General features: G+C 68.2%; 43 protein-coding genes and 1 tRNA gene (1 of these 44 running past the window's edge). 31 read left to right on the top strand and 13 right to left on the bottom strand.

Annotation, left to right across the window (positions count from 1 at the left end; all coding sequences use genetic code 11):
* Positions 1–719 precede the first annotated feature (719 nt).
* The 6 genes from ACT86A_RS16370 to recN all read left to right on the top strand — a co-directional run bounded on the left by ACT86A_RS16370 (position 720) and on the right by recN (position 6,882).
* Complete coding sequence (locus ACT86A_RS16370; protein ID WP_445092999.1) at positions 720–1,685, top strand: tetratricopeptide repeat protein; 966 nt, start codon at positions 720–722, stop codon at positions 1,683–1,685.
* A 446-nt stretch (positions 1,686–2,131) separates the two neighbouring features.
* Complete coding sequence (locus ACT86A_RS16365; protein ID WP_445092990.1) at positions 2,132–3,022, top strand: HAD-IIA family hydrolase; 891 nt, start codon at positions 2,132–2,134, stop codon at positions 3,020–3,022.
* A gap of 13 nt (positions 3,023–3,035) precedes the next feature.
* Entirely contained in the window at positions 3,036–3,341 is a 306-nt protein-coding gene (locus ACT86A_RS16360; RefSeq protein ID WP_445092989.1) for a hypothetical protein, read from the top strand.
* 1 nt (position 3,342) lies between these two features.
* Entirely contained in the window at positions 3,343–4,164 is an 822-nt protein-coding gene (locus ACT86A_RS16355; protein ID WP_445092988.1) for a TlyA family RNA methyltransferase, read from the top strand.
* Entirely contained in the window at positions 4,161–5,120 is a 960-nt protein-coding gene (locus tag ACT86A_RS16350) for an NAD kinase (RefSeq protein ID WP_445092987.1), read from the top strand. Before ACT86A_RS16355 ends, ACT86A_RS16350 begins: the two co-directional genes overlap by 4 nt.
* Positions 5,098–6,882 (top strand): DNA repair protein RecN, encoded by a 1,785-nt coding sequence (gene recN, locus ACT86A_RS16345; RefSeq protein WP_445092986.1) that lies wholly within the window; start codon positions 5,098–5,100, stop codon positions 6,880–6,882. The genes ACT86A_RS16350 and recN overlap by 23 nt, the downstream gene beginning before the upstream one ends.
* Positions 6,883–6,885: 3 nt before the next feature.
* Here the strand turns inward: recN and ACT86A_RS16340 are convergent, their stop codons facing one another.
* Positions 6,886–7,032, bottom strand: a complete 147-nt coding sequence (locus ACT86A_RS16340; RefSeq protein ID WP_445092985.1) for a hypothetical protein — start codon at positions 7,030–7,032, stop codon at positions 6,886–6,888.
* Positions 7,033–7,404: 372 nt separating this feature from the next.
* Between ACT86A_RS16340 and steA the strand changes: the two genes are divergently transcribed.
* From steA to ACT86A_RS16280, 12 genes are all read left to right on the top strand, one after another.
* A complete protein-coding gene (gene steA, locus ACT86A_RS16335; protein ID WP_445092984.1) occupies positions 7,405–8,616 on the top strand; it encodes a putative cytokinetic ring protein SteA in 1,212 nt (403 codons plus the stop codon).
* A 29-nt stretch (positions 8,617–8,645) separates the two neighbouring features.
* Positions 8,646–9,590 (top strand): copper transporter, encoded by a 945-nt coding sequence (locus ACT86A_RS16330; RefSeq protein ID WP_445092983.1) that lies wholly within the window; start codon positions 8,646–8,648, stop codon positions 9,588–9,590.
* Positions 9,591–9,828: 238 nt separating this feature from the next.
* Complete coding sequence (gene pyrG, locus ACT86A_RS16325) at positions 9,829–11,550, top strand: CTP synthase (protein ID WP_445092982.1); 1,722 nt, start codon at positions 9,829–9,831, stop codon at positions 11,548–11,550.
* Between the two features lie 75 nt (positions 11,551–11,625).
* Positions 11,626–12,285 (top strand): NUDIX domain-containing protein, encoded by a 660-nt coding sequence (locus ACT86A_RS16320; RefSeq protein WP_445092981.1) that lies wholly within the window; start codon positions 11,626–11,628, stop codon positions 12,283–12,285.
* 6 nt (positions 12,286–12,291) lie between these two features.
* Positions 12,292–13,245 (top strand): site-specific tyrosine recombinase XerD, encoded by a 954-nt coding sequence (gene xerD / locus ACT86A_RS16315; protein WP_445092980.1) that lies wholly within the window; start codon positions 12,292–12,294, stop codon positions 13,243–13,245.
* A 425-nt stretch (positions 13,246–13,670) separates the two neighbouring features.
* Positions 13,671–14,615, top strand: a complete 945-nt coding sequence (locus ACT86A_RS16310; RefSeq protein ID WP_445092998.1) for a ParA family protein — start codon at positions 13,671–13,673, stop codon at positions 14,613–14,615.
* Between the two features lie 518 nt (positions 14,616–15,133).
* On the top strand, positions 15,134–16,030 hold the full coding sequence (locus ACT86A_RS16305; RefSeq protein ID WP_445092997.1) for a segregation and condensation protein A: 897 nt from the start codon (positions 15,134–15,136) through the stop codon (positions 16,028–16,030).
* 115 nt (positions 16,031–16,145) lie between these two features.
* On the top strand, positions 16,146–16,802 hold the full coding sequence (gene scpB, locus ACT86A_RS16300; protein ID WP_445092979.1) for an SMC-Scp complex subunit ScpB: 657 nt from the start codon (positions 16,146–16,148) through the stop codon (positions 16,800–16,802).
* Positions 16,803–16,811: 9 nt separating this feature from the next.
* Positions 16,812–17,879 carry a pseudouridine synthase gene (locus ACT86A_RS16295; protein ID WP_445092978.1) on the top strand — a complete coding sequence of 356 codons (1,068 nt, stop codon included), beginning with the start codon at positions 16,812–16,814 and terminating at the stop codon, positions 17,877–17,879.
* A 35-nt stretch (positions 17,880–17,914) separates the two neighbouring features.
* Positions 17,915–18,622 (top strand): (d)CMP kinase, encoded by a 708-nt coding sequence (gene cmk / locus ACT86A_RS16290; RefSeq protein ID WP_445092996.1) that lies wholly within the window; start codon positions 17,915–17,917, stop codon positions 18,620–18,622.
* Entirely contained in the window at positions 18,619–20,037 is a 1,419-nt protein-coding gene (gene der / locus ACT86A_RS16285) for a ribosome biogenesis GTPase Der (RefSeq protein WP_445092977.1), read from the top strand. The genes cmk and der overlap by 4 nt, the downstream gene beginning before the upstream one ends.
* Positions 20,038–20,231: 194 nt before the next feature.
* Complete coding sequence (locus tag ACT86A_RS16280) at positions 20,232–20,990, top strand: acyl-[acyl-carrier-protein] thioesterase (protein ID WP_445092976.1); 759 nt, start codon at positions 20,232–20,234, stop codon at positions 20,988–20,990.
* 299 nt (positions 20,991–21,289) lie between these two features.
* Here the strand turns inward: ACT86A_RS16280 and ACT86A_RS16275 are convergent, their stop codons facing one another.
* Positions 21,290–22,774 (bottom strand): mannitol dehydrogenase family protein, encoded by a 1,485-nt coding sequence (locus ACT86A_RS16275; protein WP_445092975.1) that lies wholly within the window; start codon positions 22,772–22,774, stop codon positions 21,290–21,292.
* A gap of 608 nt (positions 22,775–23,382) precedes the next feature.
* Between ACT86A_RS16275 and ACT86A_RS16270 the strand changes: the two genes are divergently transcribed.
* Positions 23,383–23,820 (top strand): anti-sigma factor, encoded by a 438-nt coding sequence (locus ACT86A_RS16270; protein ID WP_445092974.1) that lies wholly within the window; start codon positions 23,383–23,385, stop codon positions 23,818–23,820.
* 189 nt (positions 23,821–24,009) lie between these two features.
* Here the strand turns inward: ACT86A_RS16270 and ACT86A_RS16265 are convergent, their stop codons facing one another.
* Positions 24,010–25,374, bottom strand: coding sequence for a WS/DGAT/MGAT family O-acyltransferase (locus tag ACT86A_RS16265; RefSeq protein ID WP_445092973.1), 1,365 nt, complete (start codon positions 25,372–25,374; stop codon positions 24,010–24,012).
* A 644-nt stretch (positions 25,375–26,018) separates the two neighbouring features.
* On the opposite strand from ACT86A_RS16265, the gene ACT86A_RS16260 reads away from it, so the two are divergent.
* Positions 26,019–26,513 carry a hypothetical protein gene (locus ACT86A_RS16260; protein ID WP_445092972.1) on the top strand — a complete coding sequence of 165 codons (495 nt, stop codon included), beginning with the start codon at positions 26,019–26,021 and terminating at the stop codon, positions 26,511–26,513.
* Between the two features lie 116 nt (positions 26,514–26,629).
* Here the strand turns inward: ACT86A_RS16260 and ACT86A_RS16255 are convergent, their stop codons facing one another.
* Together ACT86A_RS16255 and aztA are read right to left on the bottom strand one after the other, a co-directional pair.
* Entirely contained in the window at positions 26,630–27,391 is a 762-nt protein-coding gene (locus ACT86A_RS16255; protein ID WP_445092971.1) for a DUF8020 domain-containing protein, read from the bottom strand.
* A 301-nt stretch (positions 27,392–27,692) separates the two neighbouring features.
* Positions 27,693–28,376 carry a zinc ABC transporter ATP-binding protein AztA gene (gene aztA, locus ACT86A_RS16250; protein WP_445092970.1) on the bottom strand — a complete coding sequence of 228 codons (684 nt, stop codon included), beginning with the start codon at positions 28,374–28,376 and terminating at the stop codon, positions 27,693–27,695.
* A 61-nt stretch (positions 28,377–28,437) separates the two neighbouring features.
* On the opposite strand from aztA, the gene aztB reads away from it, so the two are divergent.
* The 4 genes from aztB (at position 28,438) to ACT86A_RS16230 (ending at position 34,426) form a co-directional block, all read left to right on the top strand.
* Positions 28,438–30,447 carry a zinc ABC transporter permease AztB gene (aztB, locus tag ACT86A_RS16245; RefSeq protein WP_445092969.1) on the top strand — a complete coding sequence of 670 codons (2,010 nt, stop codon included), beginning with the start codon at positions 28,438–28,440 and terminating at the stop codon, positions 30,445–30,447.
* Positions 30,444–31,361: a zinc ABC transporter substrate-binding protein AztC gene (aztC, locus tag ACT86A_RS16240; protein ID WP_445092968.1), complete on the top strand. Its 918-nt coding sequence runs from the start codon at positions 30,444–30,446 to the stop codon at positions 31,359–31,361. Before aztB ends, aztC begins: the two co-directional genes overlap by 4 nt.
* A 22-nt stretch (positions 31,362–31,383) precedes the next feature.
* A complete protein-coding gene (gene aztD, locus ACT86A_RS16235; RefSeq protein ID WP_445092967.1) occupies positions 31,384–32,559 on the top strand; it encodes a zinc metallochaperone AztD in 1,176 nt (391 codons plus the stop codon).
* A 118-nt stretch (positions 32,560–32,677) separates the two neighbouring features.
* On the top strand, positions 32,678–34,426 hold the full coding sequence (locus ACT86A_RS16230; RefSeq protein WP_445092966.1) for a hypothetical protein: 1,749 nt from the start codon (positions 32,678–32,680) through the stop codon (positions 34,424–34,426).
* Between the two features lie 30 nt (positions 34,427–34,456).
* Here ACT86A_RS16230 and ACT86A_RS16225 read toward each other — a convergent pair whose 3' ends face one another.
* The 4 genes from ACT86A_RS16225 to fabG all read right to left on the bottom strand — a co-directional run bounded on the left by ACT86A_RS16225 (position 34,457) and on the right by fabG (position 38,233).
* Positions 34,457–35,731 (bottom strand): ABC transporter substrate-binding protein, encoded by a 1,275-nt coding sequence (locus tag ACT86A_RS16225; protein ID WP_445092965.1) that lies wholly within the window; start codon positions 35,729–35,731, stop codon positions 34,457–34,459.
* A complete protein-coding gene (locus ACT86A_RS16220; RefSeq protein ID WP_445092964.1) occupies positions 35,728–36,549 on the bottom strand; it encodes a carbohydrate ABC transporter permease in 822 nt (273 codons plus the stop codon). The genes ACT86A_RS16225 and ACT86A_RS16220 overlap by 4 nt, the downstream gene beginning before the upstream one ends.
* Positions 36,539–37,402: a carbohydrate ABC transporter permease gene (locus tag ACT86A_RS16215; protein WP_445092963.1), complete on the bottom strand. Its 864-nt coding sequence runs from the start codon at positions 37,400–37,402 to the stop codon at positions 36,539–36,541. The genes ACT86A_RS16220 and ACT86A_RS16215 overlap by 11 nt, the downstream gene beginning before the upstream one ends.
* 78 nt (positions 37,403–37,480) lie before the next feature.
* Positions 37,481–38,233, bottom strand: coding sequence for a 3-oxoacyl-ACP reductase FabG (gene fabG / locus ACT86A_RS16210; RefSeq protein ID WP_445092962.1), 753 nt, complete (start codon positions 38,231–38,233; stop codon positions 37,481–37,483).
* A gap of 439 nt (positions 38,234–38,672) precedes the next feature.
* Between fabG and ACT86A_RS16205 the strand changes: the two genes are divergently transcribed.
* Positions 38,673–38,900, top strand: a complete 228-nt coding sequence (locus ACT86A_RS16205; RefSeq protein WP_445092961.1) for a hypothetical protein — start codon at positions 38,673–38,675, stop codon at positions 38,898–38,900.
* Between the two features lie 189 nt (positions 38,901–39,089).
* Here the strand turns inward: ACT86A_RS16205 and ACT86A_RS16200 are convergent, their stop codons facing one another.
* A complete protein-coding gene (locus ACT86A_RS16200; protein ID WP_445092995.1) occupies positions 39,090–39,977 on the bottom strand; it encodes a DUF5996 family protein in 888 nt (295 codons plus the stop codon).
* A gap of 610 nt (positions 39,978–40,587) precedes the next feature.
* Positions 40,588–41,256: a cyclase family protein gene (locus ACT86A_RS16195; protein WP_445092960.1), complete on the bottom strand. Its 669-nt coding sequence runs from the start codon at positions 41,254–41,256 to the stop codon at positions 40,588–40,590.
* Positions 41,257–41,720: 464 nt separating this feature from the next.
* Between ACT86A_RS16195 and ACT86A_RS16190 the strand changes: the two genes are divergently transcribed.
* The 6 genes from ACT86A_RS16190 to ACT86A_RS16165 all read left to right on the top strand — a co-directional run bounded on the left by ACT86A_RS16190 (position 41,721) and on the right by ACT86A_RS16165 (position 46,021).
* Positions 41,721–41,794 (top strand) — tRNA-Pro (locus ACT86A_RS16190).
* Between the two features lie 309 nt (positions 41,795–42,103).
* Positions 42,104–42,313: a hypothetical protein gene (locus ACT86A_RS16185; protein WP_445092959.1), complete on the top strand. Its 210-nt coding sequence runs from the start codon at positions 42,104–42,106 to the stop codon at positions 42,311–42,313.
* The gene (locus tag ACT86A_RS16180) at positions 42,310–42,717 is read left to right on the top strand and encodes a type II toxin-antitoxin system VapC family toxin (protein WP_445092958.1); all 408 of its coding nucleotides are present in this window, start codon (positions 42,310–42,312) and stop codon (positions 42,715–42,717) included. Before ACT86A_RS16185 ends, ACT86A_RS16180 begins: the two co-directional genes overlap by 4 nt.
* A gap of 757 nt (positions 42,718–43,474) precedes the next feature.
* Positions 43,475–44,557 carry an acyl-CoA dehydrogenase family protein gene (locus tag ACT86A_RS16175; RefSeq protein WP_445092957.1) on the top strand — a complete coding sequence of 361 codons (1,083 nt, stop codon included), beginning with the start codon at positions 43,475–43,477 and terminating at the stop codon, positions 44,555–44,557.
* 26 nt (positions 44,558–44,583) lie between these two features.
* Positions 44,584–45,645 (top strand): LLM class flavin-dependent oxidoreductase, encoded by a 1,062-nt coding sequence (locus ACT86A_RS16170; RefSeq protein ID WP_445092956.1) that lies wholly within the window; start codon positions 44,584–44,586, stop codon positions 45,643–45,645.
* Between the two features lie 97 nt (positions 45,646–45,742).
* Positions 45,743–46,021 (top strand): hypothetical protein, encoded by a 279-nt coding sequence (locus ACT86A_RS16165; protein WP_445092955.1) that lies wholly within the window; start codon positions 45,743–45,745, stop codon positions 46,019–46,021.
* A 78-nt stretch (positions 46,022–46,099) separates the two neighbouring features.
* On the opposite strand, the gene ACT86A_RS16160 is transcribed toward ACT86A_RS16165, so the two are convergent.
* Together ACT86A_RS16160 and ACT86A_RS16155 are read right to left on the bottom strand one after the other, a co-directional pair.
* Complete coding sequence (locus ACT86A_RS16160; RefSeq protein ID WP_445092954.1) at positions 46,100–47,437, bottom strand: NtaA/DmoA family FMN-dependent monooxygenase; 1,338 nt, start codon at positions 47,435–47,437, stop codon at positions 46,100–46,102.
* A 1-nt stretch (position 47,438) separates the two neighbouring features.
* Positions 47,439–47,868 carry the 3' end of an aldo/keto reductase gene (locus ACT86A_RS16155; RefSeq protein WP_445092953.1) on the bottom strand. It continues 602 nt past the right edge of the window, so the window shows 430 of its 1,032 coding nt (coding positions 603–1,032); the start codon falls outside the window, past its right edge — the gene reads right to left on this strand; the stop codon is at positions 47,439–47,441.

Below are 47,868 nucleotides of genomic sequence, written 5' to 3'. Positions count from 1 at the left end.
TAGGGGACCCAGAATCTGGGTCCCCTATCGGCGTTTGAGCACCCGATAGTGCTCGGAAGAATCCGCCGTGCCCGGCCCGCACCGCAGGTGCATGATTGAATTTGTGGGCCCAACAGACTTCCCCCGAAATCCAGAAAGGGAGCACCGTGCCGGAACAGAACGACGATCGGAAGCCCTTCCGGCGTGGCGCTCCCGACTCGGGGACCGGCCGTCGAGGCGACAGCGACGATACGAATCGACGTGGCGGTGGATTCAAACGCCGGGCCGATTCCGGTGACCGCGGCGGCTACGGTCGGCGCGACGAGTCCGCCGAGCGTGGTGCTCAGCGCCGCGACACCTCGGGGGGCTTCGACCGCCGTGGTGACGCCGGTGAACGTGGTCGCCATGACCAGCGAGGCAACTCGTCGGGGCGCGGTGGATTCGGACGCCAGGATTCCGGTGACCGCCGCGGCGGCGACGGGCCGAGGAAAAGCGGATTCGAACGCCGCGACGATTCCGGTGCGCAGCGTGGCTTCACCGGCCGCGGGGGCGCCGGCGAACGTGGTGGTTTCAAGCGCTCCGAGGACGCTGGAGAACGCGGCGGCTTCAAACGTCGAGGAGATTCCGGCGAGCGACGCGATGATTCGCGTGGCGGCTACCGCAGGGGGGAAGACTCCGGTACACGTGGCGGTTTCGATCGAGACCGATCTCGTGGTGGATTCGGTCGCCGTCGTGATGAGATCGGTGACCGGAGCGATGTCCAGCGTGGCGAGCGCGGTGGACGCGGAGGATTCGAGCGCCGTGGCGAATCCGGCGATGGCGGGCGCCGTGGCGAATCCGGTTTTCGGCGTCGCGATGACGCGGATGATCGACGCCGTTCGAACACCGAGCGGGATGCCGACGCGCGCCGCGGCGGGGCCGATCGTGACGACCGGGCATCGCGCGGTGACGTGTCGCAGGATCGCCGTCGCGGCGGCGAAGGCTCCCGGGTGGGCGGCGGTCGTTCGCTCGACCGGCGTCCCGCGCGTCCGGAGGAGCCCGATCTGCCGGACGACGTACAGGCCACCGATCTGGACCCGGTCGTGCGTCGTGACCTACTCAGCTTGGACAAGGGCAATGCGGAAACGGTCGCAAGGCACTTGGTGATGGCAGTGCAACTCGTCGACGACGATCCGGCGTTGGCGCTCGCGCACGCGCGGGCCGCCCGGCAGCGTGCCGGCCGGATTGCCGTGGTTCGCGAGACCGCGGGTGTCGTGGCCTACCACGCCGGCGAATGGGCGGAAGCTTTGTCGGAGTTGCGGACGGCCCGCCGGATGTCCGGTGGTTCGGGTCTGCTGGCTGTGATGGCCGACTGCGAGCGTGGCCTCGGTCGACCCGAACGCGCGATCGAACTCGGTCGCAGCGACGAGGGCCGTGCTCTGCGCGGGGACGAGGCGACCGAGCTGCGCATCGTCGTCGCGGGCGCCCGGATGGACCTGGGCCAGTACGACCAAGCCGTCGTAACCCTCCAGACGTCGGATCTCGATCCGTCGCGCACGGGTTCGGGCGCAGCCCGCCTCTTCTACGCCTACGCCGACGCCCTGGTCGCCGCAGGCCGCACGGACGAGGGGCTCACCTGGTTCCTGAACGCCGCGTCGGCGGATCTGGACGGCGAAACCGATGCGGAAGAACGCGCCGCTGAACTCACCGGCGATATCGATCTCTGACCGACCGTACGTCGGCCCTCGATCGCGCCCGAGTATGAGTTACGGCGTGGTCGATTTCGTCTTCGCTGAGTCGCCGTTTCTGGCCGCCGCCGTCGCGGATGTCGTTCCGGCGACGCGCCCTCATCGAGCGTCTCGAATCGACGGCGAGGTGTTCGCTTTGTCGTGCCCACAGATGACGTGAGCGTGCGGTCGGGAGATACGTCGGCGTGGTGGTAGGCGCTCCGGTTCTGCCTGGCCGATGCGGCCTCGGCGTGGTGCACGGCGAACAGCTCGAGGGCTGTGTGACAGGGGATTCCGGCCTGGCGAAGTGGCTGACCACCCGTCTTTCCGGTTGGTTGTCTGGCGTAATGTTCGTGTCTCGGACTGGCCGAGCGGCTGTGCTGTCGGCGAGCCCGACGGTATGCGAGTCGGCGCGGCGCCGATCGGTGACATGGAGTGAGAGTGGTGTGAAGCGACTACGGGATCGCTATCGAGCCCTGCTGCTGGATTTGGACGGCACGCTGTATCGCGGGCACGAGGTGATCGCAGGCGCACCCGAGGCGTTGACCGCGACGGGTGAGGCGGCCCAGCGGCTGGTGTATGTCACGAATAATGCGAGCCGGGGACCGGCGGTTGTGGCTGCGCATCTGGCCGAGCTCGGTTTTCCCGCGTCCATCGACGACGTGGTGACCAGCGCCCAGGCGGCCGCCCGGCTGCTGGCCGAGCGACTCGAACTGGGTGCGCAGGTCCTGGTCGTCGGCAGCGATGATCTGGCCGCCGAGGTCGACGCGGTCGGGCTGTGCTCGATCCGGCGCTTCGACGGCGCCGCGCCCGCCGCGGTGGTGCAAGGCCATTCCCCCCATACCGCGTGGCCGGACCTGGCCGAGGCCGCCTACGCATTGCGCGCGGACGCGTTGTGGGTTGCTGCGAACACCGACAAGACCTTGCCGAACGAACGTGGCCTCGCCCCGGGCAACGGCGCGATGGTCGCCGCGCTGCGCGCTGCCTCCGACCGGGAGCCGGTCGTGGCGGGCAAGCCGTATCCGCCGCTGCTGGAGGACGCGCTCGTCCGGGCGAACTCGCGCAGCGCGCTGGTGGTCGGCGACCGCCTCGACACCGATATCGAAGGCGCCAACCGCGTGGGTCTCGACGCGCTGCTGGTGCTGACCGGCGTCAGCACCCTGGACGAGCTGCGCGAGGCACCGGACGAGCGGATCCCCACATATATCTGCGACTCGCTCGATGCGCTCAATCACACACCCGTCGAACTGGACCTGGATGCAGACCTGGGCGAGGTCCTGCGGCGTAACCCGGGACGAGCTGTGACGGTCCGCGCGTCCGGATCGGAAATCCGATAGCGTTGACGCCACGATGACTACTCCTACGCCCCGTCCGAACGGTCCCGGAAGGCCCGCTGGTGTGCCGGGGCCCCGTCCCGGGGCGCCGTTGCCCGGTCAGCACCTGGCTGGGCAACCGCGCCCGGAGCCGGCCGATCCGGATCGGATCCGCGGCGAGGTGGACAGTCTGCTCGCCGAACTCGAACGACCCGGCTGGAGCGCAGCGGCGCCCGCTGCCGACAGCGCCGATGCCGGGGTCGATATCACCCGGCGCGCTCGCATCCTGGAGCAAGCACATGACGTGCTCGTACAGGCACTGGCCACGGTGGACAAGATCTGAGGTGGCCAGACGCACTCGGGTGGACGCGGAACTGGTTCGCCGCGGATTGGCGCGATCGCGAGAGCACGCGGTCGAGTTGATCGGTGCGGGCCGCGTCCTGATATCCGGAACGGTCGCGGTGAAAGCGGCCACCGCCGTCGAGGCGGGTACGCCGCTGGTGGTGCGCGACGAGCCCGACGAGGTGTCCTGGGCCTCGCGCGGGGCACACAAACTGCTCGGTGCGCTGGAGCGGTTCGAGCCGGAGGGGTTGTCGGTCACGGGCAAGCGATGCCTGGACGCGGGCGCGTCCACCGGTGGTTTCACCGACGTGCTGCTGACGCGGGAAGCGCGGGAGGTCGTGGCGGTCGATGTCGGTTATGGGCAGCTGGTGTGGCGCCTGCGCAGCGACGAGCGCGTGCGGGTCTTCGACCGCACCAATGTGCGCAACCTGACGCCTGAAACGATCGGCGGCACGGTCGAACTGGTGGTGGGCGACCTGTCGTTCATCTCGCTCGGCTTGGTGCTGCCCGCGCTGGCAGCCTGCGTGACGCCGGGCGCCGACCTGTTGCCGATGGTGAAACCGCAGTTCGAGGTCGGCAAGGAGCGCGTCGGCGCCGGTGGCGTTGTCCGCGATCCCGCGCTGCGTGCCGCCGCGGTGTGCACGGTCGCGGCCGCCGCGGCCGGCCTCGGCATGCGTACCGTCGGCGTCGTGGCGAGTCCACTGCCGGGTCCGTCCGGCAATGTCGAATACTTCTTGTGGCTGCGCAACGACGGGCAGTTCGAAGACGACCGCGAGCGGGTGGCGGCGCTGGTCGAGCGCGCGGTCGAGGAGGGCCCACAGTGAACGCGTCGGCCCAGCCCCGCGGCCGGGAGATCTTGCTGGTGTCCCATCCAGGGCGGGCGGAGATCATCGAGACCGCCCACCGAGTGGCGAAGATCTTCGCGGACGCGGGCATCTGCCTGCGAGTGCTCGCCGACGAGGCGGACAGCACCCGATTCGAGGCCGAACCGTGCGGCTATCCGGTGCGCGTGGTCGAGCACGGCCCAGCCGCAGCGGTCGGCTGCGAGATGGTGCTCGTGCTCGGTGGCGACGGAACCTTCCTGCGCGCTGCCGAGCTGGCGCGGTCCGCGGCGGTGCCGGTGCTCGGGATCAACCTGGGCCGCATCGGGTTTTTGACCGAGGCCGAGGCCGAGCACCTGGACGAGGCGCTCGCCCAGGTGGTCCGGCACGATTACACGATCGAACATCGGATGACCATCGACCTCACCGTCCGGGTCGACGACGAGGTGATCGAACGCGGCTGGGCGCTGAACGAGGCGAGCATCGAGAATGCCTCGCGCATGGGTGTCTTGGAAGTCGTGCTCGAGGTCGACGGACGGCCGGTGTCGGCGTTCGGGTGCGACGGCATTCTGATCGCCACCCCGACCGGATCGACCGCCTATGCCTTCTCGGCCGGCGGCCCGGTGGTGTGGCCGGAACTCGAAGCGCTGCTGGTGATTCCGAGCAATGCCCACGCCCTGTTCGCGCGTCCGCTGGTGACGAGCCCCGATTCGCGCATCGCGGTCGAATCGGTGGCGACCGGGCACGATGCGATAGTTTTTCTGGACGGCAGGCGCACGCTGGCACTACCCAGAGGCGGCCGGGTGGAGGCGGTTCGGGGCGCCGATCCGGTCCGCTGGGTGCGGCTGGATTCTGCACCGTTCGCCGACCGGATGGTGCGCAAGTTCCAATTGCCTGTAACCGGCTGGCGTGGCCGACGGCGAACGGAGAGCACAAGTGCTGACAGAGATCAGGATTGACGGCCTTGGCGTCATTTCCACGGCGAACGCGCAGTTTCATGCCGGACTGACCTGCCTGACCGGCGAGACCGGTGCGGGCAAGACCATGGTGGTGACCAGTCTGCATCTGCTCAGCGGTGCGCGCGCGGACGCGGGCCGGGTTCGGCTCGGCGCGTCCCGTGCCGTCGTGGAGGGGCGGTTCACCATCGAGGACGTCAACGACGCCGCCCGCGCCGAGGTCGCGCAGGTGCTGGAATCGGCTGCGGCCGAGCAAGACGACGACGGCAGCATCATCGCGATTCGGACGGTGGGCAGTGATGGACGTTCGCGGGCGCATCTGGGCGGACGCGGGGTGCCCGCCGCGGTGCTGGCCGAATTCACGGCGCCGCTGCTGACCGTGCACGGCCAGAACGACCAGCTGCGTTTGCAGCGTCCCGATCAGCAGTTGTCCGCGTTGGACCAGTTCGCCGCCGGCGCGGTGGCCGGACTGCTGCGCAAGTACCGGACGCAGCGCCGTTCGTGGCTCGACGCCCGCGCCGAATTGCTCGAACGGACCGCCCGCGGTCGGGAAATGGCGCTCGAGGCCGAACGGCTCGAGCACGCGCTGAACGAAATCGATGGCATCGCACCCGAGCCCGGTGAGGACGTGCGCATCGTCGACGAGGTACGCAGGCTCAGCGATCTGGACTCGTTGCGCGAGGCGGCGGCGGCGGCGCACGACGCGCTCGCCGGACCGGCCGACGCGCCCGAAGACGGTTCCGGCGCGATGGAATTGATCGGTGCCGCACGCGCCCGCGTCGAAGCGGCCGACGACCCCGCGCTGGCCGCTCTCGCGCCGCGCCTGGCCGATGCCATCGCCGTCGTGGTGGATGTGACCGCCGAGCTGAGCGGTTATCTCTCGGATCTGCCTTCGGATCCGCGGGCGCTGGATTCGCTGCTCAACCGGCAGGCCGAACTGAAGACGCTGACCCGCAAGTACGCCCCCGACATCGACGGCGTGCTGGCCTGGGCGGATGACGCACGCGCCCGGCTCGGCTCACTCGATGTTTCCGAGGAGGCGCTGGCCAAGCTGGCCGCTGAGGTGGATACCGCCGCCGAGCGGGTACGGGTGACGGCCCAGAAGCTGAGCACGGCGCGGGGCGAAGCGGCGGCAAAGCTGGCGGCCGCGGTGAGTGCCGAACTGGGGGGGCTCGCGATGGGTAAAGCGCGTCTCGAGGTCGACGTGCGGTGGCCGGCCGCAGGCCCCCAGGACTCGGCGCCGATCATCGTCGACGGGCAGCAGGTGCACGCCGGTCCCGCCGGCATCGATGAGGTCGAATTCCGCCTGGCCCCGCATTCGGGCGCGAAGTCGCTGCCGTTGAGCAAGAGCGCGTCCGGCGGTGAGCTGTCGCGGGTGATGCTGGCGCTCGAAGTGGTGCTCGCCGGGGCCGATCACGGAGCGACGATGGTGTTCGACGAGGTCGACGCCGGCGTCGGTGGCCGGGCCGCGGTGGAGATCGGTCGCAGGCTGGCGCTGCTGGCCCGTACCCACCAGGTCATCGTGGTGACGCACCTGCCGCAGGTCGCGGCGTTCGCGGATACCCATCTGGTGGTCGACAAATCCGACGACGGGAAGGGCGCGGTCAACAGCGGCGTTCGCGCGCTCACCAACGAGGAGCGGGTTATCGAGCTGGCCCGCATGCTGGCCGGTCTCGGCGACACCGAGACCGGCCGCGCGCATGCGGAGGAGCTGCTCGCGACGGCACGCGCGGAGAAAGCGGGTGCCCAGGCGGCGACGCGCTGACGATCAGCGCACCGTTTTCTGCCCGGCCTCCACGAATCCGTCATCAGCTTTCTTCGGGCTGAGCTGCACCAGCTTGTCGGGCACGGGGAGTGTGGGATCGGATTTCATCGTGTTGGAGACCAGGGTTCCGTTGCCGGCGCCGGTGGGCACCGCGCGGTCTCGGGGTTGCGACGGCAGGCTGTCGAACCGCTCCAGAACCAGTAGCGGCCTATTCGCTGTGGATGAATCGGGCGGGGATGCCTGTGGTCGAGGTGTCCTCTGTTGTTCGTCGTGGTCGGCGCCGGCATCGGCGCGAGGCATGGTCTGCAATTCCGGCGGTGCAACCTATCTCTAGCCGGGAGGATACGTCCTGAGCAGGCGGATTATGGGTTCTGAGGGTCTGGGGAACCAGGTTCGGCTCCGGTGGCACGGCATGAATCGCCGAGCGGGTGAGGCGCAGTGCCGGGATGTATCACGGTGCCTGCGATCCGGGAAACGGCGCGCCTCCACCAATGGTTGAGGGTTTGCCGCCATCATCGGCGCATGAAGATGCTGGCGCTGTTGTCGAGGAACACCGAAACGCTGCCGGGTCGGACCGGGACAGCCCGAGTGGATCGCAACACCCGGCGACTGCTCGGGCGCGTCGGCCCGGGTGATGTCGTCGTGCTCGACGAGATGGACCTCGACCGGATGACCGCCGACCGGTTGGTCGAGGCCCGGGTGGGCGCGGTGATCAATACCTCGCCGTCCATTTCGGGTCGCTATCCGAATCTGGGCCCGGAAGCGCTGGTGGCCAACGGAATCCTGCTGCTGGACACAGTGAGCTCGGATGCGTTCAGCCGGATCAAGGACGGCGCGCGGGTCCGGATCGATGAGGGCGTGGTCTACTCCGACAAGCTGATCAAGAAGGAACCCGAGGTCCTCGTCGAAGGAATCGAGCTCACCGAGTCCGCCATCGCGGAGCGGATGATCGAGGCGCGCAACGGTCTGGCTGATCACCTGGAGGCGTTCGCGGGCAACACCATCGAGTTCATCCGCACGGAGAACGCGCTGCTCATCGACGGCTTCGGAGTGCCGGAGCTGGATCTGGTGCTGAAGCAGCGGCACGTGGTGGTGGTCGCCGACGGACCAGACCACGCCGAGGATCTGCAGCGGATCAAGCCGTTCATCAAGGAGTACGTCCCGATCCTGATCGGCGTCGGCCGTGGCGCGGACACGCTCAGGAGGCGGGGGTACCGCCCCGACATCATCGTCGGAGACCCGGACGAGATCACGTCCGCGACCATGAAATGCGGTGCCGAGGTGATCTTGCCCGCGGACACCGACGGACATGTGAAGGGGCTCGAACGCATCCAGGATCTCGGCATCGGCGCGACGACTTTTCCGTCCTCGGGGTCGGCTGCCGATCTGGCGCTGTTACTCGCCGATCATCACGGAGCGGCGCTGATCGTCGTCGCGGGTGCTCCGGCCTCGCTCGACGACTTCTTCGATCGGGGGCGCCGACACAGCAACCCGGCCACCTTCCTCACCCGGCTCAAGGTCGGAACCAAACTGGTGGATGCGAAGGCCGTCGCCACGCTGTACCGCAACCGGGTGTCCGGGATCGCTGTCGCGCTGGTGGTGCTCGCCGCGCTGGTCGCGGTGATCGTCGTGTTGCTGGCGTCCAACCGTGGCGCGGACGTCATGGACTGGGCCGTCGACAACTGGAACCGGGCCGCGCTCTGGGCGCAGTCCCGCGTCGGTTCGTGGGAATAGGCATTCGTGGGAATAGGCAAGGGAGAACGATGATTTCGATGCGCCATTACGCCATCTCGATCGCGGCGGTCTTCCTCGCCCTCGCCATCGGCGTGGTGCTCGGCTCGCAGACGCTCGCCGCCGACCTGCTGTCGGGACTGCGGGCGGACAAGACCGATCTGCGTGAGCAGGTAGACACGCTCACCGATCAGAACCGGCGGCTCACGGATCAGGCCATGGCCGCCGACCGGTTCATCGCCGGGGCGTCGGCCCGCATCCTCGGCGGCGCTCTCGCCGATCGCGGCGTAGTCGTGTTCACGACCCCGGACGCCGACCCCGGTGACGTCGACGCGGTAACGAAAGCGCTGGAGACCTCCGGGGCGGCCATTACCGGCCGGATCGGATTCACCGACCCCTTTCTCGACGCGAGCGAGGGCGATCGGATACGCACCGCGCTCACGAACGTGATCCCGGCGGGGGCGCAGCTGCGGACCGGCGCGGTCGACCAGGGCAGTATGGCGGGCGATCTGCTCGGCTTGGTGCTGTTGCTCGACCCGGTCAGCGGGGAACCCCGGAGTACTCCGCAAGAGCTCGGACTGGTGCTGGAGACCCTGCGCGGCGGCGGTTTCCTCGCCTACGGCGATACGCCGGTCCGCCCGGCGCAACTGGCCGTGCTGATCACCGGAAACGGCGCCGAGGCCGCCCGGGACAGCAGGGGCGCGAATACCGCTCGCTTCGCGGGCGCCCTGCGCGGCCGTGGCGGCGGCGTGGTCCTGGCCGGCCGGGCGGGCGCTGCCGAAGGGGCGGGGCCGATCGCCGTGGTCCGTGCCGACGCCGCGCTCGCCGCTCAGGTCAGCACCGTCGACAATCTCGAACGAGAGCTCGGCCGCGTCACCACGGTCCTCGCGCTCGGCGAACAACTCAACGGCGGCGTCGGCCGCTACGGCACCGGGGCCAAAGCCACCTCGCTCACGCCGGCCGCGCTGCCGGGCTGAGCGGCCGATCGAATCGTCGTGGCGGCCGGACCGCTGGTGCTCGGCGGTTCGGCAACCGGCCGTCGGCCTGGTGGGCCGTTTCATCGCCAGGGCAGACACCTGACGATGCGCCGTACGTCCATAGCGCGACCCGCGGCACAGTTAGGGTCCCGGTGCTCTGGATCGCGATCCGGCGATCGGTGGGCAAACGGGTGTGGCATTCGAACGAAGGGGCGGACTCGTGTTACCGTGAAGACCCGTGGGTCAAACACGGATTCAGGCGCGAACGGCCACGAAGCACATCTTCGTCAGCGGTGGAGTCGCCTCCTCATTGGGTAAGGGTCTTACCGCCTCCAGCCTCGGGCAGCTGCTGACGGCACGTGGACTGCGCGTCACGATGCAGAAACTCGACCCGTACTTGAACGTCGATCCCGGCACCATGAACCCCTTCCAGCACGGCGAGGTGTTCGTGACGGAGGACGGCGCCGAGACCGATCTGGACGTCGGCCACTACGAACGTTTCCTCGATCGCGACCTGTCCAAGGACGCGAATGTGACCACCGGGCAAATCTATTCCTCGGTCATCGCCAAGGAGCGGCGCGGTGAATACCTCGGGGACACGGTGCAGGTGATTCCGCACATCACCGACGAGATCAAGAGCCGAATCCTCGCGATGCGCGGTCCGGATCTGCAAGGGCAGACGCCGGATGTGGTGATCACCGAGATCGGCGGCACGGTCGGCGACATCGAGTCGCAGCCGTTCCTGGAGGCCGCCCGCCAGATCCGCCACGACGTCGGCCGGGACAACGTCTTCTTCCTGCATGTGTCGCTGGTGCCCTACCTCGCCCCCTCCGGCGAGCTGAAGACCAAGCCGACCCAGCACTCGGTGGCCGCGCTGCGCAACATCGGTATCCAGCCCGACGCGCTGATCCTGCGTTGCGACCGGGAGGTCCCGCAGGCGCTGAAGAGCAAGATCGCGCTGATGTGCGACGTCGAGGTCGACGCCTGCATCTCCACCCCGGACGCCCGGTCGATCTACGACATCCCGCGCGTACTGCACCGTGAGGGCCTGGACGCCTACGTGGTGCGCAGACTGGGCCTGCCGTTCCGCGACGTGGACTGGACCGTGTGGGGCGACCTGCTCGACCGGGTGCATTCGCCGCGCGAGACGGTCGAGGTCGCGCTGGTCGGCAAGTACGTCGACCTGCCCGATGCCTATCTCTCGGTCACCGAAGCGCTGCGCGCGGGCGGGTTCGCCTCGCGCGCCAAGGTGAACATCCACTGGGTGCCCTCCGACGAGTGCGAGACCCCCTCGGGCGCGCAGCACGCGCTGCGCGACGTCGACGCCGTGCTGATTCCCGGCGGATTCGGCATCCGCGGCATCGAGGGCAAGGTCGGCGCGATCCAGTACGCGCGCACCCGCGGCATCCCGTTGCTCGGTCTGTGTCTCGGCCTGCAGTGCGTGGTGATCGAGGCTGCCCGCTCGGTGGGTCTTACCGAGGCCAACTCGGCCGAATTCGAACCCGGCACACCGCATCCGGTCATCTCCACGATGGCCGACCAGGAACAGGCGGTGGCCGGGGAGGCGGACCTCGGCGGCACCATGCGCCTCGGCGCCTACCCCGCGACCCTGGCGAAGGGTTCGGTCGTCGCCCGGGCCTACGGCAGCGAGCACGTCTCGGAGCGGCACCGGCATCGCTACGAGGTGAACAACGCCTACCGCGACAAGATCGCCGAGAGCGGTTTGACGTTCAGCGGTACCTCGCCGGACGGACATCTGGTCGAATTCGTCGAGCTGCCGGCCGAGGTACACCCGTTCTTCGTCGCCACCCAGGCCCACCCCGAACTGAAGAGCCGTCCGACCCGGCCGCACCCGCTATTCGCGGCGCTGATTTCGGCGGCGCTGAAATACAAGGCGGCCGAACGACTTCCGGTGGACATTCCCGGTGACGAACTCGCGGGTGCGGCCGAACAGGCATAGCGCAATGAGTGGCCGGTCCGCGGGTGGCGGCCCGCGTCGGCGGCAAGTGTCCGCTCATGCCGATAAGGTCGCAGCATGACCGACGGGGGCGCTGCCGCACCGGGCAGCCACGAATTCGAGATCGTATCCAGCAAGACCGTCTACAGCGGCGCCATCCTGGCGTTGCGGCTCGACCAGGTGTCGATGCCGGGTGGGCGGGTCGCCGAACGCGAGGTGATCGAGCATCACGGTGCGGTCGCCGTCGCCGCGATCGATGACGACGACAACGTGGTGCTGATCAACCAGTACCGCCATCCGATCGGAGCGCGGCTGCTCGAGTTGCCCGCCGGTCTGCTCGACATCCCCGGCGAGGATCCGCTGCTCGCCGCGCAGCGGGAGCTCGCCGAGGAAGCCGGGCTGGCCGCGCGGGAGTGGTCGGTGCTGGTGGATGTGGTGCTGTCGCCCGGCTTCACCGATGAAGCGCTGCGGGTGTATCTGGCGCGGGATCTCTATCAGACCCACCGGCCCGAGCCGGAGCTGGAGGAGGCCGACCTCGAAGTTGTCCGGATGCCGGTCGAGGCGGCTGTACGGGCGGCGCTGGTGGGCGAGATCGTCAACGCCACCGCGGTCGCCGGCGTACTCGCGGTGGCGGCTGCGCGGGCGGGCGGCGACGGGCTGCGTCCGGCGGACGCGCCGTGGCCCGGACAGCCCACCGCGCTGCTGCGCCGCCAGGCGGCGCGCAATTCGGAGGACTGAGCGGTCGTGCTCGCCCGCGAGCTCGACGCCTATCTCGACCATCTCGCGGTCGAGCGTGGTCTCGCGCCCAACACGCTCGCCGCGTATCGGCGCGATCTCGGCCGCTACCTCGACTTCCTGAGCGGGCGCGGCGCCGGTTCGCTGGAGCGGGTCGGCGAGTCCGATGTCGCCGAGTTCACCGTCACGCTGCGATCGGGTGGCGGCGGGCACCCGCCGCTGGCGGCGAGCTCGGCGGCACGTGCGTTGATCGCGGTGCGCGGATGGCATCGTTTCGCCGCGGCGGAGGGGCTGACCAGTACCGATGTCGCGCGGGCGGTCAAGCCGCCGACGCCAGGTCGCAGGCTGCCCAAAGCGCTACCCTACGACCAGGTATCGAGGTTGCTGGAGGCTGCGGGTGGCGCTGCCGCCGCCAACTCGGACGCGGCGGCCGGCGCGGACGGGGGACCGCGCGGACTGCGTGACCGGGCGCTGCTGGAGATGCTCTACTCCACCGGCGCCCGGATCTCGGAAATGGTCGGGTTGGACGTCGATGATCTGGACATCGCCGAACGGTCGGTCGTGCTGCGCGGCAAAGGCGGCAAGCAGCGGATGGTGCCGATCGGGCGCCCCGCCCTCGCCGCCGTCGACGGCTATCTGGTGCGTGGCCGGCCGCTGCTCGCATCGCGCGGGAAAGCCAATGCCGGTGCGTTGTTCCTGAACGCCCGCGGCACCCGCCTGTCCCGGCAAAGCGCGTGGCAGGTGTTGCACACCGCCGCGGAGCGCGCGGGCATCGCCGCGGTGGTGTCGCCGCATACGCTGCGCCACTCCTTCGCCACCCACCTGCTCGACGGTGGGGCAGACGTCCGCGTGGTGCAGGAGTTGCTCGGTCACGCGTCCGTGACGACGACCCAGATCTACACCCTGGTCACGGTCAATACGCTGCGCGAAGTCTGGGCCACCGCCCACCCCCGAGCCCGCTGATCCTGCGGCGCGGTCTTCCGGTGCGCCGGAGTGTCGAATACCAGTGGGACCAGGGCCGATCCGGCAGGTGGATGGGCCCGCGGTGTGTGCGGCCGTGCGCGCACCGGGTATCGTCCGCTTCGGGTATGTCCGGCAAGCCGGCCGGATCGCACGCGGGGAGGCGGACTGGGACAAGAGGAGTGATTTGCACGACCGGTTCGCGTGCATTTCGACGGCCGCCCGCGATGGTGCTGACCTGCGCGCGGCGAACACGCCGCGCGCAGGCGCGGCACTCTGGTGCGGTCAAGCGGTAGCGTCTATCGAGAGCTGGACCGTTCGAAAGCGAGGTCGGGCACTGATCGGCCTCGCTACGCTCGGCGAGGCAACCGGCAGGAACGTATAAGGAGCAGCGGATCGTGACAACAGCCGGCGCGGCAGAGCCGCCGATGGGTGCTGGGGCGCAGCCGCTTATGGGCCCGCGACCGGGTCCGTACTCGGAGGCCGCGGCCGAGACGCTGTGGGGCGCCGGGGTGGAGCCGGTCCCGGAGGACGCGACGCTCGGCCCGACCGGCCGGCCGCTGCGGCTGGTTCCGGACCCGCCACCGGTGGGCCAGCACGGCGGTGCCCTGATCGTCGCCATGTGCAACCAGAAGGGCGGGGTCGGGAAAACCACCTCCACGATCAACCTCGGTGCCGCACTGGCCGAATACGGTCGCCGCGTGCTGCTGGTGGATCTGGACCCGCAGGGCGCGCTGTCGGCGGGTCTGGGTGTCGCCCACCACGATCTCGAGCTGACCGTGCACAACCTGCTCATCGGCTCCAAGGTGTCCATCGACGACGTGCTGACGCCGACCCGTGTCGCGAATTTGGACCTGCTGCCGAGCAACATCGATCTCTCCGCCGCGGAGATCCAGCTCGTCAACGAGGTGGGCCGCGAACAAACGCTGGGGCGCGCGCTGGAACCGGTGCGCGACCGCTACGACTACATCCTCATCGACTGCCAGCCCTCGCTGGGCCTGCTCACGGTCAACGCCCTGGCCTGCTCGGACGGCGTCATCATTCCGATGGAGTGCGAGTATTTCTCGCTCCGCGGGCTCGCGTTGCTCAACGACACCGTGGAGAAAGTGCGGGACCGGCTGAACCCGAGGCTGAGCTTGTACGGAATAGTGGTCACCATGTTCGACGCTCGACTGCTACATTCTCGCCAGGTCATGGCGCGTGTGGTCGAGGTCTTCGGTGATCTGGTCTACGACACCGCTATCGCGCGCACCGTCCGGTTCCCGGACGCCAGTGTAGCGGGCGAGCCCATCACCACGTGGGCGCCGAAATCGGGTGGGGCTGAAGCATACCGGTCGATGGCTCGGGAAGTCATCCACCGGTCGGGCCGGTGATCGGCCGCTTCGGCCCCTCGTCTGCGTCCACCGACAACTCATCCGGCCAGGGGTCTTCCGCGGCCGGTGCCACCGCCTCGCCCGACGACCGCACGCCCGATGCCGCTGCACCCGACGTCGCTGCGCCCGACGTCGTCGACGAACGCACTCGGTCACCATCCGGTCGCGCATTCTCCGGTGCGGCCCCTACGCTCGGGAACGCGGCCGCCGCGTTCATCGCCGCCGGACGAGACGCTGCGCCGCGACGCCCGAATCCGGCCGTTGTCGAAGCGCCGTTTCAGTCCGGTACAGCCGCTATGCCGGACGAATCATCGGTCACCGACGCCGTGGCGAACACCGAGGCGACAGCGCCTGATTTTTCTGCGAAGCAGGGCAATTCGGATGCTTGCGCGCCGGAGGCATCCGAGGCGCACGGCGCGCCCACGAATCACCCGCAGGTGGCTGAGGACGCGCTACCGAGCGACCCGGGGCCGGCGGCTGAGCGGGCTGCGGTTTCGGTGGGCGCCGGATCGGGCGCGGTGGAGGCAGCTGACGAGCCCGAAACTCCCGCGAGTAGCGCACCGGGGGACTCCGCGCAGGAACCGGCGGCGCAGCCGGCTGGATTCCGCTTGCGCCTGAGCAACTTCGAGGGTCCTTTCGACTTGCTGCTCAGCCTGATCAGCTCGCGCAAGCTGGACGTCACCGAGGTGGCGCTGCACAAAGTCACCGACGAGTTCATCGCCTACACGAAGGCGCTCACCGCGAACATGGCACGGCAGAACACGTTGCGCGCGGACAAGATTCTGGACCAGACCACCGAGTTCCTGGTTGTCGCCGCCACGCTGCTGGATCTCAAGGCGGCGCGCCTGCTGCCCTCCGGGGAGGTGACCGACGCCGAAGACCTCGAACTGTTGGATGCGCGCGACCTGTTGTTCGCGCGGTTGCTGCAGTACCGAGCGTTCAAGCAGGTCGCCGCGTTGCTCGGCGAGCTGGAGGCCGCGGCGCTGCGCCGCTACCCCCGCGCGGTCGGTCTGGAGGAGCGTTACGCCGATCTGCTGCCCGAGGTTACGCTGGGTGTCGGGGCGGCCGAGTTCGCCGCGATCGCCGCGGCGGCCTTCCGGCCCCGCCCGGTGCCGAAGGTCGGGCTCGACCACTTGCACACGCACGCGATCTCCGTGGCCGAGCAGGCGGCGTTGGTGCTGGAACAGCTCACCCAGCGCGGTGCGGGTGTGTGGACCTCGTTCGGCGAGTTGGTCGCCGACTGCGAAGTCCCGGTCCAGATCGTCGCCCGCTTCCTGGCGCTGCTCGAGCTGTATCGCGGCAAGACGATCGAGTTCGACCAGCCCGATCCGCTCGGTCCCTTGGCGGTCAGATGGATCGGCGACGACGCGGCGCGCCAGGCGGACGCCGTGACTATCGAGGAGGACTACGGGTGAGCGAGCACAGCGCGCGGACCGTCAGCCAGGTGTGCCGGACGAGTGAACGCCGCCGAGTGAACCGAGAACACCGCGTGCGGCCGTACCCGGGGCAGCTGAGCGCCGGCGAGGCGTCGTGAGCGAGGCCGTGACGGAGATCACTCCGCAACCGCTAGAGGACGCCGAATTCCGCTCGGCCCTGGAGGCGATGCTGCTCGTGATCGACGCTCCGGCCCCGGTGGACCAGTTGGCGGCCGCGCTGGGCGATACCGCGCAGCGCGTGGAGCACGCACTGCGAGCGATGTCAGCCGAGCTGACCGCACGCTCCAGCGGGATCGATCTGCGTTTCGTGGGTGACGGTTGGCGCTTCTATACTCGCAGCGAGTACGCGCCGTATGTGGAACGGATGCTGCTCGACGGCTCCCGATCGAAACTGACCCGGGCGGCGTTGGAAACGCTGGCGGTGGTGGCATACCGTCAGCCGGTGACCAGGACCAGGGTCAGCGCGGTGCGTGGCGTGAACGTCGACGGGGTGATGCGCACGCTGCTGGCCAGGGGACTGATCGCCGAAGCAGGCACCGACCCGGAAACCAACGGGACGATGTACTGCACGACCGAACTGTTCCTGGAACGGATCGGACTCGCGTCGCTGAGCGACCTGCCGCCACTGGCGCCCCTGCTTCCGGGCGTCGACCTGATCGATGAGATCAACGAGAGCCTGGAGACGGACCCCCGTTACACCAGGTTGCGAAAACCCGCCGAGGCCGATTTGGACCTCGGTACCGAAGAGTGACAGGAAACGATGAATACGCCCGCTCGCCGAGATGGCACACCGGATCGTAGGAAACGCGGCGCCCAGCCCGAACGGGGCGCGGGCCGCGGTACAACCGCACGTGACGCACGTTCGGCCCAACGGGGGATCGCCGCCCGCGGCACCCAGCAGGACAACGCGGGCCGCGGCGCGGCGCAGCGCGCAGCCGCACCGGCCCCGCAGCGACACGCGAACCCGAGTGGTAAGAAGAAGCCCAAGCCGCAACGGCAGGCCGCGCAGCCGCCGTTGCTGAGCAACGCCAAACCCGCGCGCCACCAGAATGTCGCTGCGGCGGAGTCCGGGGGCCACAGCAAACTTCCGTGGGGTGAGGGCGAACGGCTGCAGAAGGTCCTCGCCAAGGCAGGCGTCGCCTCGCGCCGCGCCGCCGAGGAGATGATCGCGCAGGGGCGCGTCGAAGTCGACGGCATGATCGTGCGCGAGCAGGGTCTGCGCATCGACCCGCAGCACGCGGTGGTGCGCGTGGACGGCACCCGCGTGATGGTGCGCGAGGAACTGGTGCACGTCGCGCTGAACAAGCCCAAGGGATGGCAGTCCACCATGTCCGACGATATGGGCCGGCCCTGTGTCGGCGATATCGTGGCCGAGCGGATCGCCGCCGGTCAGCGCCTGTTCCACGTCGGCAGGCTCGATGCCGACACCGAGGGCCTGTTGCTGTTGACCAACGACGGCGACCTCGCGCACCGGCTCATGCACCCGTCCTTCGAGGTCTCCAAGACCTACCTGGCGACCGTGCACGGTGAGGTCAACCGCGCGGTCGGCAAGCAACTGAAGGAGGGCGTCGAGTTGGAGGACGGCCCCGCCGCGGTCGACCGTTTCCAGGTGCTCGAGCTGGGGGAGGGACGTTCCCTGGTGAAGATCGTGTTGCACGAAGGGCGCAAACACATCGTGCGTCGGCTGCTCGACGCGGCCGGTCATCCGGTCATCCGGCTGGTGCGTACGAATATCGGTCCGGTCGCGCTGGGCGACCAACGGCCGGGCACACTGCGCGTGCTCGGTCGCGATGAAATCGGCAAACTCTACGAGGCGGTGTCGCTGTGAACGGTCTGGAGATCCCGGTGCAGGTGCCGGGGCGGATGTCCGGTACGAGCCCGCTCGTGATCGCTATGGACGGGCCTTCGGGCACCGGGAAGTCGAGCGTCTCGCGGCGTTTGGCCACCAGGCTCGGCGCGCAGTACCTCGACACCGGCGCCATGTACCGGGCGGCGACGTTGCGGGTGCTGCGCGCGGGCGTCGCGCTCACCGATACCGCGGCCATCGCCGCCGCGGTCAAGGAACTGCCGCTGTCCATCGGTACCGAGCCCAGCCGCGAGGTGATCGTGCTCGATGAGGAGGACGTCGCATCAGAGATTCGTGGCGACGCCGTCACCCGGGCCGTGTCGGCGGTCTCCGCGGTCCCGGAGGTGCGTGAGCTGTTGGTCGCGATGCAGCGTGACATCACCGCGGTCGCCCGGCGGATCGTGGTGGAGGGCCGCGACATCGGCACCGTCGTGCTGCCCGCGGCAGACGCCAAGATCTATCTCACGGCCTCCGCTCAGGCGCGCGCTCACCGGCGCAACCAGCAGAACATCGCCGAGGGCCGCGGCGACGACTACGCGGGCGTGCTCGCCGACGTGCAGCGCCGCGACACCCTCGACTCCACCCGCAAGGTGTCCCCGCTACGTCCCGCCCTCGACGCGGTGCTGGTCGACACCAGCGACATGTCCATGGATGAGGTGATCGACGAGCTGTACCGCGTTGTCGCGCAGCAGCTTTCGGCGTTCGCGACGAGAGGTGACCGGTGAGCGGGGATGTGCTGGCCGGTGACGGCGTCTGGAGCGACGAAGCCGACTGGGAGCTGGCCGATCTCGAGGGTGAGTTCGATGACCAGGCGCACGTCGCGATGCCGACGCTTGCCGTGGTCGGCCGCCCGAACGTGGGCAAGTCGACGCTGGTGAACCGGATTCTGGGCCGCCGCGAGGCGGTGGTGGAGGACATTCCCGGGGTGACCCGTGACCGCGTGTCCTACGAGGCGAACTGGGCCGGTCGCCGATTCCTGGTCCAGGACACCGGCGGGTGGGAACCGGACGCGAAAGGACTGCAGCAATCCGTGGCCAGGCAGGCCGAACTGGCCATGCAAACCGCCGACGCGATCCTGCTCGTGGTCGATGCGGTGGTGGGCGCCACCGCCACCGACGAGGCCGCGGTGAAGAAGCTGCGGCGCTCGGCGGTCCCGGTGATCCTGGTCGCCAACAAGGTCGACGACCAGCGGGTGGAGGCCGAGGCGGCAGCGCTGTGGTCGCTCGGTCTCGGGGAGCCGCGCATGGTCAGCGCCGCGCATGGCCGCGGCACCGGCGACTTGCTCGACGATGTGCTCGCGGTGCTCCCGGAGACCCCGCGCGAGGGCACCGGTGGTGTCGGTCCGCGACGCGTCGCTCTGGTCGGCAAGCCCAATGTCGGCAAGTCGAGCCTGCTGAACAAGGTGACCGGCGACGAGCGTTCGGTGGTGCACGAGATCGCCGGTACCACGGTCGACCCGGTCGACTCCCTGGTCGAATTGGGCGGCAAGGTGTGGAAGTTCGTCGATACCGCCGGGTTGCGCCGCAAGGTCAGCAACGCCAGTGGCACCGAGTTCTACGCGTCGCTCCGCACCAAGTCCGCGCTGGAAGCTTCGGAGGTGGCGATCATGCTGATCGACGCCGCGCAGCCGATCACCGAACAGGACCTGCGGGTGATCAGCATGGTCGCCGATTCGGGGCGCGCGCTGGTGCTGGCGTTCAACAAGTGGGATCTGGTCGACGAGGACCGTCGCCTGCAGCTGGAGCGCGAGGTCGACCGTGAGCTGGTTCAGGTGCCGTGGGCGCAACGAGTGAACATCTCCGCGCATACCGGCCGTGCGGTGCAGAAGCTGGTACCCGCGATGGAAACCGCACTCGAATCCTGGGACAAGCGCATTTCGACCGGCAGGCTGAACACCTGGCTGAAGGAAGTGGTCGCCGCCACCCCGCCGCCGATGCGTGGGGGCCGGTTGCCCCGCGTACTGTTCGCGACCCAGGCGACCACGCGGCCGCCCACCTTCGTGCTGTTCACCACGGGCTTTTTGGAGGCGGGTTACCGCCGCTTCCTCGAGCGCCGATTGCGCGAGGAATTCGGCTTCGCCGGCTCGCCGGTCCGCATCTCGGTGCGGGTGCGCGAGAAGCGGGATCGTTCGAAGAAGTAGACCGAGTTCCCGACGCTGCGGCTTCTGGACACCTCGGCTCTTAACCCATCGGCGGCGAATGGCAACTAATCAGCGATCGGTAGTTTATTTGTGTAGTGCACGAATCTCTGCAATGTAGAGACGTATCTGTCGCGTAAATGTTATCGAGCGAGTTTCTGTTCGCGCGTCTAGCAAATACCTGGCATCATCCGGTTATGGTCATTCCCAGCGTCCTGCCGGAAAGCCCGGCCGCACTGACTCCCTTCGAGACAGGATGGCCGGTGCGCCTTGCCGACACCGGCGGCGACCAGCGTCTGCGGCTCGACGGTGTCGCACGGTACCTGCAGGACGTCGGCTACGACCATCTCGAGGTCCTCGACGACGGCGACCTGCATCGGCTGTGGGTAGTCCGCAGAACGGTGATCGACGCGCTCAAACCGATCGAGTTCGGCGAGTGGGTCACGCTGCGGCGCTGGCCATCGGCGACCTCCAGCCGCTGGTGCACGATGCGCGTCCAGATCTGTGGCAGTGGCGGTGGCCTGGTGGAGACCGAGGGTTTCCTGATCCACTTCGGCACCGAATCCGGCGTCCCGGCGCGGATGAGCGACCGCTTCTTGGCGCCCATGCTGGCCTGTACGAGCGAACACCGGCTGCGGTGGAAAGCCGAACTCGCCGACTCGATGCCGTGGGCCGACGAGTCCGGCGTGCGGACCCAGCCGTTTCCGCTGCGCGTCACCGACATAGACCTGCTCGATCACGTGAACAACGCGGTCTACCTCACCGCGCTCGAGGAGGTTCTCGCCGATCACGCCGAACTGAAGTCCAACCCGCACCGAGTGGTGATCGAGTACGGCAAGCCGGTGCGATCCGGCGAGGATCTCCAGCTCGTCTCCCGCCGCACCGGTTCGTGCCTGGACGTCTGGTTCGCCGTCGGCGCGGACGCTCGTGGGGTCGCCCGTGTCACGCCGCGCTGACGGGTGCCGCCGGACAAGGCGAGGCCGTTGCCTGTTGCTGCGGCGAGCGGCGATGAGTGCGGCGGCGGTCGGACGCTGCCGAGTTCCTCGGTAGCCGGTTGCCGTGCCGAGCACAGGTGAGCGCGGTAGGAATTCGGCGCCGCCGGAGGGAGTCCGGCCGTAGACCGCCGTCGCGCCGAGTTCCGCGCAGCGGATAGTGGGCGATGGTTTCCGCGCCGAGTGAGGTTCTGTGGAGCGAAGAGGGGGCGCGGACGGAGCCTCCACGCGGAGCGGGCGGAGCAGGACAGCGGCAGTCGTATCTAATGCGACATGTCTTCCACCGTGGCGCGCGCTCCCTTGGTGCGCAGCGAGCCCAGGGCTGCCAGGTATGCGGTCACGAACCGGGGCCGGTCGATCAGGTCGCCGAATACCGACCGCTCGCCGAGGAAGGCGGTAGGCTGCTCGCGCTGCTGCCGCGCGAGCGGAATCAGCTGGTCGCGCCGGCGATCCACGACCTCGATCGGCGCGCCTTGCTCGTCCACACCCTCGGCATAGCGCGCCCAGCTCGCGACTACCGCGGCGGCGCAGTCGATCTCGCCGCCGGTATCGAGCTGTGCGCGGATCACCGGCAGCAGCCACTTCGGGATCCGGTCGGAGGATTCCGCGCAGAGCCGGGCGATGGTGTCCCCGATCGCGGGATTGGCGAATCGCTCGAGCAGGGTCCGCTTGTAGCGATCCAGGTCGACGCCGGGAACCGTGCGCAACGTCGGCGTCGCCTCGGCATCCATGTAGCGCATCAGGAATCGTTGGAAGGCCGGGTCCCGTGCGGCCTCATGGACCAGCCGATAGCCGCTCAGGTAGCCGAAGTAGCACAGTGCCTGGTGGCTCGCGTTGAGCAACCGCAGTTTCATCAGCTCGTAGGGAGCGACGTCGTCGACGAGCTGGACGCCGACTTCGTCGAAGGCGGGGCGGCCGAGTCCGAACGAGTCCTCCAGCACCCACTGTGCGAAGGGTTCGGTCAGGACCGGCCAGCGGTCGGTGAGCCCGTAGCGGCGCTCGATCTCGTCGGTCGCGGTGGTTGGCGTCACGGGGGTTATCCGGTCCACCATCGAATTCGGGAAATGAACCCGCTGGGCCACCCAGATGCCGAGTTCGGGATCGCGCAGCGCGGCGAACGCGCCGAACATGCGGCGCGCGAGGTGCCCGTTGCCCTCGATGTTGTCGCACGACAGCACGGTGAACGGCGCGACGCCGTGCGACCTGCGCCGCACCAGCGCCTCGATGACGAGTCCGAACACGGTGGCGGGTGGCGTGTTCCCGGTGAGATCGGCGCGCACTGCGGGATCGTCGGCGTCGAACTCGCCGGTCGCACCGATACGATAGCCGCCCTCGGTGATGGTGAGTGAGACGATCCGGGTGGCCGGGTCGGCGAGCTTCTCCACCACGGCCTCGGGATCGTCCGGCGCGTACCGGTACTCGATGATCGAGCCGATGACCCGCGTGGCCCAAGTGCCGTCCGGCGCGACCGTCGACAGCGTGTACAAGCCGTCCTGCTCCGCGAGGACGTCGCGCATCTTGCGGTCGCCGGGTAGTATGCCGATTCCGCAGATTCCCCAGTCGTGCGCCATCCCGCGTTCGAGCAATCGGTCGACGTACATCGCCTGATGGGCGCGATGAAACCCGCCGACGCCGAAATGCACTATGCCGGAGGATATCCGGGATCGATCGTAGGTCGGTGTAGCGAGGCGACCGCCGAACTCCGGCAGTGTCGCCGCCCGCAAGGGCGTCGCCGAACCCTGTGGCATCCCGCACCTCCCAGTAGTGTGGAGATCACATCCTAAGTGCGCAGGCGTGGGTCCGGGGCCCGGCGCCATCCTGCCCGAGCCGCGCGACAAGATCGCCTTCGCAGCCCATGATGTCTGCCGATGAACGCGCTCCACTGCAACCTGACCAATGGGGGCGGTTCGCAGCCGGAATCACCCAGATACGCGCACCGTGGACAGCGCCGCGCACAACCCGGCTGCTCTGCCACCGATGACCACATCTGTCTTCGTGTCATCGCGCTGGGTCGGGCTCGGCTCGGGGAGCGGTGGCCGCTGCGTCCAGGCCCGGCGCCGGTAGCGCGACCGTTCGGCGGACGTCGGCCCTATTCGCCCACGGCTCGACGTAGCGGCCCGGCCGATCGCAAACGACCCCCCGGCTGAGGCCGGAGCGGGCCCCGCGGCAGGCGAAACTACGGGCGGTTGAGCGTCGCTCAGCTGGGTAGACCTTCGATGACCAGGAGCAACGGCAGAAAGGTAGGAGCGATGTCGGAACCCATCACGAGCACCCTGGACCCTGATCTGTTCCTGGACGTCGCCGCGCGCCTCGAACAGCCGCACTGGATGTGGCAAGCCCAGCTCGCCACCGTCTGATGAAGGTGATCACCTGCGCGTTCGGCGCGCCTACCGTCCGGACCTCCACGGTCGCCGTGCGGATCCCCGGCGACGAGCGGCACTGGGCACTGCTGCGCGGGCTGACCGACACCGTGTCCCTGGTCGCCGACCTCCCGCTCGGTGCGGCCGCGGAGATCCGGCTGGCAGTCAGCGAGATCGCCACAATGCTGGTGGCGCGGTCGGTGCCCGGTTCGACGCTCGGCTGTGCCTTCACCTACAGCACCTACCGGATGAGCGTGCGCGTCGAAGCCGTCGCCGCATTCGACGAGGAACTCGGCGGCGATCCGCTGAACTGGGAGCTGGTTCGGATGCTCGCGAGTTCGCTGTCGATTTCCCGGCACCCTTTCGACCCGGATGTTCGTGGGTATCCGACCGTCATCGAATTCAAGTGGGAACGAGGACCATTCGACACGTGAGTTCACGACAGGGGCATGCGCGGGTCGGATCGGCTGTCGGCGGACGCCGGAGTTCCATGGATCATCGGGTGGACGCACGAGTGCCGGTGTCTCGGCGGTGCATAGTCCCAGGGGGCGGGGTGAAGACGGGGCAATCGCGGGGTTTCGCTTATTTCCGCTGGTAACGGGCGATATCGCCGCTCCCAGCGATCAATAGACGGTGTCTTCCAGATCGGACAGCGCCGTCTCGAGGTGGTCGAGCAGCGCGGTGACGTCCGGCACGCTGCGGCGGCAGGCGACGATGCCGATGTCGAGGCTGTCGGCGTAACTGGTGAGCGTGATATTCACGGCTTGCCCGTCGATCGGGATCGACAGTGGGTAGCTGGCGTCGAGGCGGGCGCCGTTCCAGTATTGGGTTTCGCGCGTTCCGGGAACGTTGGAGATGACGATGTTGAACGGCGGGTTGGTCAGCGCGACGGTGGCCGGAACCAACAGCGACAGCGCGAGCGGGCTCAGCGTCAGCGCCGACAGCGAGATCGCCTGTCCGGGAGAGAGTTCCCGATAGATCTCTTTGCTGCGGCGCATCGAAGAGCTGATCGCCGCCAGCCGCTGTGCTGGATCGGCCAGATCCGTGGCGAGACCGCACAGCAGCGCCGCCACCGCGTTGCCGCCGGCGTGTCCGTCGTCGGACTCCGGCCGCAGCGATACCGGCACCATCGCGATCAGCGGTTTGTCCGGCAAGGCGTGGTGGGATATCAGGTAGGCGCGCAGCGCACCCGCCGACATGGCCAGTACCACGTCGTTGAGGGTCGTGCCGGTCATCTTCTTGATCTGGCGGAGCCGATCCAGCGGCCAGGAGCGGGTGGCGCAGCGGCGCGCGCCGCCGATCGGGACGTTGAACAGGGTGCGCGGTGCGGCGAAGGGCAAAGTCAACTGCTGTTCTACGAGCGCGGTGCGGGCCAGCCGCAACGCCGACGGCGCCGAGCCCGCCGCGGCGAACATCGCCCGCGCCGTCGTACTCAGCGTGCGCGGCCGCGACCCGTTCTCGGCCTGGCGATCCGAGGCTGGCAGATGCCAGGGCACCAGCGCTTCGCCGGAGTCCGGATCGCCGGTCAGTGTGCGCTGGAGCAGACGCTGCGCGGCAACGCCGTCCATCAAGGCGTGGTGCACCTTCGCGTACAGGCCGACGCGGTCGCCGGCGAGCCCTTCGATCAGATGGGTTTCCCACAACGGCCGATGGCGGTCCAGCAGGGTGCTGTGCAGCCCGGCGACCATCTCGACCAGCACGTCCAGGCCGCCGGATTCCGGTAGCGCCCATCGCTGCAGGTGGTAGTCGAGTTCGACCGTGCGCTCCACGGTCCACGCGAGCTGCGGGGTGCCGAACAGCCGGGCCGGGCGCTTGCGAAAGGTGGGGTGGAAGTCCTGTTCGGCCGCCAGTGTCGCGTACGCGCGCCGCGCGAACTCCAGTCCGGTGCCATCCATCGGGTCGAATATCTGCAGCACTCCGACGTGCATCGGGTGCTCGCGTGATTCGGCGATGAGGAACAGGGCGTCCAGCGGCGAAATGAATTCCATGGGCGGTTCCCTCCTGGCGACGGCGCGGCTTCGCCACGGTCCGGTTCGGCACGGGGAGTGTCGGCGCCGGGCGTGCCGTCCTGCTCATGGCACCGGAAAACTGCACCGGTCGAACAACACTCCACCAACCGATGATTCGATGCCGAATCCGGACCGGCTGGGCGGTTCGCTATGGATTGTTGCGGCGGTCGGCTCAGGACAGGCGGCTGACCGGGCAATCCGGCAGCAGCTCGCGGCGCTCGCTGATCAACTGGATCGCGGTGTGCAGCGCTTGGATTTCGTCCACGGCGGCACCTTTTATCCGACGGATCCGGGAATGAGCTGCACCTCACCGTCACCGGGCGGCAACCCGCGCCGGATCCGGTGCCGAAGTCGCTGACGCCGCAGCGCGACATCGTCTACGGTCGCTTCTGCGCGGCTTTACTGGCGCGGGCGCGCCGTCAGGCCCAGGAGATGACGGAATGCGTCCGCGTGTGGTGGAGCAAGGCGAGCCGTCCGCCGAGCGCGTGGTGTGATCGTCGGACACGCCGGATCGGAAGATGGCTACTAGATGGTTGACGTGCGCTGTGTTTGGCAGGCTGTCGCCCAGATGTGATGGTGGGCAACGACGAGGAGGGGCGGACGAAGTGGTAACGATTGCGCAGTTGCGAGCGGTTCTGTCGATTCTCCGGGTCGACCCGGACGAGGTCGGCGCGCGTCTGGGAGACACCGGTCTGCGCGGCCCGAACGCGGAGCGAGTCCTGCTGATCGGTTTGCTACACCGCGTCGCGAGCAGCGAACTGCGTCAGGTCATCACGACGACCATGGACGATGGGGAAGCCGCCCGCGCCGCTGCGGTCAGCACTCGGCCGGTGAACGGCGAGAATCCCACGGAGCAGGTTCGTTTCGACGCGCACTGGCTGCATGACCGCATCGGCGCACTGGCCGCCGGCACCACGGTGGACCCTGTCCCGGTCCTGCTGGACGCCGCCGCGCGCTCCACGGACGCGGCCGAGGCCCTGCTTCTGCTCAGCCACAACCCACGCGGCTACGAGGCGGAGATCCGCTGGGAGCGGGCACTCGACGACCTGGGGCGCGCCTACCACCTGATCAACGACGAACGGGTGGGTCGCTCGAACACGACGACCATGCCGCTGTAGCGGCGCGAGGACGAGGCGTTCGTTCCGGCGGCGTCGGCCGCCGCCGCCGGACGCAACGTCACTTGGAGTGCGCCGCCGGGCGCAATGTCACCTGGAGTGCGCCGCCGGGCGCAACGTCACTTGGGTTGCGCCGGTGCGGCTTGCGCGGGCTGGTCGGCGAAACGTGTGGTGCCGTCGGCCGCCTGCAACGTGGACAGCAGGTCGATGCCCGCTACGACGAGGGTCGGGCCGCCGACCGCGATGGTGCCGAGGATACCGCCGACGCTCGCGCCGGTGAGCAGACCGGCCACGCAACCGACGGCGATGGTGACCAGGCAGCCGATCGTGGCGCCGATGGCCGTGCCGATGAAACCGCCGATTGCGGTGGCGAGTCCGAATTGACCGGCGAATTCGTCTCGGGCGCGCCGGTTCTCGGTCATCGATGCGATCGGCGTGGCGACCAGCGTGTCGTTGACCGCGACGCCCTCCGGGCGGGTCGGCGTCAACGCCAATACCGTGCCGTCCTTCTCCAACTGCGGCCGCACCGCAATCGCGGCGCCCGCCACCCGGAAGTCCAGTGGCAACGTCATGGCGACGCGGCCGTCGCGGTCACGGATATCGACCACATCGATCACCTGCGCGGCATCGGCGGGCGTGCCGTTCCGGTCGACCAGTACGCCGTCGTGCTCGGTCACCCGGGCGTTCGCGTCGGTTGCTTGGTCCCGCGGCGCCCGGGACAGCTCGAACGTTCCGCCTCGCAGTGCCGCGACCACCGTTCGATCGACGAGCTTGGCCGAGTAGGCGATGTCGGGAGCCGGGTCGGCGTGTGCCACGCCGGTGGCGATGATCAGCGAGCCGATCGCCGGTATGGCTGCCGCAGTGATGCTGCGCAGGTGCATGATCTGTCCATTCCTTCATCGGGATTCACCTACGTCCCGCATGCCCGGACCTGGGCAAGCCGGCGGCGCAAGCGCAGTCGCTGCGGGTTCGCACACAGCATATCGAGCGCAGCCGAACGAAGTCGGGCTACGGCTGGTAGCGGGCAGAGCGAAGGCGAGGGTCCACTTCATCTCGCGCCGCCGCGCACGCACGCGTGCGGCGAGGGCGGCGAGGTTGAGCGCGGCGAGGTCGAGCGCGCGAGGTCCAGCGCGGCTGACCGCGACGGCGTCCGGTCCGCGGAGCAAATCCGCGGGCGGCGACTCAGGCAGGTTCGGCGGTTCGTTCGCCGCGCAGGACGGTGCATGGGTTTCCCTGAGCGGCGATGCGTCCGTCGCGCAGGAGCAGACAGTGGTCGGCGCGGAGGGCGTCCTCGCGGCTGTGGGTGGCGTACACAACCGTGACGCCCTGGTCGCCGGCTCGGCGGACCGCCTCGGAAATCTCCTGCTGAGCAAGTGAATCCAGACCGGTTGTCGGTTCGTCGAGCAGGAGCAGGCCGGATTCCTGGGCCAGTGCCTGGGCGAGCAGTGCGCGCTGACGCTGGCCGCCGGAGAGGGTATCGAGCCGGCGATCGGCAAGGTCGGCGATGTTCATCAGGTCGAGGCATTCGCGCACGATCGTCCGATCGCGGCGTGTGAGGCGCCGCCATGCGCCGCGGTGCGCCCAACGGCCCATGGCGACGGTTTCGCCGACGGTGATCGGCAGGGTTGGGGGGACGCTGCTGTGTTGCACGACGAACGCTGGTCGAACGTGTTCCGGGCGAAGCGTTCCCGCCGATGGCGTAATGACTCCGGCGAGGATGCCGAGCAGGGTGGATTTCCCGGAACCGTTGGGGCCGGCGAGTGCGGTTACCTGTCCGCCCGGAATGGTGGCGCTGAGCTCGTGAAGCACGGGATGTCCGCGGTATCCGGCCGTCACCCCGGCGATCCGGATGTCTGGCGGCGGCATGGTGTCCTCCGATCACTGCTTTGTTGAAATGATAATCATTCTCATTGTAGAGTGTTGCGCCATGGAGTGGTTGGTCGCCCCGTTCGAGGTGTCTTTCGTGCAGCGGGCCTTGTGCGGCGGGCTGCTCGTGTCCTGCCTGTGCGCTATCGCCGGCACCTGGGTTGTCCTGCGCGGCATGGCTTTTCTGAGCGACGCGATGGCGCATGGAATGCTGCCGGGCGTCGCGATAGCCGCCATGCTGGGCGGAAACCTGTTGCTCGGCGCGGCATTCAGCGCGGCGGCGATGGCGGTCGGGGTCTCGGTGCTCGGGCGCAGTACGAGGTTCGCGCCCGACACCGGCATCGGGCTGCTGTTCGTCGGGATGTTGTCGGCGGGTGTGATCATCGTGTCGCGTTCGCCGTCGTTCGCGGTCGACCTGACCGGATTTCTGTTCGGCGATGTGCTGGCGGTCAAGGAACGTGATCTGTGGTATCTGGCGGCCGCAGCGGTCTTCGCGGTCATCGTCTCGGTGCTGGGACACCGCGCGTTCGTCGCGCTGACCTTCGATCCGCGAAAAGCGCACACCCTCGGGCTGCGCCCCCGTTCGGCGCAGGTGGCACTGATCGGCCTGGTGACCCTGGCGATTGTCGCGTCGTTCCACATCGTCGGCACGCTGCTGGTCTTCGGCTTGCTCATCGCGCCGCCCGCCGCCGCGGTCTACTGGGCGCATCGCATCCCATCGATCATGCTCACCGCCGCGGTGCTCGGTGCGGCGGCCACAGTTGCCGGACTGGTGATTTCGTGGCATGCGGGTACCGCGGCGGGCGCGACGATCGCCGCGACCGCCGTCGGCTTGTTCTTCCTCTCCACGTTCACGGCGTGGCTGCGTGATCGAATTCGCTCCACCGGTCCGGCGCGGAAACCACTGGTACTGGCGCTGATCCTCGCCGCGATCGCACCTCTGCTCGGCTGCGCGCCGCGTGCGCCATCTCAACCGGTGACACCGACACCGCACGGCTATGTCGCGGGTGCCGAGGAGACCGCTGAAGCCCAGCCACGTCTTGTCGTGGCCGACAAAGGCACCGGTGCGGTCGGGATTCTCGATCTCGTCACCGGGGACGTCATCGAGCTCGGCCGGGCAGAAGGTGTCGAACGGATCGTCGGCGACGGCCGTTTCGCGTTCCTGTCCGGCCAGCGGTGGGTACGTACCGTCGACGGGGGCGCGTGGACGGTCGACCACGGCGACCACGCGCACTATTACCGGGCGCCCGCCCGGGATCTCGGTGCGTTCACCGGTGGTCCGGTGCAGGCGGCGCACGATGACAGCAGTATCACCGCAGTCACTTTCGAAACGGGAGCCACGACTGTCCTGGACCGGGCCGCGCTCGGCACCGGCGCACTGCACGAGCGCGGCGTGATCGCGGACGGGGCAGCCGTACCCTACGCCGGGCACCTGCTCGTTGCCGTACCCGCACGCGCAGCCATCGAGGTTCGAACCCGCGATGGTGTGCCGGCCGCCGTTGTGGCGCAGCGGTGTCCGGACCCGCGCGGCTCGGCGGTGACTCGACGTGGCGTTGTCTTCGGTTGCGCCGATGGGGCGTTGGTGGTGACCGCACGGGACGCGGTGTTCACGGGCGAGAAGATCCCGTATCCGCAGGATGTGGCCGAGGGGGAGCGTGCGGTCGAGTTCGGCCATCGGCCCGGCAGTACGACGTTGGTGGCGCGGGCAGGGCGACAGGGAGTCTGGGTGATCGACATCAGGCGCAAGACGTGGACGATGGTGCGGACAGGTCCGGCGGTCGCGGTGAACACGGCGGGGGAGGGTGCCGCGATACTGACCCTCACCGAGGACGGCCTGCTCCACGCCTACGACCCGGCGTCGGGCCGGGAGTCCGCCGCGGCGCGACCACTGACCGCGCCGGTGGCCTCCGGTGCGCAAGCGCCGGTGATCCTTGTCGACGACCACCGCGCCTATGTCAATGACCCGGTGGCACGAGTGATCTACGAGATCGACTACGCCGACAACCTCCGCGGCGCGCGAACATTTCCCCTCGACATCAGCCCGACAATGATGGTGGAGGTCGGCCGATGAAGTCCGCGATCCGGCTGAGCGCAGTGGTCGTCGCGACGCTGCTCGCGCTGACCGCTTGCGTGAATTCCAGCGCGAACCGAGCCGGAATCATCGTCACCACCAATATTCTCGGTGACCTCACCCGCGCCATCGCAGGCGACGCGGTCGAGGTGACTGTCCTGATGCCGCCGAACGCGGACCCGCACTTCTTCGCGATATCCGCCCAGCAGGCAGCCCAGCTCGAACGCGCGAGCCTGATCGTCTACAACGGTCTCGGTCTCGAAGAGAACGTGCTACGCAATATCGAGGCGGCCGAGAAGTCCGGGGTAGCGGCGTTATCGGTGGGCACGCAGATCGACCCGATCAGCTTGTCGGCCGAAGATGCGAACGGTCGGCCGGATCCGCACTTCTGGACCGACCCGCACCGCGTCCGCCGGGCGGTCGAGGTGGTTCGCGACCAGATCATCGATCACGTCGCGGGCGTCGACCCCGCAGCGATCCGCGGCGCGGCCGATCGCTACCTCGCCGAACTCGACCGGCTCGACCACTGGATGACCGAACGGTTCGCCACGATTCCCGCCGAGCGTCGCAAGATGGTCACCAACCACCATGTCTTCGGTTACCTCGCGCAGCGATTCGGCTTCGCGGTAGTCGGCGCCGTGATTCCGGGCGGCACCACGCTCGCCTCGCCGAGCCCGTCGGATCTGGCCGCGCTCGCCGCGGCGATCCGGGCCGCGGGGGTCAGCGCGATCTTCACTGAGTCGTCGCAACCCGATCGCTTGGCCCGTGTGCTCGCCGAACAGGCCGGGCTGCGCGTACAGGTGATCGCCCTGTACTCGGAGTCGCTCACCGAACCGGGCGGCGGGGCAGGCACCTACCTGGAAATGATGCGGGCCAACACCGAGGCCATCGTGCGTGGCCTCACCACCGGATAGCCCGACGAACAGAAGGAATCTCATGCATTCATTACGATCGCGAACCAGAAAGTCGGCAGCCCTGGCCGGCCTGATGACCGCCGTTCTCACCGCCGCCGGCTGTGGTGCCGACACCACAGAGGACGACCGGGACACCCGGCGAAAACACATCGCCGATCCGATCGCGATCACGCATGGCAGCGCAATCTCCGTGCTCGACGGAACCACGCTGGAACTCGCGGGCACGGTCGAGCTCGACGGCTTCAACCGGCTCAACCCGGCCGGCGACGACCGCCACCTGATCGTCTCCACCAAAGACGGATTCCGCGTCCTGGACGCTACCGCCGCCGAATTCACCGGCGTGCGCTTCGGGGGACCCGAGCCCGGTCACGTGGTCCGCCATGCCGGTCGAACCGTGCTGTTCAGCGATGGGACCGGCGAAGTCGTCGTGTTCGACCCTGCTGATCTCGCGACGGGCACACCGAAGACCTCCACCTACCGTGCTGCCGCCCCGCACCATGGCGTCGCGATAGAACTCGCCAACGGCGATCTCGTCGTCACGCTCGGCACCGAAGAAAAGCGGACCGGGATCGCGGTGCTCGACAAGAACCGCACCGAGAAGGCGCGTAACGAGGACTGCCCCGGTGTGCACGGCGAGGCGACCGCCGCGGGCGAGGCGGTCGTGCTCGGCTGCCAGAACGGCGTGCTCGTCTACCGCGACGGCACGATCACCAAGGTGACCAGCCCCACCGAGTACGGCCGCATCGGCAACCAGGCGGGCAGCGAGACCTCCCCCATCGTCCTGGGCGACTACAAGCGCGACAAGGACGCCGAACTCGAACGGCCACAGCAGATCTCGCTGATCGACACGATCACGGGCACGCTGCGCCTGGTCGAGCTGGGCACCAGTTACACCTTCCGCTCGCTCGGCCGCGGCCCGCATGGCGAGGCCCTCGTCTTGGGCACCGACGGCCGCATCCACGTCATCGATCCGAGTGCGGGCGCCGTCGTGCGGACCATTCCGGTCACCGGTCCCTGGCAGGAGCCGCTGCAATGGCAGCAGCCTCGACCCGCGCTGTTCGTCCGCGGCGGCATCGCCTACGTCACGGATCCCGCCACCGAGCAGGTGCACAGGATCGATCTGGCGACCGGTGCGAAAACGGCGACCACTACGTTGCCCGGAACGCCGAATGAACTGAGTGGCGTCACCGGCCACTGAACTACCGTGGGACGGCATGGACCCTGCCGCGCCCGTCTTGCCGGAGCCTGTGCGCGTCCCTCGTCCGCCGGCATCGGCGAGGCTGCGCCTTCCCCGGAGGGTTCGGGACGCGCATCCGGTGGTCGTAGCGGCTGGATGTCTCATCGTGCTGCAGCTGGCGATCCGTTGGTGGGTAGCCGACAGCGGGTACTTCTATTGGGACGATCTCATCCTGGTCGGCCGGGCGGCCCGATATCCGCTGTGGTCCAGCGATCTGCTGCTGCACAACCATGACGGGCATTTCATGCCGTTGGCCTTCGCCGCGGCGTGGGTGGTGACCGCGATGGCGCCGCTGGCCTGGGCCGGGCCGGTGGTTGTACTGCTGGTGTTACAGCTCGCGGCGTCGGTGGCCGTGCTGCGGATGCTGATGGTGCTGGTGGGCGCGCGGTGGATGATTCTGCTCCCGCTGGTCGGCTACCTGTTCTGCCCGCTGACGCTGCCGGCGTTCGCGTGGTGGGCGGCCGCACTGAACGCGTTGCCGCTGCAATTCGCCCTTGCCTGGGTGATCGGCGATGCGATGCTGTTGGTTCAGAGCGGGCGGCGCCGATACGCGCGATCGGCGATCGCGGTGTTCGCGATGGCGCTGCTGTTCTTCGAGAAGTCGGTGATCGTGCCGTTCGTCGCGTTCGCGGTGGTATCGCTCGCGCGCTATGTCGACGGTGGCGAATCCCCGTTTCGGGTGGTTGCCCGACGTGGTGCGGCATTGTGGCTCGGATCGGGCGCGGTGCTGGTCTGTTGGGTGATCGGCTATCTCGCGGTGGTCGGCGGCGCGGGCGTTCCCGACGTCCGTGAATTGCGGGATTTGCTGCCCGGCGCGGCATCACTCGGCATCGTTCCGGCGTTGTTCGGTGGCCCCTGGGTCTGGGAGCGGTGGTTACCGTCCACACCATGGGCGGATCCGCCGGCCTGGGCTGTGGTGTCGGCCTGGCTCGCGTTGACCGCACTGGTGGCCTTTTCGGTGCGTGTCCGGCTCCGGGTGGCTCCGGTCTGGCCGGCGGTCGCGGTCTACGTTCTGGTCGTCCAGATAGCGGTGGCGCTGGCCCGCAGCGGACCGAATACCGCGGCGGAACTGATGCAGTCCCTGCGCTACTTCGCCGACCTGGCGGTCGTGCTGGCTGCCGCTGGCGCGCTGATGGTGCGTGCCCGACCGAGACCGCCACGCAGCGGCCGACTCGCCCGGATTCCGGTCCACCGGGTGGCGGTCGCCGCGGCGGTGGTGTTCCTCGTGAGCAGTCTATGGTCCACATACACCTTCGTGCGATCGTGGCGCGTCGGGCCGACGAGGACCTATGTCACCAACGCGAAGTCGGCGCTGCACGAGTGGGACGGCGCACCGCTGCTCGAACAGGAAGTGCCGTGGAATGTGCTGAGTCCGCTGGCCTACCCCCAGAATCTCACCAGTCGAGTACTCGCACCGGTCGCCGCTCCCGGCACCTTCGCCGACTCGACGCCGCATCTTCGGATGATCACCGATACCGGCGAGATCGTCGAAGCGGAGGTCTGGTGGAATCGAATCATCCTTCCCGGGCCCCAGCCGGACTGCGGATACCGGATCAGTAGCGCCGCGCCGGTCCCGCTGCTCCTCGATGGGCCGATGCTCGAGCACGAATGGACCGCGCAACTCAATTACCTCGCCAACAAAGACGGCCGGATCACTATCGGCTTCGAGCACGGGAAATCTGTCGCCGCTCCAGTTCGGAAGGGGCCGAATACGGTGTTCGTTCGTATTGTCGGCGGTGGGTCGTCGCTCCGGATCACCTCTCGCACTGCAGGGCTTGATCTGTGTGTGGGTGTCGGTCCGGTCGGTGTCGCGTCATATGACAACTGACCCCCGGTCGCGCAGCAGAATCCAACCCACTCAGTTCTGCGCGACCGCGGCCTCGGCTGCGAAGCGGGCACGGGAGAGCGCCTCCGGCACCGGGATCCGGCCGAGGTACATCTCAGCAAAAATCGGATCGATGGCACGAAGGGCGGCCGGAAAACCGGGGCCACTGCCGGAGGAAATACGCGGACCGCGCAGCACGTCGAAGAACGGGGAGACGTCGACGCCCTTTTCGGCCCAGTAGTCACGGTAGGCGCGCTGCTCGGAGACGACAGCGGGAATGGTTGCGCCGTCGCGGGCCAGATAACGGTTGCCCGCACCGCCGCCCAGCCAGGCGAGCACCCGCCGCACCGCGTCCGGGTGCCGGGTCGCGGCATTTCCCGCGACACCGATCGCGTTGTTGGTGCTCACCCGACCGGACGGCCCTTGCGGCAGCAGCGCCACGCCCCACCCGAAGCGGGCCTGCTGGGCAATCTGCGCGAGACTGAACGTCCCCGACTGGAACAGCGCCAGCTTGCCCTGCAAGAAGGCGTTTTTCGCGAAATCGGGGTTGGTGTTGGTATCGGCGGGCGCGGGTGCGAGCCGATCGGCGATCAACCGCAGCAAATAGTCGAAGGACGCGACACCCTGCGGGCTGTCGAAGACGAAATCATCGCGGTCGTCCTGGAACTTCGCCCCGGCCGAACCCAGATACGGCAGCTCGATGGACTGGAAGTCATGACCCGCGTTATAAGCCCACGGTGCGACCGCGGCCAGACGGCGCAGCAGCGAGCGAAACGTGTCGTCGCCGCCTGGGCTCCACCGCAGCGCATTCAGTTCGGCGGGATCGATATGGGCCGCCGCGAGCAGGTCGCGGTTGTAATACATCGCCGTGCCGCCGTCCACGAATTGCGGTACGGCCCACAGAGTTCCGTGACGCGTGTACTGCGCGACCGCCGACGGGTCCCAGGCTCCCGCGGCTTCGGGACCGAGTGCGGCTGCGATGTCGATCAACCGCCCGGCGTCGGCGTAGTCCTCGTACAAGTTGGTCCAGAACAGGTCCTCGGCGGTGCCGCCGGCCACGTCCAGCCGCAACTTCTGCTGATACGACGACCACGGCACGACGGTGATCCGCACCTCGACGTCCGGATTCGCGCGCTCGAAAGCCTCCAGCGAGGCGCGGTAGACGGGCACGAACGTCTCGTCCCAGATCCGCAGTCCCACCACGGTGCGGCTGGACCCGGCGCCGTCACGCCCGAGCCACAGCACGGCCGTGACGAGCAGAGCCGCCGCGATCCCGATCGCCAGCACCACACGCGTCGAGGTCCTCATTTCACGCCCGCCCACGCGATCGACCGCAACACCTGTTTCTGGAAGATCACGAACAGCAGCACCAGCGGGACAATGGCCAGCGTGGTCGCCGCCATGACCAGCGTCCATTGCGCGTTGTACCGGGTCTGCAGATTCGCGGTCGCGACGGTCAGCACCTGCCACCGCTCGCCGCTGCTGACGACCAGCGGCCACATGAAGTTGTTCCACTGCGTGACGATCGTGATGAGCGTCAGCGTGGCCAGGACCGGTCGGCTCATCGGCACCATGACGTGCACGATGACGTCCAGCGTGTTCGCACCGTCGAGCCGCGCCGCGCCGATCAACTCCTCGGGAACCGCCCGAAAGTACTGGCGCAGCAGGAAGATCGCGTACGGCGAGCCGAACACGAACGGCAGCACGAGTGCCCAGAACGTGTTGAGCCACCCCACTTTCGCGAACATCAGGTACAGCGGGATCAGCGTCACCATGGGCGGAACCATCATCGTGCCCAGATATACCCCGAACAGGGCATTGCGACCGGGAAAGTCGGTGCGCGCGAACGCGTACGCGGCCAGCACCGAGGTGACCAGCTGGCCGCCGGTGACGAACACCGTCATCAGCGCGGTCACCAGCACCGCTCGTGCGAGGCCGTGGTCCAGTACGGTCCGGACATTGTCCGTGGTCGCCGGATGCGGCAGGGCCAGTGGCGATCCGGTGGCGAACTGGTCGGGCGTCTTGATCGCGGTGACCGCGCTGAGCACCAGTGGAGCCACCGTCAGCATCGCCCCGGCGAGCAGTACCGCGTACACTGCGGCCGAACGCAGTCGATCAGATCTCATAGGCGGTCCGATTCCGGAAATAGCGGTGCTGCGCGACGGTGATCGCCACCATCACTACGAACACGATAATCGCCATGACCGCGGCCCGACCGGGACGCGCGGCGTCGAATGCCTCGGAAAATATCCGCATCGCCACCACATCCGTGCGATTGCCCGGCCCTCCCTTGGTCAAGGCGTACACCGTGTCGAAGGTCTGAAAGGTGGTCAGAACTCCGGTGACGAGGACGAAGAACATGGTCGGCCGCAGCAGCGGCAGGACCAGCCAGCGGATCCGGCGCCAGCCGGTGGCTCCGTCCAGCGCACCCGCGTCCAGGATCTCGCGCGGAATCGCCCGAATCCCGGCCACGAAGAACAGTGCCACGTACCCGAAGTTCGCCCAGACGCTCACGGCCGCCACCGATGGCAGCGCCAGCGCCGGATCGGACAGCCATTCGATGCGCTGCCCGAGTACGGCGTTCAGCGCACCACCGGTGGGCGCGAACATCCACTGCCACACCACGCCCACCGCCACGGGCGCACACATCCACGGCAGCGCGTACATCACGCGCAGACCCGTCGCACCGCGGCGGGACAGCAGCGCCGCGGCCACGAAACCCAGCACGGTCTGCACCGGCACGACGATCGCCGTCAACGCCAACGTCACCACCATGGCATGGCCGAACGCCGGATCCCCCAGTACCGAGCGCCAGTTCCGCAGTCCCACGAACTGTATGGGCCCCAGCAGATTCCAGCTGTGCACGCTGAGCCAGGCCACCATCAGGATCGGCAACAACAGGAACGCCCCGACTCCGACCAAGCTCGGCAGCAGTAGTACATAACTCGTCACAGCACGACGAGCCCCACGCCGTCTCATGTCCCGCGACGCTACCGTCCCGCCCGTCGCTCGGTGCGGGATGGGGCTTGCAGACCCCACGCCACGACGGCTGCGCGGTCAGTTGGTGGGGCCGCCCGCCACGTAGATCACCTGTCCGGAAACGAAGCCCGCACCTTCGCTCACCAGGAACGACGCGGTATGCGCGACGTCCTCGGGGCGGCCGACGCGCTGCACCGGAATCTGCGCGGCGGCCGCCTTCTGGAAATCTTCGAAGGAGACGCCGACGCGGGCCGCGGTGGCCGCCGTCATGTCGGTGACGATGATTCCCGGGGCGATGGCGTTGGCGGTGACGCCGAACTTGCCCAGCTCGACCGCCAAGGTCTTGGTGAAGCCCTGCAAGCCCGCCTTGGCAGCCGAGTAGTTGACCTGGCCGCGGTTGCCGAGCGCTGAAGTGCTCGACATGTTGACGATGCGCCCCCACCGCTGCTCGACCATGTATTTCTGCACCGCGCGGGTGAGCAGGAACGCTCCGCGCAGGTGCACGTTCTGCACCGCGTCCCAGTCATCGACGCTCATTTTGAACAGCAAGTTGTCGCGCAGAATCCCAGCGTTGTTGACCAGCACCGTCGGTGCGCCGAGTTCGTCCTCCAGCTGCTGGACGGCAGCGGCGACGGATTGCTCGTCCGACACGTCGGCGCCGAGCGCGACGGCCCGCCCGCCTGCCTCGGTGATCGCCCGGACGGTGTCGGCGCACGCGGCCGCGTCGAGATCCAGGACGCCGACTCGAAGTCCGTCCGCCGCCAGCCTCTTGGCGATCGCCGCGCCGATTCCCCGCGCGGCACCGGACACTACCGCAACTCGCTCGGCCATGAGCGCATCCCTTCATCGATCGGGTGTCGGGTTCCAGTCATACCGCACCGTGCCGGTCATCGAATTGCCGGCATCCCTCGTTCACTTCGCCGAACTCGCCGAATCGCAGGTGATTCGACCGCGGCAGTGACATGTCACGACAGAGGTTTCGAGAACCTCCGCTTTGGGGAGAGTGTCCCCCGATTCACCCGCTCTCGTCGGACGCGGCGTCGGTCATCCGGCGGTATCGGGGGGGCACAGATGACCGACGGCGTCAGGCTCACGATCGGTGACCGTCGGCCCGCATCTTTGCTCAGTAGGCAATCGACCATCTGGACGGCCGCCGCTGACGGTGCTTCGTCCGCGCGTGTGGTCCGGTTCGGCGGGTACTCCGGCGGCACAGGGACCCGCTGGGAGCAACGATGCGTCCCTTTGTCCGGGATGACCGAAGGAGGGCACCATGTCGGCACAACACCGCAGATATCTCATCATTCTGGAACCGGGGTCCACCAGCGGCGACGCCACACCGACAGCCATTCGGAGGAAGTTCTTCGCGTGGCTGGAAACCACCGATGCCCGGGTTGATCAAGACGGCGGCGCCAATCGGCTGGTCATCTCCGCTTCGCTGGCAGTAGCCGAACGAATCCGAGACCTGGATTCTGTCCTGCGCATCGAGCCATACGCGTAAGCGGCATTCGCGGGGTTGGTCCCCGGCGGTCTGCGCTCGCTGCCTCGGTGAATAGGTCGCGCGTTCAGGTTTGCGGACGTCGTTCGGGCGTATTGGCCGAGGCAAACCGCGCCCGCAGGTCCGGGTCCGGGACGACCCGCCTCGGCTGCCCACCGCACGAGTAGCTGCGCTGGCGGCGACGACGATAGGTCACGGCTGCACCGCCGATGTGTATTTTCGGCGCTTGTGGTTCCATCGGCCGGGGTCGACCTCGAGGGCCTTCCGGTCCCAGTGGCCGAGGTCTGCGGCGGCCGCATATGTCGTCTCGAAGAACTCGAGCAGCGCCCGCTCCGGCACTTCGGCGGTGCGCACCGCCTCGTACGGCAGCAGGAACTGACGGTTGTCTCGGCTGTAGAACGTTTCGCGCGGACCGACGCGGTACTCGGCGAATCCGTCGGGTTCGGGATATGCGTAGGCGTAGAAGGCACCCTCCGCGCCGCCGCCCGGCCAGAATCCGCAGCTGCTCAGTTCATGCGAGTAGCCCTCGACCATCACCCAGTCGCCGCAGTTGGGGGCACCGCCGGGGTGCCGGGGCGCCGTCTTTCCGGAGAATCGGGTACATGCCAGATCCATCGCTCCCCAGAAGAAATGCACTGGGCTCACCTTGCCGAGGAATTGGGAACGGAACTCGTGCATGACGCGGTCGACAGTGACCAATTGCTGCCAGAAGATAGTGGCGGCCGCGGCATCATAGGATCGATGCTCGTTGTCGTCGGCGAAGGGGATCGCCGGATCGACTTCGTTTGGTCTGGCTTGAATCCGAACCGGAATTCCGAGTTCGCCGAGTGCGCCGATGGTTTCGGCGTAGAAAGCGGCGACCGGTTTCGGTTCGAGCGCAACCCGCCGGGATCGGCCATCGCTGGACCGGATATTGAGCTGGTGGTCGAAGAAGTCGAACTCGATGTCGAACGAACCCGCCGCATACGGAATGGCAGAGGTGGTCAGGCCCCGCGGGCTGACGTAGAGGGTGACTTGCCACCAGTGGTTGACCAGCGGAGCGTGGGAGAGTCTGATTTTGCCGACGATCTGCGTCCACATATGCAGGGTCTCGCGGGTCGGCGTCCAGTCATCGACGCGCAATGCCGGCCATGGCCGCAATCGGGTGGGCTGCTCTTCGGTCACTGCGGCACGCACCTCCTTGATTTTCGAAATTCTCGGCATCTCGATACAGGCGGCAATAATGGGCCTACCGTTGGCCGCTACTCGCGACTCGTCACCGCATCATCGGTGCAGCGCTCTCCCGAAAGAACGTACCTGTTCGGCGGTTGGTTCAGAGGTGGAATCCGCAGCAGCGACCGGCACCGTTCGTCGTCCGGACGGTCTACCGGTTCTGCCCGGTCGGCGCACGAACCCCGACGTCGAAGTCTGGTTCGACAACTTGGCAGACCCCGTGATCCGCCCGCTCGGACTGTTCTCGTGCCAGGCAGTTCACGGCGATCGAAACTCGGCGGCGGCGCGGTTGCCGCCCCCGCGCTCGTGGCGGCCTGTCCCGACGATGTGACCACGCTGATGCCACACGAGCTGCCGTTGATCCAGGTGCTGCCCGACGCGGAGGCGACGAGCGCGCCCGAGCCGACGTTCACGACGCCTATGAGCGGTCGATCCGAACAGCTAGCCCGGATGCCGTGCCGGCGCCGATTGAAGCACGTCAGTGACCGCCGCCGTGATCGGTCCAGGCGACTGCACGCACCGGAAACGAGCCCATCCCACGCACGGGCGCCGGTAGTGCGACCAACCACGCGCCGGCATCGGGGACCGCGTCCAGGTTCGTCATCTGCTCGATAATCGGGATCCCCGCACCGAGCAGAGCGTGGTGACACGGCCGCGTCGGAAGGGACGTGTCATCGATGTCGAGCGAGTCGATTCCCACCACTGCCACGTTCGCGGCGACCAGCGTATCCGCGACCTCACCGACCAAGAACGGATACCCGGAGTCCCGGTACGCGGGCGAACCCCACCGAGCCGACCATCCGGTGTGTACGAGCACCGCCTTGCCCCATAACCGCGCCGGATCGCCGAGCACATCCGGTCCCACCGAGCGGATCCCCACGGCGCGGATCATCACGATCGGGACGTTGAACAGCCGTTCCAGCGGCAGCTCGGCGATATCGGCGCCATCGGCGTGGAAATGGTAGGGCGCATCGATAAAAGTCCCGGTGTTGCCGACCATGTCGACACGCGTGATGTTGTAGGTCATGTCGATCAGCCGCGACTGATCACGCGAAATATCCGTGCTGACTCGCGGCCCAGCCAGCCCCGGACAGGTGGGCATGCCATCCGAGATCGGATGGGACAACTCCACCATCGCCCTGCTCATGCTGGAGACCGTACCTACCGATCCGGGTTGAGCGGCAAACTTGCGTCCCGGCGACCGGGCCGATATCGATGAGGTGCGCGCGCCGACTCGAATGGGGTGCCCAGCAACAGTCGGCGGATTCGGTGGCGGTAGCGAACAATGTTCACGTTCGGCGTTCTCGTCTGGATTTCAGCGGGTGCGATGGCGCCCAGCCCACGCACGATCACGGCAGCACTCGATCGGCACCGGCGAAGCGCTTCGGGTAATCGATCGTCATCGATCCGGTCGTGAAGCGGCGACGGTCCCCTGACCCCACCGCCCTCGCAGTTGACCAACAGTGCGCACGCTGGCCGAACTCTCGTTGCGCGCCCACGGGCGCACCCAGACCCGCTCGAACGACCGACCCGAACCCACCCTGACTAGGCGATTAGCTCCCTACCCGGCTCGTGCGGTAATCTCGTCGAGCGCCCGCGAAGCGGACGCAACGGGCTGTGGCGCAGTTTGGTAGCGCACTTGACTGGGGGTCAAGTGGTCGCAGGTTCAAATCCTGTCAGCCCGACTCACAAAAATCCCCTCCGACCTGGGCCGGAGGGGATTTGCTGTTATTCGACCACAACCCCCCGCAGTCTTGGGACCAATTTGGGACCATCGGCGGTTTGGTGGGGATGGTCCGGTCCCATGCGGGCCAGCTGTTCGGGTACCTGAGGCCCGCCGTTCGGCGTCGTGAGCAACCGCGATAGGGCAGGCCACCGGCCTGCCCTGGGTGGAGGCGCAAGCGCCACCGCCCGGTGTCCAGAAAACTGGACAGAACCACCCGGCGACGTCGCTGCTGTCTGCGGTGGGATGCGTCGGAACTACACTGGTCAGCATGCGCGCCACTCATGAGGAACTCGTTCGGCTGGCTGAAGCCGTGCCCGACGACCAGGTGCAGGCCGCGACAGCGTTCCTCCGCCAGCTGGTACGCCCGACAGCTCGTCGGCAGTTCAGCTGCACAGGGACGTTCAGCGGGGAGCCCGACCTGGCGGAACGGGCGAAGGAGATCGTTCGGGAAGAACTCGACCGGGGTACGGCTGAGTGATCGTTGTCGACACGGGGCCGCTCGTGGCCCTGATGAACAACCGAGACAATGAACACGCGGTCTGCCGGGAACTGCTCGAGAACGCTCCCGGCCCGCTGCTCATGCCCGCACCCGTATTCACCGAGGTGTGTCTCCTGCTGGAAAGCCGCCGCGGCACCGCGACCGAGCTGAAGTTCGTTCGGGACGTGGCCAACGGGCTGTTCACCGTCGTGGAGATGACATCCGCCGACCTCGAGCGGATCTGTGAACTCTTGGACAAGTACTCCGATTTGCCGTTGGGCACGGTGGACGCTTCCGTTGTCGCCGTAGCCGAACGGTTCCCGATCACCGCCGTCGCCACGCTGGACCGCAAACACTTCTCCATCGTCCAGTCGAAGGCCGGCCAGCTGCTCCTCGTGCCCTGATTCGCGTTGCGGACTTGGGACCAACTTGGGACCACACGCTATGAACATGCCTGCACGGCCAGCGCTTTAGAAGTCTCCGCGCCGGATGCGTACCGTGCGTGACGTGCTCGGATGCGAGTCGGGGATAGCTGGGGGTCAAGTGGTCGCAGGTTCAAATCCTGTCAGCCCGACACACGAAACCCCTTCCGACCACTTGGGTTCACGCGGTCGTCGCAACACTCTCATCAGTCTGGCAGAGAGGGCACTCCCGTGACCACAGCGACTCGACCGCGCAGCGGCAGTGGATCACGGTGCAGTTCAACGGTAGAGGGTTCGATGGGTGGCATGAGGCAAGTTTCGGTGCGGCCGTAGCGTGCGGTCCAATGATTAGATTGTGCTGATCCTGGTGGATGTGCCAGCGGTGGCGTAGTTGGTCGGTCTCCGGCCGAGGCTTGTTGCCGTCGGACGGCGGAGTCGACGCCGATGCCGAGTGTGCGGGCGAGGATTGCCGCGGGTATCTCGGTGGCGAATTGAAACAGTGTGGTGCTGGGGGCGGGTGCGGAGCCGGTGAGGCACATTTGGAGTTGTTCGGTGCTGATCCGTCGGTCGGGTCGGGCATCTTCCGTGTTGGGGCCTATGACAGTGGTAGCCCGACTTCTCGCTCTGCGGGAATTTATCTCTGGCCGTGCCGCATCACCGCAGGTCTCGGCGGTGGCGTGGGGCGTGGGGCGTCGGCAGGGAACGGCTTTCGGTCGCCGCCAGGAGTGATGATGTCGAGGTGACGGCAGCGCGCAGGATCTCCGACTCCGATTCGTTCCTCGCTCGGGTGGGGGAGTACGCCGAGCAGGTGTTGCGCCCCGCCGCGCTGTCGACCGATCGGGACGGGGTACCCGCCGAGCGGATCGGAGAGCTGCGGGCGCTCGGCCTGCTCAATCACCTGGCGCCGCGCGAGTTCGGCGGACTGGCGATCGACCGCGACACCGACCGGCGGCTGCATGAGATCATCGCGGGCGCCTGCTTCAACACCTGGCTGGTGTGGGCGCAGCACGCACCGCTCATGGGGCGGATTGCCGCCATCCGTGGCGCGGGGCTGTCGTTGTCCGCTCTGTCCGAACAGATCCTGCGCGGTGAGGTGCTCGTCGGCGCGGGCGTCAGTGATGTGCGGCGGTTCCCGGATCACTTCATCGTCGCCCGCAAGTCCGCGGGTGGCTGGGTATTCGACGGCACTCTCTCCTGGGTCAGCGGATGGGGCCTCAATGCCGCGCTGATCGTGGCCGCCGTGGAGCCGGACACCGAGACCGTGGTGACCGCGCTGGTACCGGTGAATGAACGCACCCGCAGCGCTGGACCACTCGAACTCGGCGCCGTGGCGGGCAGCCGGACAGCGCGCGTCCGGCTGGACGAGGTGTTCGTCCCCGACGAGAATGTGCTGGGCACGGAGAGTCTCGACCAAGCACGATTCGCCGATATCGGCACCGCGAGCGACGCGCGGGCCCATCACTTCGGTCTCGCCGAGACCGTCCTGACCGAGTTGGAGCACACCGGCCGGCCGCTCGCCGTCGACGTCGCGGCTGCCTGGCGGCCGCGTATCGCCGAAATCCGTGCCACTGCCTACGCTCTCGCTGACGAAGCCATGTCCGTGGGCGGCGGCCCGCATCGCCTCGACGAGCGCCTGGCCACCAAAGTCGCCAGCGGCGAAGCGCTCTCGGCGATTACCCGCGCGCTGCTCATCGCGCGAGCGGGCCGTGGCCTCGCGGGCGACGATACCGCGCAACTGCACGCCCGCTCCGCTCTCTTCGTCCTGGTTCAGGGACAGACCACCGATGTCCGGCGCGCCCAGCTCGCCCAGCTGGCTCGCTGATCACCACCGAACGGAATCTACCCGGCATGAGTCTCGAATTCCTCTGGTATATCCCCAATCAGGACACTGCTGGTCACCGCGGCGAGCCCGTGACCGCCGACCACAACAGCCTCGATACGCTCACCGCGCAGGCGAAGGCGCTGGAGGCACACGGCTGGAAGGGGGCGCTGCTCGGGACCGGCTGGGGCCGGCCGGACACGCTCACCGTGGCGGCGGCGCTGGCTGCCCGGACGGCGACCTTCGAGCCGCTCATCGCGATCCGGCCCGGCTACTGGCGCCCGGCGAACTTCGCCTCCGCCGCGGCTACGCTCGATCACCTGACCGGCGGCCGGGTGCGGGTGAATATCGTCTCGGGCCAGGACGATCTGGGCGCGTACGGCGATAGCGAGGGCGACCAGGCCCATCGTTACGCGCGCACCAAGGAATTCCTCCAGCTCGTTCGCAGGCTGTGGACCGAGGAGAACGTCACCTATCGGGGCGAGCATTTCCAGGTCACCGACTCCACGGTCGTGCCGAGGATCGTCCCGCGCGGCGACCGCCGCCACCCCACGCTCTACTTCGGTGGCGCCTCCGCGGCCGCGGAGCGGGTCGCGGCGACCGAGGCCGATGTCCAGCTGTTCTGGGGTGAGCCCCTGGACGGGCTTCGCGAGCGCATCGAACGACTGCGGTCGCTGAGCTCTGAACTCGGACGCGAACACGCGGCGCTCGAATTCGGTTTGCGCGTCACCACGCTCGTTCGCGACACCACCGAGCAGGCGTGGGCCGATGCCGAGGCGAAGGTCGGCGAGATGGCGAAGAACCGCGTGGGCGAACAGAATCCGAACCGCCGCGCCGCCGTCGGACAGCGGCGACTGCTCGACCTGGCCGCTCGCGGTGACGTGCTGGACGACAATCTCTACACCGCGCCCGGCAAATACGGTGGCGGCGGTGCGGGCACCACCTGGCTGGTCGGCTCCGCCGAGGATGTCGCCAAATCGCTGCGGAAGTACCGTGATCTGGGCATCACCCACTTCGTGCTGTCCGACACCCCGTACCTGAGGGAGATCGAGCGCCAGGGTTCCCAGCTGTTGCCGTTGCTCGGGGAGTGAGCGCGGACAGCATAGCCGCCGTGCTGTCGGCCGGGCCGGACCCGAGCCGCCGGTTGCGGCTGATCGCGGTGCCTTCGGCGCGGGCTACGGCACCAGCGTGATCGCTCGCCCGTCGATTGTCGCCGACAGCTTCGGCGTATCTCGGTTCGCCGGCATCCTCGCCGTGATGACAGTCCCGATCGCCCTCTCCCGCGCCGGCGCGCCGCTGGCCGCCGCCCGGCTCGGCGACTGGCGGTTCCTGGTCGCCCTCGGCTCGGCATCGATGCTGGCCGCCGCCGCACTGATACCGCTGTCACGCAAGCCGCCCGTCGACCGGGCGCCGGCGCCGAGTCAGGACTGCCCGATGCCCGAACACAGCTGTGCCACACCACCTTAGCGACGGAGCCGATCCCGGTTTCGGACAGCGAACCGGCCCACCGGTGCTGCACCGATGGGCCGGGTGTTCGCGGGCGAGTCAGGCGGAGGCGCGGGTGCGTTCGCGTGCCTGACGAGGGTGCGGTAGTCCGAAACGTCCGCGCAGGGTGGGATCTGTGTAGTCGGTCTGGAACAGGCCGCGCTGCTGGAGGATGGGGACCACCAAGGTGGCGAAGTTCTCCAGGTCGACGGCGGTTTCGGCGGGCATGACGGTGAATCCGTCGGCGGTGCCCGCGTGGAACCATGAGGTCAGATCGTCGGCGACCTGTTCGGGCGAGCCGACCAGCAGCCGGTGGCCTGAGCCGCCCGCGCCGAGCTGGATCAGCTCGCGCGGAGTGCGTGGCCCGTCGGCGATCAGCGCTCTGGTCGAAACGCCGAAACCGGTGGAGAACGCCTCGGGTGGGATGGATTCGGGCAGATCGGCGAGGCCGATCGGATCGTCTGGCCCGAACGCGTTCGTCGGCAACCCGAGGTTGGCCAGCAGGTTCGCGGTGAGCCGCTCGATCGGCAACTGGTCGTAGAGTTGCCGTTCGCGCCGGCGGGCCTCGTCCTCGGTAGCCGCGACGAGCACCACCACCCCGAGTGAGATCTTCACATCGTCGGGATGACGCCCGGCCGCCGCCGCGCGCCGGCGGATGTCGTTGCGGAATGCGACCGCCTTGGCCTGGGTCTGGGCCACGGTGAACACGAGGTCGGCGAAGTCACCGGCGAGCTGCAAGCCACCCTCGGACCCACCCGCCTGCACGATCACCGGTCGTCCCTGCGGTCCCGGTGCCACCGGCAGCGGCCCGGCCACCGAGTAGAACTCGCCCTCGTGGTCGATCCGATGGATCTTGCCGGTGTCGGCGTAGCGGCCGCTCGCCTTGTCCGCGATCAGCCAGTCGGCGTCCCAGCTGTCCCACAGCCGGGTGACGACGTCGAGGAATTCCCAGGCCCGCCGGTACCTGGTCGCCCGGTCGGGATGCTCGGCCAGGCCGAAATTGGCTGCGGCGGCGGATGTTCCGGTGGTGACGACATTGACGGCCGCCCGTCCCTTGGTCACGTGATCGAGCGTCTGGAATCGCCGCGCGAGATTGTAGGGCGAGTTGTAGGTAGTGGACGAGGTGATCACCACCCCAAGGTTCTCGGTCACCGCGGCCAGGTTGCCGAGCAGCACGAGCGGGTCGAGGCCGGTGCCGGGCGCCTCCTCGATCTCCCCGCGCAGCGCGGGGCTGTCACCAAGGAAGACCGCGTCGATCTTGGCGGCCTCGGCGATCTTCGCCAGCCGCTGGAAGTAGTCGATGTCGAGATAGGCCAGCGGATCGGCGTGATCCAGTCGCCATGCGTGGCGGAAATGTCCCGGGCTCAGCAGGGACAGGTTCAGGTGGAATCCGGTCATCTCAGAGCTTCAGTCCGGTTCCGTGCACGCCGTGCTCCTCGATCAGCGCGAGCTCCTCCGCGGTGAAGTCCGGGAAGGTCAGGGCCGCGGTGTTGTGGTCGAGCTGAGCGACCGAGCTCGCGCCGATCAGCGCCGAGGTGACTTCGGGCTTGCGCAGCACCCATTGCAGCGCCAGCTGGGCCAGCGACTGGCCACGGGCCTCGGCGATCTTGTTCAACGCGGTGGTGCGCTGCCGGTAGGTCTCATCGATCACGTCGGGGGACAGGAACGTGCTGTTCTGCGCGCGGGCGCCGTCGGGAATGGTCTCGAGGTACTTGTCGGTGAGCAGGCCCTGGGCCAGTGGGGAGTAGACGATCACGCCGAAGCCGTCCTGGGCGGCGGTGTCGAGCAGGCCGTTCTGTTCGGGCCGGCGGTCGTAGATCGAGTACCTG

Source organism: Nocardia glycosmidis (assembly GCF_052545115.1).
The sequence above is the reverse complement of the archived record's forward strand: the minus strand, read 5'-3'. Positions and strand labels throughout refer to the sequence as shown.

Bases quoted from the DNA above. Each gene is read 5' to 3' on its own strand.
- ACT86A_RS16225 (WP_445092965.1), bottom strand. From the start codon at position 35,731: ATGAGGACCTCGACGCGTGTGGTGCTGGCGATCGGGATCGCGGCGGCT.
- aztB (WP_445092969.1), top strand. From the start codon at position 28,438: ATGGAGTGGTTGGTCGCCCCGTTCGAGGTGTCTTTCGTGCAGCGGGCC.
- aztD (WP_445092967.1), top strand. From the start codon at position 31,384: ATGCATTCATTACGATCGCGAACCAGAAAGTCGGCAGCCCTGGCCGGC.
- ACT86A_RS16195 (WP_445092960.1), bottom strand. From the start codon at position 41,256: ATGAGCAGGGCGATGGTGGAGTTGTCCCATCCGATCTCGGATGGCATG.
- ACT86A_RS16160 (WP_445092954.1), bottom strand. From the start codon at position 47,437: ATGACCGGATTCCACCTGAACCTGTCCCTGCTGAGCCCGGGACATTTC.
- ACT86A_RS16320 (WP_445092981.1), top strand. From the start codon at position 11,626: ATGACCGACGGGGGCGCTGCCGCACCGGGCAGCCACGAATTCGAGATC.
- ACT86A_RS16200 (WP_445092995.1), bottom strand. From the start codon at position 39,977: ATGTGGACGCAGATCGTCGGCAAAATCAGACTCTCCCACGCTCCGCTG.
- ACT86A_RS16310 (WP_445092998.1), top strand. From the start codon at position 13,671: ATGGGTGCTGGGGCGCAGCCGCTTATGGGCCCGCGACCGGGTCCGTAC.
- ACT86A_RS16215 (WP_445092963.1), bottom strand. From the start codon at position 37,402: ATGAGACGGCGTGGGGCTCGTCGTGCTGTGACGAGTTATGTACTACTG.
- ACT86A_RS16275 (WP_445092975.1), bottom strand. From the start codon at position 22,774: ATGCCACAGGGTTCGGCGACGCCCTTGCGGGCGGCGACACTGCCGGAG.
- aztC (WP_445092968.1), top strand. From the start codon at position 30,444: ATGAAGTCCGCGATCCGGCTGAGCGCAGTGGTCGTCGCGACGCTGCTC.
- ACT86A_RS16330 (WP_445092983.1), top strand. From the start codon at position 8,646: ATGATTTCGATGCGCCATTACGCCATCTCGATCGCGGCGGTCTTCCTC.
- ACT86A_RS16270 (WP_445092974.1), top strand. From the start codon at position 23,383: ATGAAGGTGATCACCTGCGCGTTCGGCGCGCCTACCGTCCGGACCTCC.
- ACT86A_RS16265 (WP_445092973.1), bottom strand. From the start codon at position 25,374: ATGGAATTCATTTCGCCGCTGGACGCCCTGTTCCTCATCGCCGAATCA.
- ACT86A_RS16170 (WP_445092956.1), top strand. From the start codon at position 44,584: ATGAGTCTCGAATTCCTCTGGTATATCCCCAATCAGGACACTGCTGGT.
- aztA (WP_445092970.1), bottom strand. From the start codon at position 28,376: ATGCCGCCGCCAGACATCCGGATCGCCGGGGTGACGGCCGGATACCGC.
- ACT86A_RS16295 (WP_445092978.1), top strand. From the start codon at position 16,812: ATGAATACGCCCGCTCGCCGAGATGGCACACCGGATCGTAGGAAACGC.
- fabG (WP_445092962.1), bottom strand. From the start codon at position 38,233: ATGGCCGAGCGAGTTGCGGTAGTGTCCGGTGCCGCGCGGGGAATCGGC.
- steA (WP_445092984.1), top strand. From the start codon at position 7,405: ATGAAGATGCTGGCGCTGTTGTCGAGGAACACCGAAACGCTGCCGGGT.
- ACT86A_RS16220 (WP_445092964.1), bottom strand. From the start codon at position 36,549: ATGAGATCTGATCGACTGCGTTCGGCCGCAGTGTACGCGGTACTGCTC.
- ACT86A_RS16360 (WP_445092989.1), top strand. From the start codon at position 3,036: ATGACTACTCCTACGCCCCGTCCGAACGGTCCCGGAAGGCCCGCTGGT.
- ACT86A_RS16280 (WP_445092976.1), top strand. From the start codon at position 20,232: ATGGTCATTCCCAGCGTCCTGCCGGAAAGCCCGGCCGCACTGACTCCC.
- ACT86A_RS16185 (WP_445092959.1), top strand. From the start codon at position 42,104: ATGCGCGCCACTCATGAGGAACTCGTTCGGCTGGCTGAAGCCGTGCCC.
- ACT86A_RS16205 (WP_445092961.1), top strand. From the start codon at position 38,673: ATGTCGGCACAACACCGCAGATATCTCATCATTCTGGAACCGGGGTCC.
- cmk (WP_445092996.1), top strand. From the start codon at position 17,915: ATGTCCGGTACGAGCCCGCTCGTGATCGCTATGGACGGGCCTTCGGGC.
- ACT86A_RS16255 (WP_445092971.1), bottom strand. From the start codon at position 27,391: ATGCACCTGCGCAGCATCACTGCGGCAGCCATACCGGCGATCGGCTCG.